The organism is Vibrio sp. 10N.222.52.C12 (assembly GCF_041474215.1).
Taxonomy (GTDB): Bacteria; Pseudomonadota; Gammaproteobacteria; order Enterobacterales; family Vibrionaceae; genus Vibrio; species Vibrio crassostreae_C.
The window spans coordinates 1-47420 of the sequence record NZ_JBFRTR010000005.1; the positions used below are offsets into that span (position 1 = coordinate 1).

At 44.6% G+C, this 47420-nt stretch carries 50 protein-coding genes; 46 read left to right on the forward strand and 4 right to left on the reverse strand.

The window, feature by feature from the left end:
* Positions 1-120 precede the first annotated feature (120 nt).
* The 43 genes from AB4623_RS00475 (at position 121) to AB4623_RS00685 (ending at position 33524) form a co-directional block, all read left to right on the forward strand.
* Entirely contained in the window at positions 121-1050 is a 930-nt protein-coding gene (locus AB4623_RS00475) for a hypothetical protein (protein ID WP_048663576.1), read from the forward strand.
* Positions 1050-1571, forward strand: a complete 522-nt coding sequence (locus AB4623_RS00480; RefSeq protein ID WP_048663575.1) for a histidine phosphatase family protein — start codon at positions 1050-1052, stop codon at positions 1569-1571. The genes AB4623_RS00475 and AB4623_RS00480 overlap by 1 nt, the downstream gene beginning before the upstream one ends.
* A gap of 181 nt (positions 1572-1752) precedes the next feature.
* Entirely contained in the window at positions 1753-1968 is a 216-nt protein-coding gene (locus AB4623_RS00485; protein ID WP_048663574.1) for an HP1 family phage holin, read from the forward strand.
* Complete coding sequence (locus AB4623_RS00490; RefSeq protein ID WP_372145491.1) at positions 1949-2476, forward strand: lysozyme; 528 nt, start codon at positions 1949-1951, stop codon at positions 2474-2476. Before AB4623_RS00485 ends, AB4623_RS00490 begins: the two co-directional genes overlap by 20 nt.
* A gap of 14 nt (positions 2477-2490) precedes the next feature.
* A complete protein-coding gene (locus tag AB4623_RS00495) occupies positions 2491-2847 on the forward strand; it encodes a hypothetical protein (RefSeq protein ID WP_372106142.1) in 357 nt (118 codons plus the stop codon).
* Positions 2789-3061, forward strand: coding sequence for a hypothetical protein (locus AB4623_RS00500; RefSeq protein ID WP_243657232.1), 273 nt, complete (start codon positions 2789-2791; stop codon positions 3059-3061). The genes AB4623_RS00495 and AB4623_RS00500 overlap by 59 nt, the downstream gene beginning before the upstream one ends.
* A 99-nt stretch (positions 3062-3160) precedes the next feature.
* Positions 3161-3631, forward strand: coding sequence for a hypothetical protein (locus tag AB4623_RS00505; protein ID WP_048669324.1), 471 nt, complete (start codon positions 3161-3163; stop codon positions 3629-3631).
* Complete coding sequence (locus AB4623_RS00510; RefSeq protein WP_372145493.1) at positions 3612-5711, forward strand: terminase gpA endonuclease subunit; 2100 nt, start codon at positions 3612-3614, stop codon at positions 5709-5711. The genes AB4623_RS00505 and AB4623_RS00510 overlap by 20 nt, the downstream gene beginning before the upstream one ends.
* Positions 5708-5929 carry a hypothetical protein gene (locus AB4623_RS00515; RefSeq protein ID WP_048663569.1) on the forward strand — a complete coding sequence of 74 codons (222 nt, stop codon included), beginning with the start codon at positions 5708-5710 and terminating at the stop codon, positions 5927-5929. Before AB4623_RS00510 ends, AB4623_RS00515 begins: the two co-directional genes overlap by 4 nt.
* Entirely contained in the window at positions 5922-7415 is a 1494-nt protein-coding gene (locus AB4623_RS00520) for a phage portal protein (RefSeq protein ID WP_372145494.1), read from the forward strand. The genes AB4623_RS00515 and AB4623_RS00520 overlap by 8 nt, the downstream gene beginning before the upstream one ends.
* Positions 7396-9408 (forward strand): ClpP-like prohead protease/major capsid protein fusion protein, encoded by a 2013-nt coding sequence (locus tag AB4623_RS00525; protein WP_372106144.1) that lies wholly within the window; start codon positions 7396-7398, stop codon positions 9406-9408. The genes AB4623_RS00520 and AB4623_RS00525 overlap by 20 nt, the downstream gene beginning before the upstream one ends.
* 68 nt (positions 9409-9476) lie before the next feature.
* Entirely contained in the window at positions 9477-9809 is a 333-nt protein-coding gene (locus AB4623_RS00530; RefSeq protein ID WP_372145496.1) for a capsid cement protein, read from the forward strand.
* 9 nt (positions 9810-9818) lie between these two features.
* Positions 9819-10145, forward strand: coding sequence for a hypothetical protein (locus AB4623_RS00535; RefSeq protein WP_371728393.1), 327 nt, complete (start codon positions 9819-9821; stop codon positions 10143-10145).
* Entirely contained in the window at positions 10126-10650 is a 525-nt protein-coding gene (locus tag AB4623_RS00540) for a phage tail protein (RefSeq protein WP_371728394.1), read from the forward strand. The genes AB4623_RS00535 and AB4623_RS00540 overlap by 20 nt, the downstream gene beginning before the upstream one ends.
* 10 nt (positions 10651-10660) lie before the next feature.
* Positions 10661-11137 carry a hypothetical protein gene (locus AB4623_RS00545; RefSeq protein ID WP_371728420.1) on the forward strand — a complete coding sequence of 159 codons (477 nt, stop codon included), beginning with the start codon at positions 10661-10663 and terminating at the stop codon, positions 11135-11137.
* Positions 11085-11678 carry a phage baseplate assembly protein V gene (locus tag AB4623_RS00550; RefSeq protein ID WP_371728395.1) on the forward strand — a complete coding sequence of 198 codons (594 nt, stop codon included), beginning with the start codon at positions 11085-11087 and terminating at the stop codon, positions 11676-11678. Before AB4623_RS00545 ends, AB4623_RS00550 begins: the two co-directional genes overlap by 53 nt.
* Entirely contained in the window at positions 11675-12007 is a 333-nt protein-coding gene (locus AB4623_RS00555; protein WP_371728396.1) for a phage baseplate protein, read from the forward strand. The genes AB4623_RS00550 and AB4623_RS00555 overlap by 4 nt, the downstream gene beginning before the upstream one ends.
* A complete protein-coding gene (locus AB4623_RS00560) occupies positions 12004-12984 on the forward strand; it encodes a baseplate J/gp47 family protein (protein ID WP_371728397.1) in 981 nt (326 codons plus the stop codon). Before AB4623_RS00555 ends, AB4623_RS00560 begins: the two co-directional genes overlap by 4 nt.
* On the forward strand, positions 12968-13618 hold the full coding sequence (locus AB4623_RS00565) for a phage tail protein I (RefSeq protein ID WP_371728398.1): 651 nt from the start codon (positions 12968-12970) through the stop codon (positions 13616-13618). Before AB4623_RS00560 ends, AB4623_RS00565 begins: the two co-directional genes overlap by 17 nt.
* Positions 13615-14151 carry a phage tail protein gene (locus tag AB4623_RS00570; RefSeq protein WP_017100933.1) on the forward strand — a complete coding sequence of 179 codons (537 nt, stop codon included), beginning with the start codon at positions 13615-13617 and terminating at the stop codon, positions 14149-14151. The genes AB4623_RS00565 and AB4623_RS00570 overlap by 4 nt, the downstream gene beginning before the upstream one ends.
* Positions 14151-14948: a hypothetical protein gene (locus tag AB4623_RS00575; RefSeq protein ID WP_372011994.1), complete on the forward strand. Its 798-nt coding sequence runs from the start codon at positions 14151-14153 to the stop codon at positions 14946-14948. The genes AB4623_RS00570 and AB4623_RS00575 overlap by 1 nt, the downstream gene beginning before the upstream one ends.
* Before the next feature lie 7 nt (positions 14949-14955).
* Positions 14956-15285, forward strand: coding sequence for a tail fiber assembly protein (locus AB4623_RS00580; RefSeq protein ID WP_371728400.1), 330 nt, complete (start codon positions 14956-14958; stop codon positions 15283-15285).
* A gap of 85 nt (positions 15286-15370) precedes the next feature.
* Positions 15371-15568, forward strand: a complete 198-nt coding sequence (locus AB4623_RS00585) for a hypothetical protein (protein ID WP_371728401.1) — start codon at positions 15371-15373, stop codon at positions 15566-15568.
* Positions 15568-16737, forward strand: coding sequence for a phage tail protein (locus AB4623_RS00590; RefSeq protein ID WP_372106147.1), 1170 nt, complete (start codon positions 15568-15570; stop codon positions 16735-16737). The genes AB4623_RS00585 and AB4623_RS00590 overlap by 1 nt, the downstream gene beginning before the upstream one ends.
* Positions 16730-17218 carry a phage major tail tube protein gene (locus tag AB4623_RS00595; RefSeq protein WP_048669342.1) on the forward strand — a complete coding sequence of 163 codons (489 nt, stop codon included), beginning with the start codon at positions 16730-16732 and terminating at the stop codon, positions 17216-17218. Before AB4623_RS00590 ends, AB4623_RS00595 begins: the two co-directional genes overlap by 8 nt.
* Before the next feature lie 176 nt (positions 17219-17394).
* A complete protein-coding gene (locus AB4623_RS00600; protein ID WP_372106148.1) occupies positions 17395-17958 on the forward strand; it encodes a phage tail assembly protein in 564 nt (187 codons plus the stop codon).
* A 112-nt stretch (positions 17959-18070) separates the two neighbouring features.
* Positions 18071-20812 (forward strand): phage tail tape measure protein, encoded by a 2742-nt coding sequence (locus tag AB4623_RS00605; protein WP_371692034.1) that lies wholly within the window; start codon positions 18071-18073, stop codon positions 20810-20812.
* Positions 20813-20841: 29 nt separating this feature from the next.
* The gene (locus AB4623_RS00610; RefSeq protein WP_231901000.1) at positions 20842-21183 is read left to right on the forward strand and encodes a phage tail protein; all 342 of its coding nucleotides are present in this window, start codon (positions 20842-20844) and stop codon (positions 21181-21183) included.
* A complete protein-coding gene (locus AB4623_RS00615) occupies positions 21180-21383 on the forward strand; it encodes a hypothetical protein (protein ID WP_017101207.1) in 204 nt (67 codons plus the stop codon). Before AB4623_RS00610 ends, AB4623_RS00615 begins: the two co-directional genes overlap by 4 nt.
* Complete coding sequence (locus tag AB4623_RS00620) at positions 21383-22357, forward strand: hypothetical protein (protein WP_132813627.1); 975 nt, start codon at positions 21383-21385, stop codon at positions 22355-22357. The genes AB4623_RS00615 and AB4623_RS00620 overlap by 1 nt, the downstream gene beginning before the upstream one ends.
* A 1-nt stretch (position 22358) precedes the next feature.
* Positions 22359-23594 carry a tyrosine-type recombinase/integrase gene (locus AB4623_RS00625; RefSeq protein WP_132813628.1) on the forward strand — a complete coding sequence of 412 codons (1236 nt, stop codon included), beginning with the start codon at positions 22359-22361 and terminating at the stop codon, positions 23592-23594.
* A 77-nt stretch (positions 23595-23671) separates the two neighbouring features.
* A complete protein-coding gene (locus AB4623_RS00630; protein ID WP_132974589.1) occupies positions 23672-23968 on the forward strand; it encodes a MarR family transcriptional regulator in 297 nt (98 codons plus the stop codon).
* A gap of 319 nt (positions 23969-24287) precedes the next feature.
* The gene (locus tag AB4623_RS00635; RefSeq protein WP_004733490.1) at positions 24288-25235 is read left to right on the forward strand and encodes a hypothetical protein; all 948 of its coding nucleotides are present in this window, start codon (positions 24288-24290) and stop codon (positions 25233-25235) included.
* A 233-nt stretch (positions 25236-25468) separates the two neighbouring features.
* The gene (locus AB4623_RS00640) at positions 25469-26146 is read left to right on the forward strand and encodes a hypothetical protein (protein ID WP_004733491.1); all 678 of its coding nucleotides are present in this window, start codon (positions 25469-25471) and stop codon (positions 26144-26146) included.
* Between the two features lie 12 nt (positions 26147-26158).
* Positions 26159-27265: an ImmA/IrrE family metallo-endopeptidase gene (locus tag AB4623_RS00645; protein ID WP_155758979.1), complete on the forward strand. Its 1107-nt coding sequence runs from the start codon at positions 26159-26161 to the stop codon at positions 27263-27265.
* A gap of 92 nt (positions 27266-27357) precedes the next feature.
* Positions 27358-27651 carry a hypothetical protein gene (locus tag AB4623_RS00650; protein ID WP_372145500.1) on the forward strand — a complete coding sequence of 98 codons (294 nt, stop codon included), beginning with the start codon at positions 27358-27360 and terminating at the stop codon, positions 27649-27651.
* Positions 27652-27849: 198 nt separating this feature from the next.
* Positions 27850-29094 (forward strand): DUF6035 family protein, encoded by a 1245-nt coding sequence (locus AB4623_RS00655; protein ID WP_372044662.1) that lies wholly within the window; start codon positions 27850-27852, stop codon positions 29092-29094.
* 244 nt (positions 29095-29338) lie between these two features.
* Positions 29339-31267 (forward strand): threonine--tRNA ligase, encoded by a 1929-nt coding sequence (gene thrS, locus AB4623_RS00660; RefSeq protein WP_017059786.1) that lies wholly within the window; start codon positions 29339-29341, stop codon positions 31265-31267.
* Positions 31268-31269: 2 nt separating this feature from the next.
* On the forward strand, positions 31270-31821 hold the full coding sequence (gene infC / locus AB4623_RS00665) for a translation initiation factor IF-3 (RefSeq protein WP_076654893.1): 552 nt from the start codon (positions 31270-31272) through the stop codon (positions 31819-31821).
* Positions 31822-31925: 104 nt separating this feature from the next.
* Positions 31926-32120, forward strand: a complete 195-nt coding sequence (gene rpmI / locus AB4623_RS00670; protein ID WP_004738430.1) for a 50S ribosomal protein L35 — start codon at positions 31926-31928, stop codon at positions 32118-32120.
* Between the two features lie 42 nt (positions 32121-32162).
* On the forward strand, positions 32163-32516 hold the full coding sequence (rplT, locus tag AB4623_RS00675; protein WP_004733517.1) for a 50S ribosomal protein L20: 354 nt from the start codon (positions 32163-32165) through the stop codon (positions 32514-32516).
* A 175-nt stretch (positions 32517-32691) separates the two neighbouring features.
* Positions 32692-33006, forward strand: coding sequence for a N(4)-acetylcytidine aminohydrolase (gene yqfB / locus AB4623_RS00680; RefSeq protein ID WP_017063603.1), 315 nt, complete (start codon positions 32692-32694; stop codon positions 33004-33006).
* A gap of 68 nt (positions 33007-33074) precedes the next feature.
* Positions 33075-33524 carry a hypothetical protein gene (locus tag AB4623_RS00685; protein WP_372145502.1) on the forward strand — a complete coding sequence of 150 codons (450 nt, stop codon included), beginning with the start codon at positions 33075-33077 and terminating at the stop codon, positions 33522-33524.
* Positions 33525-33605: 81 nt separating this feature from the next.
* Here the strand turns inward: AB4623_RS00685 and AB4623_RS00690 are convergent, their stop codons facing one another.
* The 4 genes from AB4623_RS00690 to AB4623_RS00705 all read right to left on the reverse strand — a co-directional run bounded on the left by AB4623_RS00690 (position 33606) and on the right by AB4623_RS00705 (position 39053).
* The gene (locus AB4623_RS00690; RefSeq protein WP_017063605.1) at positions 33606-34844 is read right to left on the reverse strand and encodes a leucine-rich repeat-containing protein kinase family protein; all 1239 of its coding nucleotides are present in this window, start codon (positions 34842-34844) and stop codon (positions 33606-33608) included.
* A gap of 115 nt (positions 34845-34959) precedes the next feature.
* Positions 34960-36534, reverse strand: a complete 1575-nt coding sequence (locus tag AB4623_RS00695) for an ABC-F family ATP-binding cassette domain-containing protein (RefSeq protein WP_372145504.1) — start codon at positions 36532-36534, stop codon at positions 34960-34962.
* A gap of 510 nt (positions 36535-37044) precedes the next feature.
* Positions 37045-37623, reverse strand: coding sequence for a TetR/AcrR family transcriptional regulator (locus tag AB4623_RS00700; RefSeq protein WP_017063607.1), 579 nt, complete (start codon positions 37621-37623; stop codon positions 37045-37047).
* Positions 37620-39053 carry a coniferyl aldehyde dehydrogenase gene (locus tag AB4623_RS00705; protein ID WP_372145506.1) on the reverse strand — a complete coding sequence of 478 codons (1434 nt, stop codon included), beginning with the start codon at positions 39051-39053 and terminating at the stop codon, positions 37620-37622. The genes AB4623_RS00700 and AB4623_RS00705 overlap by 4 nt, the downstream gene beginning before the upstream one ends.
* A gap of 561 nt (positions 39054-39614) precedes the next feature.
* Between AB4623_RS00705 and speA the strand changes: the two genes are divergently transcribed.
* The 3 genes from speA to AB4623_RS00720 form a co-directional block, all read left to right on the forward strand.
* The gene (speA, locus tag AB4623_RS00710; protein WP_372145508.1) at positions 39615-41522 is read left to right on the forward strand and encodes an arginine decarboxylase; all 1908 of its coding nucleotides are present in this window, start codon (positions 39615-39617) and stop codon (positions 41520-41522) included.
* Positions 41522-42448, forward strand: a complete 927-nt coding sequence (gene speB / locus AB4623_RS00715; protein ID WP_017065923.1) for an agmatinase — start codon at positions 41522-41524, stop codon at positions 42446-42448. Before speA ends, speB begins: the two co-directional genes overlap by 1 nt.
* A gap of 661 nt (positions 42449-43109) precedes the next feature.
* Positions 43110-47420, forward strand: a 4311-nt coding sequence (locus tag AB4623_RS00720) for a retention module-containing protein (protein WP_372145510.1), incomplete at its 3' end; no start/stop codon positions are given.

Below are 47420 nucleotides of genomic sequence, written 5' to 3' on the forward strand. Positions count from 1 at the left end.
ATAAATAACAGGTTTTTATGTAATAGAAAAAAAGTCAGAAAGAATATAAAGTACTTTGACGATGTTATATCGCCAAATGAACAATTTAAATTAATATAAGTAGGCAAGGTAAAAGGCTTTATGGAACAAAGAAAAAAACATACAGACGATATTATTTTTAAAATAAAAGAAGAATTCAAGAAATGTAGTATTCTTGATTCAAATATGTGTCTTGTAGTTACCGGATCATTTGGCCGAGAAGAAGCATCGGATCAGTCTGATATGGACTGGTATTTAATATCATCAGCTAAACTTGATTCAAGTGTAGTTAAACAAGTAGAACAAACTATAGATGAAATCATCAGTAAGTATGTTGAGAAGAATGTTGGTGGTACAGGTACATTTGGAGCTGTTATTGAGAGTTCAGATTTACTGAATAATTTCGGTGGTGAATTGGATAGTAATAAGGCATTTACAAGAAGGATGCTTTATTTACTGGAAAGTAAATGGCTTTACAACGAAGATATGTATATTTCTTTGAAAAGAGAAATACTAGATAAATATATCAAATCATCAGTTCCAAATGAGAGCATAAACAAATTCATGTTGAATGATGTCATTCGCTATTACAGAACTATATGCACTGACTATCAATACAAAGTCTCCGAACAGGGTAAAAGTTGGGGCGTCCGTAAAATAAAACTACGTTTTTCTAGGAAATTGTTATATTTTTCAGGGTTGATTACCGTTGCTGAAACTCACGGTCTTTCACGCGAAGAAAAATTGAATAAAACATATGATCTTCTAGAGTTATCACCGATTGCAAGAATCGCACATATTTTTGGTGATGACTTTCATGTGTTGAAAGAACAGTATTCTTATTTCTTGACGGAAATTTCCAAAGAGTCTGTTAGACAGTCGTTGGACTCAGTAGTTGAAAGTAAAAGAAAAGAAAATAATAAATACGTAGAGTTATCGGAACTGTCTAAAGAGTTTGAAAATGAGTTAAATAAGATGTTTAACTCAAAATATGAAAAAAATCATCCAATTCATGCATCTTTAGTTTTTTAATGAAAGTTGTTTATATCCGACATGGAATAACTTCATATAGCACTGATAACCTATTTGCAGGAAGACGAAATATTGCTGTAGAATATTTTAACGAGGAGTTACTCTTCAATGCTTTGGATTTGATTCGTAAAAACAAACCGGAGATTGTCTTGGTTAGCCCTTTGTTAAGAGCGCAACAGACAGCTAATTGGTTTGCTTTACGGTATGATGATTGCGAGTATATTGAAGAGCCACTTCTTATTGAAAGAGACTTTGGGTTTTTTGAAGGTCACGTGAAATCTAAAAAAAATCGAGAGGAAATGGAGTTGTGTAGTTCCGTTGAGACAATTGAATCTTTCAGTGAGAGAATAATATCGTTTTATGATAAATATTCAAAAAAAATGAATGTAAAAAGCTGCGTTGTTATCGGACATTCAGCTTTTTATAGACAAAGCGTTCAGTTGCTAGGAATCGAGCGACTGAATGAACTTGAGTGTTGTGGGTCAGCGGAATTTTCAGTTGTTCTTCCCACAACCAGTTGACCTTCTTATTAGACTTACTTGTATTTGTTACTACTAACATTGACAGGTGATTAAGAACGATGCATTATTGTCACATTAGGAAACCTCGCCCATTCGGCGGGGTTTTTTCGTTTCTACCGTTTATAACTGACAAAGCACCCCTTTCTATTGTGAAAGTCGGGTGCTTTTTTGTGAGCGCAATATGCAAGAGAAAATCAGTTCTTTCGTTTCATACGTGAGTGCTCTGGCCTATGCAGGCTTTGGTGCATTGACTTTGCAAGATTGGGTCAGCGTCATAGGTTTGATTTTTGTGATAGTGACTTATTTTACTAACCGGTATTACAAAAAAAAGATCGTAGAGATAATCAAAGCGAATCCAGAAAAAGCGGTGAAAGTTTATGCGAAGCGCGATCTCTAAGGGGGTGTGTTCAGTCGCTGTCGTGCTCGCGCTTGCTTTTAACTTAATTTCGGACTTGCGAACGAGCCAACAAGGCTTAAGCCATATTGCCAATTTCGAAGGGTGTCGAACTCAAGCTTACCGATGCAGCGCTAAAGTATGGACTCATGGCCTCGGCCATACCCAAGGTGTCAAGCAAGGCGATACTGTGACCCAAGAGCAAATTGCTCGTAATTTCATCGCTGATGTGAAAAGTGCCGAAAATTCTGTAAACAAACACCTAACCACTGACGTTACTCAAGCTCAGTTTGATGTCCTGGTGAGCTTTGTGTTCAACCTTGGCGTTGGCAACTTTAAACGTTCCACCATGCTTAAGTTATTTAACCAAAACCAACCCTTAAAAGCGTGCCTCGAATTTTCACGTTGGGTCTATGTTAACGGCAAAAACTGCAGGGACCCTGATAGTCAATGTTCAGGGATCGTGAAACGTCGCGAATTAGAACAACAAGCTTGTTTGAACGGCTGGTAACAAGGGGAGGCTTTATGAACTTCTCTATCAAAAATACTTTGTTGATAGGTTTGGTTATTTTGTTGCTTGGTAGCTTCGTTTTCTCTGCGTATCTACTTGATTTAACCAAAGTGCAGGCAAAGCGCTACGGTGAGCTTCAGGGGCAGTTTCAAGACTCATTGAACAAAAATAAATCACTGTCTATCACCGTTAAAACCTTAAGCGATGAAGTTCGGCAAGCGCAACGGGCCGCTGATGTTTTGCTGCTAGCTAAGGCCGATCGGAATGCTGAAACGATTCGCACAGTGACCCAAATAAAAGAGGTACTGGTTCATGAAAAATGTACAGATGTGCCTATTCCTGATGCTTCTGAGTGGTTGTACTACGACTGAGGTCATCACTGAATACCAAGACCGGTTGGTTCTTCCTCCGGCGGTGTATCTGACTTCTTGCACACAGCCTTTTACTTCTCCGCCTAAAACCTACGGTGAAGCGGTAGAGCGCGACCCGGTGTGGTTAGAAGCTTGGCGCAATTGCGCTGACCAAATCGAGCATTTACGTAGTTTTTATGGCTACGAGAGTGCGATAACAAATATGGGCGAATAACACTGACTACTTGGGTGGTCGTCATTCGTTATTGTCCGTAATTCATTTTTTACGAGGGCGTGACACACGGAGAGGCGACACTCATTCAGAGGGCTTTCAATGAACAATGAAAAACGACTTTGGAATTTGACCGAGTTGGAAGCGTTCGATTATCACCGCTCTACGATCCGGAAAAAGCTGAAGTCTGCAGGCATTGAGCCAATCGCCTACAAAGGCAATATCCCCCTTTACGATGTGGTTCAAGTTGCCCCGTATTTATGTAAAGCAATGATTAAAGAAAGTGATGCTCCGGATTTGATGGGTTTTAAAACGGCCGCAGAGCTCAGGGCTTATATCCAGTCGGAACGTGAAAAATTGGCGCTTTTGAACGAGACCGGTGAATGTGTGGATAAAGCTGACTATGAGCTTGAAATCGGCACTTGCCTTGCCAGTGTGAAGAGTTTTAAAGAGAAAGTGATCACTCGTGTTGAGTCTGCGATAACCAGTGCCACCCCGCAAGAGCTTGAATATTTGGATAAATTATTGAATTTCGATTTGAAGGCAATTGCAGATGAGCTTGAAAACGTTTGATCCCCGTTTAGGTGTTCAGTTTGCGGATGCCGCAGAAATAAGAAGAAAGTTGGCTTATTTGTGTCGACCTGTCAATAAAAGTCCTGTTCTTGCCGCTGATGAGGGTTTGTGGATTTCTGATGGGACGGATGTGACGAAGTTCTTATCGAGTCAAGTTCCTTACATTCGAGAGCCGATGGAGTGTTTATCGCGCCGTATTTACGAAGCGGTGATTTTAATGGGGCCAGCGCGTTCAGGTAAAACTAAGGGGCTGGTTGAAGGGTGGATTAATTACACGGTGACGCAAGCCCCTGGCGATATGTTGCTGATCTATTCTACAAAAAAGAAAGCAGAGAGTATGTCTAAAAAGGATCTTGCTCGTTGTTTTGCTGCGACGGAAGAGATTAACAAGCTACGAACCGGACGGAAATCCGACGATACGCTAACGTTTAAGCACTTTCTTAATGGGATGAATTTGAGTTTGGACTCTGCGACTGAAAGCAGTTTATCTGCCGAAACGTTCCGTTACGCCGGTTGTTCGGATTACGATCGGGCCGATGATGGCGTAGGGCAAGAAGGGAGCAAATTTCAGCTGATGCTTAAGCGGATTCAGAATGCGAAGTCTTCTGGGATGGCGATGGCAGAAAGTTCACCAGGGCGTCTCGTTCGCCAACCTAAGTCACCAGCAGAGCTCGGCCCTCATGAAGCCCAGCCGTGTGGGGGAATTGCTCAGCTCTACAATCAAGGTGATCGTCGGCGTTTCTATTGGCAGTGTGATGATTGTGGTTTTTGGTTCCTTCCTGATTTTGAAACTTTGCATTGGGAAGACAAGTATTCAGATCCTCAAGATGTGGCCAAGTCTACTTATTGCCAATGTCCACGTTGTTTGCACCGTATTGATGAGCACCAAAAACAAGAAAAAAGTTTAGCGGCCCGTTGGTTTCGTGAAGGGGCGGTGGACTCGTTTGGTGAAGAGGTCACGGATGAAGACAAAATACGCCAGTCTAAATGGGCGTCGTTTGGGTTTGAAGGTGTCGTAGCGGCCTACCAGAGTTGGGAGAACTTAGTTTATCGTTATCTCACGGCTCAAACCTTGTATGAAGATAGCGGTGATGAAGATTCTTTGATGTCTTTTTATAACATTGATGTTGGCCGTCCTTATATCTTACAAATCGAAGGAAAAGACATTGGTGTTCATGAGCTGATGGAAAAAGCCAAAGGCAATCCTTATTTGCGTGGGGTTGTGCCTGTTGGTGGCCGTTTCTTGATCATGAGTATCGATGTTCAAGGTGGTAAATCCAATGCTCGGTTTGTGGTTCAAGCTCAAGTGTTTGGCGAAGGGCTGCAGCGCTGGGTGATCGACCGCTTTGAGATTTTAACGACACCACATCGAAATGGTGACCGTATTAACCCTGCCATTTACGCGGAAGATTGGGACCTACTCATCGCTCAGGTGATCAAGAAAACATACCCCGTTGCCGATGGCAGTGGACGAGTCATGAAACCAATATTAACACTGTGTGATTCTGGTGGTTCGGCTTCTGAAAAAGACGGTAAGAAAACTTCAGTGACCGATTTTGCTTACCAGTTTTATAACCGCCTTAAAGCGAAAGGGTTGGCCCACTTGTTTCGACTTGTGAAAGGGGCCAGCAACAAAGACATGGATTCACTGATTAAAGAATCTTACCCAGATAAGCGCAGCAAACTGGCGCATGGTGAGATCCCTTTATTACTGCTGCACACCAATCGACTAAAAAACCGTGTGGTGGCCAGCTATTCCCGTGAAGAATTTGGCTCTCGGTATTTCCATTTGCCCGCCTGGGCGGAAAGAGAGTGGTTTGATGAACTGACGGCGGAATTCATTGATGAAAAAGGCCAATGGATTTGTCCTGATAAGACGCGTAACGAAAGTTTTGATTTATGCGCGTATGCCGAAGCGGGGATGCACTTTCTTGGTGGTGATGACATCCATTGGGAAAGCGTACCCCCTTGGGCGTCTGAATGGCAGATTAACTCGAATGTGATTGATGCTGACTTACAGCCTGTTTTCGAGCGCAAGCCTAAGAAACGTTATAACCACTCAAGAGGTATTTTCGGATGAGTTTAGTGATACCGACCAATCAAGAACGTTTGCAGTGGTACCTCGAAGCCGAACAGAAAATCTTACAGCAACAGTCGGTTAAGACGGCAGAAGATGAAGAGTTGACCTTGGCGAGTTTAGCGACGGTGCGTAAAGAGATAGAGCGTTTGCAGCGCATTATCGCTCTGCAAGTTCAAGGGGGACGACGCTCTATGATACGGAGAAATTATCTTGAGTAGCCAAAACTTGCTCGACAAGCTCGTGGCCATATTCAGTCCTAGGAAAGGGTTGGAACGTGCCTACGACAGACGGCTTTTGAATAAATACAATGCAGCACTTCCCCGTAATCCGCACACCAAAAAGACAAATAAACAATCAAAAGGCGATGCCAATTCGTTGAACAAAGGCGCGAAAGCGGTGTATCAACGTGCCCGACATATGGATGAAAATAACCCGTTTGTTACGGCCATTTTGGATGAGCTTTGCGCCAATGTAATTGGTCCGAATGGCATCATGGTGGAGCCTCAGCCTTTAAACCACAAAGGGGAAGTGCATGTCGAATGCGCTCAGGCGATCATGACCTGGTGGGAGAATTTTTCTTTAAATCAAAACATCGATGCTGAACATTCTCGCGCGGAAACGGAGTGGCTTGCGGGTCGAACATGGTTTCGTGATGGCGAGGTGTTTTGTCGAATGTTCATGGGTAAGCACAGTGATTTGAATTACCCAACAGAGACGCCCTTTGCGGTGCAACCCTTTGAGCCTGATTTTATTCCTTCCCACATAACGGAAGCTGAAGGGGGACTGTTTGAAGGTATTAAGCGAAACAAGCTCGGGCAGGCTGTGAGCTATTTGATTCAGAGAGACTCAAGAGGGTTTGAGTTCGTTGATGTCGATGCGCAGTTTGTCTGCCATTTAAAGTTTACTCGGCGTTTTCATCAAAACCGTGGCATTTCCCTTTTGCATTCCATTTTGGATTTGGTCGATGACATCGAAGATTACGACCAATCTGAGCGTATTAGTGCCCAGATAGCGAGTCGTTTTGCTTATTACATAAAACGAGATCCGACATTGAATTCAAATGCAACGGACGCGTTCGATCGCGGCGGCGATTTGTTTTTAGGGATGGGAAACTCGTTTGAACTGGCACCCGGTGAAGATGCAGGGGTGGTGGAGAACAACCGAAAAGAAACCATGAGCAGCCCTTTTCGAAATGCCCAGCTTCGATTAGCCAGTGGCGGCGCAGGAGTGAACAACTCTAGCGTAACCCGAGACTATAGCAACGGCAGTTATTCCGCTCAGCGCCAAGAGTTAATCGATTCGTTCAGTCGTTATCGAGTGTTGCAGCGAAAGTTCGTTTTAGGTTGGACTCGTCCACAGTATCGACATGCTTTGCAGATGGCGATGTTAGCCGGTGAAGTCAACATCCTCGCAGGGGTTAAGCGAGACTCTATTTTTAATGCGATCTATCAGGCGCCAGTGATGCCATGGATTGACCCTAGCAAAGAAATGGTAGGCGTCGAAAAAGGAACCCGTTTAGGTTTGCATTCCTTAAGTCATGCACAACGTGAACGTAATATTAACCCGTTGTCGACTCGTCGCGAAATTCAATCTGAACGTCAACAAATGAACGATATGCACATCGTGAGTACGTCGGACCCTGCTCATGCGGTGAAGCTCAACAATCAGAAAGAAGAGGCAAACAATGCCAAAACCAAAGAATAGCTGGTACACGCTTAAGAACGAAGCCGATGTGATTAAGATTTGGGTGCATGGAGATATCAGTGCTTGGGATATTGATGCAATGGAAATCATTGCGGCGTTGCAAGTGGCCAACAATAAAGAGGTTGAATTGCGAATGCTCAGTGGTGGGGGCAGCGTTTACCAAGGTCTTGCAATGTATAACGCACTGAAGGCGCATAAAGGAAAGGTGATGGGCATTGTTGATGGCATGGCCGCGAGCATTGCGACTTATGTCCTGCTTGCCTGTGACTCTATCTGTATGCCTGAAAATGCCATGTTGATGATCCATAACCCTACTATCGGAGCGTGGGGCGGTGAGAAGGAAATCAACTCAGCGTTTCAACAGTTGCAAGCGGCGACCAAGACCATTTCTGAAGCGTACGCTGAAAAGTCGGGTCAACCTCTTGAAGAGGTACTGACTGCCATGGAGAAAGAAACGTGGTTCACCGCGCAAGCCGCTAAAGAGTGGGGGATTGTTGATGAGGTGGTTGAAGCGGTCGACCTTAGTAACGCATTACAAAACCTCGATGAATCTGATTTTAAGAATTTCAAACAAGCGCCAGCCGAGTTGATGAATTCGCTAACGCAACAGGTGAATGAACCGACACCTTTAGCAGCGTCTGCTCAGCCAAATGAACCTCAAATAGACAAACCTAAGCAGGTAAGCGACATGCCGAAACCAAATGAAGAATTACAAAACGCTGTAAAAGCAGAGAACCAACGCCAAGCAGATATTCGTGCGTTGTGTGCTCAACATAAAGTCAGCGAGGCACTCACCAATGAAATGCTGGCTGACTTATCGTGCTCAGTGGGACAGGCATCCACTAAGATTTTAGAAAGTATTGGCAGCCAATCAGCGGCAGGTCAACAAGAGCCTGAAGCGAATTTGACGGCTACGCACATGAGACTTGGCAACGGTAACCATGTCAAAGAGGAACTGCAAAATGCGTTGAATGCACGTTGTGGTGTTGAGGATTTAGAAAAAGACAACGCGTTCGGTCATGAGTCATTACTGAATATGGCGCGCGCTTGCCTCGATGTGAATGCTCGAAGCGCGATCACCAAGAATGAATTGGTGAACCGAGCGTTTAACTCCGGTGATTTTGGCGACATCATCACTGAAGGTATTCGAACCGTGATGCGCGATGAAGCGCAAGCAAGAGCTCCGATGTGGCGTGAACTGGCTAACGTAGAGAACCTGACGGATTTTCGTGAAACTGAGTTAGTGATGGTTAATGACGCGCCGGACTTGATGAAAGTAGCGGAAGATGGCGAATACAAAGCGGCGATCTTAAAAGGCAGCGGTGAGCGCATTCAGCTTGCGACCTTTGGGCGTGAAATCCAGTTTACTCGTCATGCCATCATTAATGATGAAATTGGCTTAGTGGCGAAGGTGCCTCGTAAATTCATGCAGTCCGGTTATCGTCTGTCAGACAAGCTGATGTTTAACGCTATCCTCGCAGGCAAAATGGCCGATGGTGGCAATGTCTTTAAAGCGGGCAAAGACAAAGGCTGGGGTAATTTCATCAATGACATTCCAGCGGGCGATTACGCGGCGATGATTATGGCTCTGCATAAGGTATTTGCGACGGCAACCACCATCCCACTGGATGGTGAAGCGGGTCAAGGCGATGCGTTAGATCTTCGTGGTGAGCTCCTGATTGCGAGTCCGGATCATGCTTCAATGTTTGAAGCGGTTTTGAACACCGCGAGCAAACCGGATGCCTTTAACCCAGCCTATAAAAAATTCGGCAAAGTGATTGAAACTGCGCGTTTAAGCGAGGTGAATGGCGCACTGGCGCTGACAGGTAAAGATTTTGATACCGTAGTGATGGGCTTCTTAGATGGCCAGCAAGACCCATGGTTAGAAACGGGCGACGGTTGGAGCAGCGATGGTGCCAAGTTCCGTATTACTTACGACTTAATGTCGAAGGTATTAGACCGACGTGGTATTGCCCAAGCGGTCTTTAAGTAAAGCTTGGAAGAACAGTTTGATTTGATTGATAGGGTGAGCATGGCTTGCCCTTTTTTAATGGTGACAATATGCGTTTAAGCGATGGGAAAAAGATTGTGGCGACCGTGCCAACGGGTGGTTTTAAGAAAGATGTCCCTTGTCTACTTGGAGCTTTATTAGTGGTGCCCAACTTTACGGCGAAAGCCGGCGAGACGGTGGTGTGTTACACACAAGGTCATTTTGATGGCCCGATTAAAGCCGGTGATAGCGTGAGCTTTGCCTCCGAAGCGGCTTACTTTAAAAACGGTGAGTTTACCAAGACAAAGCCCACGGCATCGGGGGACGTGTCTCAACCGGTTGGGGTGTTCATTGATGATGGGGTGCTTCTGACTGGCGGCGTACTCACTGAGTTTGTGACTTAATGAGTTGTGATGAGTGAGTTTGAAGCGGCTCGGCGTCTTATTCGTCAATCTATCCAACGCTGTTTTGGTCGTCCTCTTTTTGTGATGACCCCACAAGGGAAGCAGATTGAAGTGATCGGATACATCCGAAGTCACGAGAAGGGCGTGAATCAAGTGCATTTACTGGCTACGGATTCTGAGCTCCCTGAAAGCTGTACTTTGCTTTATCGCGATAAACGGTACCGGTTAGTGTTTAATACAGCGGCTAAAAGTCCCAACGGGACGAGTCAGCTTATGAGGGAATACGTCCTGGTCTTCGATCCCCAAGGTGCGCAGCATGAGTGGTCTGAATTTTAGTCGTTCCCAATTGCTTTTAGATACGGAGTTTATTCGTCGTTATGAAGCGTTTTCAGAAGAAATTCCGAAAGCAGTACTTCGCGCGGCTTCGCTCACCTCTCGATGGTTACGAGGGGTATCGATGGCAGAGCTTGGTTATGAGCTCAGTATTGATAACAAAGCGCTGCGTTCGCGATTTCGAGTGTACAAAAACGGTCGTGTGTCGAAGCTATGGATTGGTGTGCGTGAGATTGGTGTTCATCGACTGGGTAAGCCCGTTCAAAACCGCTTAGGTGTCCGAGTGGGTGAGCATTTTTTTGCTGGCGCGTTTATTTCTCCGATGGATAGCGATGAACTCTTGGTATGGCGAAGGCGCGGTAAGTCGAGATCTCCCATAGAAAGAGTCAACATCGATATTGCGGATGATGTGGATTCGATTGTTGAGAACTACTTACCCGATATTAATCGTAAATTTGAGGCGTTTTTTCATCGTGAATTCAAACACGTTCTTTCGCTCGCCGCGTGAGTGGGTCTTATTGGTGGTCAATCACTTAGAGCAGCGGCTTACGCTTAAGGTCGATACTGTTTATCGACGCCAAGCGGTGGAGTTGGCCAACACCACCATCAGTTATCACATTGGCGAGGCCGAGCCGGTTAATGAATATGCCAACGACGGGCGTCACCTTCATGACATTGAATTAAGGTTCTTGGTTGAAGTGCCTATCTCCATGGATGAGTTTGATTTGGAAGCGTTGGACGCTTCAACGCGTGTAGAGCGAGAATTGCTGCATCAACAATTTGGTGCGTCGAGCGATTTAGACGGTGCGGTAGTAGTGTCGAATCTTCCTAGCAAATTTGATCCAAAAAATGGTGTGTTTGCACGAACCGTGACGATGAAACAGCGTATTCGATTAGGCCCAGTGGAAGAGAGCTGGCATTACATTGATGGGGGCTCCCACCATGCTAACCAAGCTGATGAAACATGTGAGCGCATTAGAGAAGAAGGTTCTTGAATTACATGAAGAGTTAGAAGAGAACAATCGCGCTTCGGCCAATCTACTACGCCTAGGTGTTGTTGTGAAAGCAGAGGCAAACACCGTCGATATTCAGACAGGGGATAATCTTGTAAAGAGGATCCCTTTTTTTGTGCTTGCGGCAGGAAGAGTCAGCCATTATCGGCGCCCTTCAGTTAACGAGCAATGTTTGCTGATTAATTTGGGAAGCGGTGACAGCTTAAACAATGCCGTGGCGTTAATGGGGTTACCTTCTACTCACTTTCAAAGCCCAACACTCAAAGATAACGAGGTGATGACCGATTACGGTAACGGCATGTCAGAGCTTTATAACGTCGATGACGGCTCTATTATTTGCCGGTATCCAGGGGGCATGAAGATCTATGGTGATACTTGGCAAGATGGGGATTATCAAGCAACGGGAGAGGTCACTGATCATACTCGTTCGATGCAAGCTGACCGAGAGATTTATAACAAACACGAGCATCCAGGCATACTTCCTGGTCCTGCGAAAACCAAGCCAACGGAGCAACAACAATGATTGGTATTGACCCCAAAACAGGACAAACCGTAACCGGTGCCAGCGCCTTGAGCTGTCGTTTTGCAAAGATACTAACGACAGAAGTCAGTTCACGAGTAAAACGTCGAGGCGTTGGAAATCGAGCGGTTTCGCGTTTGGGAAAGCAGCAGACACCCACCGAAGCCATGATAGTTCAAAATCTAACGTTAGAGGCTTTGTCCAACCCATTGAATGGGTTAACGGATTATCAAGGCATTCAGTGCCAAGCAATCCCACACTTGAATGGATTCAGAGTGAAAGTCTCGGGAACATGGCGCGGTGAACCTCTGCAATTAAGAGGGGTATTATGAGCAATAAACCTCAAGCTTTCAGTGAGCCTAACTTTGAATCTCTGCTGGATGAATACAGCAATTTTGCGGTGGAATATTGCGCTCAGCGAGATGAAGATAAAGCGAAACAATTACGCGAGGCCTTTAATAATCAAGGTGAGCTGCTCGCTCAGGTGACACAAGCGTTTGTCTTAAAACGAACCGCTGAAATACGAGAGCAGAACCATCAAGCTTTGCAGATGTTTCGTAAGTACGTGACCGATACCGAAATGGTAGATTTGTTGGCGTTGCAATACAGTTTAAAGCGTCAGGTCATAGAAGCCAGTGATGATACGGTTTTTCCCACAAAGCCTGCAGTCATGGAGTCTAATCAAAGCCTGCTTCAGCGTTTTGATTTAGCGCCTTTCCAGTTTCATACAACGGGCACTCGGCTTGGTTATCGTTTTCATGCCATGACTTTAGAAGAGCGGCCCACCATTACGGTGAATTCTGAAAAAGATGCTCTGGTAATGCGTTATGAGTTTCCTGAAACCTCCTTACCTAACCCTATCAAAGATGCGCAAGCTAGGATGCTAGAACCTAATTCAGGCAAAGTTTGTGTGGCGTTATTAAGCCGCACATCACCCAATGGTGTTCCAAGTGCGGCATTGCTTGAAAGAGCAAGACAATACCTAAACCGCGATGACATCGCGCAAGAGTCGGATGAGGTCACGGTAAAAGCGGCAACGCCTAAGCCTTATCAAATTGAAGTGACGCTTTTTACAGGAGCGGATCCCAACAATGAGGTCGAAAAGGCGTCGGCGGTCGTTGTGGCTTGGCAGTTTGCCGAAAAAGCACAAAGGCTTGGCGGCATTATTGACCGGGAAGAAGTGGCCCATATCTTTTATGAGCTGGGTGCGAAACGGGCCAAGGTTCAAGCACCGGCAGTGGATGTGGTGTGCGCTTGGGATGAAGCGCCACATTGTACGGAGGTGATGGTGAATGTCCGATCTGAATAAGGCGTTTCTATCGGTTCAGCCCAATAATGCTTCTCTTATTGAAGAGGCTTTGGAGTTTGCTTGGACAGAACTTATTCAATCCACTTTTTGTCCGTATCCCAACCTCAAACAACCTTTATTGACGGAGAAAACCTTTGTGGTTTTGCTTGCGGGTGAGCGAGGTGTAACGGATTGGCAGCCAAAAGACACGCTAGAAAGTCAACGTAAAACGGTGGATAAGGCGTTTGATATTCATCGAAAAGCCGGAACGCGATTTGGTTTGTCTATTGCACTGGATGCGATTGATTGTGATGTGGAAGTGACACCTTGGCATCAAATGCAACCAAGACACGCGCCGTATCATATTGAATGTATCGCATGGCAACGAAACCAGCCGCTTGATAAGGCGGCGACAACCCGAGTCTTAAGTCGTATTGAGAGCACTAAGTCTGAGCGAGACACGGTTGATTTCATTATGGCCCTTGGCGCTGAATTTGGGTTTGAATTTTCAGCGGTGAAGCAACATAGCGTTATTGCGAAAGACGATCACTGCAGCGGTAACATTAAAGCATCATCAGGCTTTGCTCCTCTGTATTGGTGCGCAGCCACACGCCTAATTTTTACAACTGATTTTGAATTTGGAGCAGTAGGATGAGTTATATCGTGCAATACACCGATGCGGGGCTCGCTGAGCTTATTAGCGCTCGTCACCAAGGGCTAAAAGGGGCAATTAAATACATTGCCGTTGGTGATCGTAGTTATACACCGACGACAGATCAGAAGGCGTTGAAAAACGAACTTCAACGCGAAGTCATTTTAGATTGGGAGGAGCTCAGCCCAACACAATTGAGAATGGGCGCCGTATTCAAAGGCAGCCAAGAATATGAAGTTCGTGAAGTGGGGTTCTTTTTAGAATCCGGTACTTTGTTGGCGGTGTATTCCGCCCCGAATACATTACTGACATACAAATCGGCGAATTCGAGTTGGTTACAGAAGTTCACACTGGATGTGTCGCCACTGCCGAGCAGCAGCGTGACAATCGAGGTCGGGACCGAGAATGTGAATTTACTGATGTCTGAAGAGGTGCTGACCGCTGCTATCGCAACGATCTCTTTAGGAACAACACAAATTAAAATAGCTCACCAGCATTTGTTGCTGAGTGAGCGGCTAAGAACGGAGCTGGGTTAATGAGTATTGAACAAAAGATTACAGATTTACAGCGAACTTCGGCAGAGCAGACAGCAGCTTCACAAGCGTTGTCGCAAGAAGTGGCAGGTAAAATGGGGGAGATTGATCAAACATTTGTTGAAGCCAAAGATAGCTTTGAGCGTTGGCGTGGCGAAGTTCAAGCAAAAGATATTAATGGTCAAAGTGTCTATGAGTCGGTGATTGATTTGACGGGGTTGAGTACCGACTATTTTTATCCCGTCTGGTGGAAAATGCCAGGTAATGAAGAGGGAGGATCAAGAATCACTATTTCAAGAAGGTACTTGGAAGACCGAAATCTAGATCCTTTCGGAACAAGGAATGTTTTTATTGCAGGGTTAAATCTGCAAATAGAAGGCGCGGGATACCCATTAAGTGGGGATGCAAATTATCTGACCATCAAACGACTTTTTCAAACCTACCGAAAAACTGTCCGAGCCGTTCAGTTTGGCATGAAATGTATTGCTCGCCCCATTAACAATACTAAGCCTTTATATTCAGGGTTTGTCTCCGGGCAGGTCGTAAAGCATGGTCTACGAAGTGGGTGTTACCTCAGAGGCGGGCTGACTTATCACGTAAGAAAAAGTTTCAATAATCAGCTGTGGTATAGCCGAGAAGAGGGGGAGGTGTCAGCAGGAATATCTTCGCCGGCAAATTATGAAATTGACTGGAAAGTTAAGGCGTATCATATCGATGACCCATTTCTTGGCCCTGACTATGAAGAGCGTTGTCTAGCTTATACGTTAGATAACGATAAACGTTATGTAACAAAAGACTGAGGGCGACATGAGTTACTATATCAAAGAGTTGACTTATTCTAATGGAGAGACACTTTACAATGTGCCCGCAGAACTAGGCATTTTGATCGAAATGGGCTTTAGTGAAGATCGAGCTTCAGAGATTTGCCTAGAGGCTGAACATGAGGCTCTATGGGAACTTATTCGAGCTGAGCGTCATTCAAAGCTTATGGAGACGGATTTTACTCAAGTGGGTGATGCTCCAATTACAGAAGAAAAGAAGCTTGCGTTTGCAGCGTACCGTCAAGCGCTTCGCGATTTACCCCAAAACTTTTCCAATCCAAATGACGTCATTTGGCCAGAAAAGCCAACCCTATAAACCGCTTCTAATAAGGCGGTTTTTTTGTATCTAGACAAAGCCCTTTGCAGCAATGTGAAGGGCTTTTTTATTGGAGCGTTTGTCTGTGCAGAAATCAAAAGTGAAAACACTGGAATACCCGATCATCAAAGAGTTTCGATTGAATGGTCGTTGGGTATCTCCAAATGAAAAAACTATCCATCTTTTGCCTCAACAAACGGCCTTCCTTATTCAAAACGGGAAATTAGGGCCAGCGATTGAAGTCAAAGTATCGTCTAAACCCACGGAAAAAGAGGGCAAGTAATGCTCACGCCAATCCAAGATTTTGAACTCAATGGGGTAGAAGTTAACACCATTGAGCCTCAACCAAGCATGGGACCACTTGCATTGCAGGTGGTTCATTTAATTGGTACCGCCCCAAACAAGAATACGGGCTTGAGTTATAACGAGCCAACGCGTTTATGGAATTACAGTCATGCGATGTTATCGCTTGATAGCGTCGGGACCAGGCAAGGCACATTGCCTAATGTGGTTCGCTACTTACTTGAATACGTTAAGTGCCTTGTGTACGTCACGATTGTAGAAGCCAATGCGGACGCATCCGTGACTGAAGCAAATATCATCGGCGGGGTAAACAGTTCTACAGGAGCGATCACCGGCCTTGAAACCGTTAAGGCGTGCGCTGAAACGCCAACCATCATTGCGGCGCCAGGCTTTAACTCGAAAGCCGTGGGTCAAAAGCTGGCGCTTATTGGTCGTGACGTTCGCTGTCGTCCGGTTCTTGATGGCCCAAATACCAATGATATGGCAGCTGCAGAGTTTGCCGCTGAATTTGGCTCGGAAGGGACGGGACAAGATAAACTGTCGATTATCGACCCATGGTTTTTGAAAACCTATGACGGCGTGCAATCTCTTATGCCTGCTTCTATTGCTTTGGTGGCAGCGATGGCCTCGGTTGAAGGCTGGGAGAGTCCGCAAAATCGAGGGGTACTTTGTGATGAAACTGCTCGTAATGTTTCATACAAAATCAACGATAAAACCACTCAAGCCAATTTCCTGAATAAGCATGGTGTGGTGACGATTGCTCGCACACGAATGGGGGGAATGTCTATCATTGGCAACCGCTCTAATACCGGGCGTTTTCTCTCTCATGTCGGTTTGGAAGATTTGATGGCGCGTAAGCTGGAAGAAACCAGCCAACCGTTGATGGGTAAGCAGCTTACCGAAGAGTTCATGGATCAAGTTGTTGACCGTTTAACGAACTGGGGCCAAAACTTGGTGGCTCAGGGCGTTATCCCAGTATTCAAAGCATTCCTACACCCAAGCAAAAACAACCTAGAGAATTATACCTCTGGGCGTTGGTACTTGTGTGTTAACTATGGTCGCTATGCTCCGAATGAGCACATGGTCTATGAAATGAGTGTAGACAACGGCCTTATCGAAGCGTGGTTAGAGGAGGTCGTCAATGGCTGATCGTATTCGCATGCGGCTCTCGGCGCAGATTGAATCTGTGCCGTTGATGAACGAAATCGTGGAGTTCACTCCGGTTGATATTAAAACCAAGACGGTGTCCAACGAGGGCTCGTTTGTCGAGTCTGAAGATGTAGTGGGCTTTGAGCCACTTAAGTGGACGCTTAAAGTACGTGGTGATCACCAAAAAATACAAAATGCCCTTGGCCGCTTCTTTATGGATAACGCTCAAATTAACGTGACGGAAAAAGGCAAAGATACCGATCAGGCGAAGTACCAAGAGGTTTACTCGATGTACGGGCCAATCACCAACATCAAAAAAGATGCTGTGAAGATGGGCGAAAAGCCAACCGTAACCATTGAAGGTACCTGTAAAGCATACAAACTCACCGATACGGGTACTGTCATTCACGACATTAATGTCGATACGGGCAAGACCGTCGTTGGCGGTGTGGATTTGATGGGGACAGCGGGTATTAGTTAGGAGAGGTGTTGATACACCTCGACCAGTGGCAGGGGGGAATGGTTAAGGACTCAGCAAGCGAAAGAGATCGTTCGAGAAGTGAGCGATATGCAGATCTGCACATCGCCTTCTCACTAACCTTACCCAATCAAAACCTAAGCCACCCAAATTGGGTGGCTTTTTTATGGAAAAAATTCATGAAAAATGAAAGCAAACTGACTTTTTTCTCGCGTGAAAGCGTGACCCTTAAAACGATCCCTGTAGCGCAGTTCCGTAAGCTGCCACACATCGAAGCCGAACAAGAACTCACGGCTAAACAGCTCTTCGAACAACGTAAAGCCGTGATTATGGCGTGCAGTGATGTGACCAAAGAAGAGTTCGAAACCTTAGCGGTGCCCGACTTCAATCAGCTCTATGACGACATCTGTGATTTGATTCTAAAACCATCAGATGAACTGCGGGGTGAACAGCTTAATGGTAAGTCGGTAGAGTTTGCCTTGCTGCATCCTTTCGAAAATGAAGTAGGCGACAAGATTAATAAGGTGAAGTTTGCCATTCCTAAAGTCGCGCACTCTGAAGCGTTGGCGGACATCACCGAAGAGCGAGCGCGTGAAGATTTCATGTTTGAGGTGATCACGAGCTTGCAAAGGTCCGATCTTGATTTTCTCTCAATCAATGATTATCTGGCGCTAAAACCGCAGGTGGGCGCTTTTTTTCAACAATCGGCGGCGTACTTTCGCCCGATGACGTTGAGAGCCTAATCGACCTCGTTCCAATGCACCGAAATACATCTGAGTCTGAACTAAGGCGATGGCCACAAGATGTCGCGGTGCGTCGTTATGAGCTTATTCTCGCCAAACTTGGGGTGAAATAATGTCCGAGAAAATTAACCTCATTCTGAATACCACCGTCAATGGTCTTGAGGACATTGTTTCAACGACCACAGCCACAGAGCGGTTAACCGCGGCACTTGAAAGCCAGCGTGGAGAGGTGATCTCACTTAATGGCAAGCTCAAGCAATTAAATGGTTTTGAGTCTGCCAGCAAGCGAGCAGCTAAGTTAGCCGGTCAGCTTGATGATGCTAAAGCAAAGGTGACTCGCCTTAGTCAAGAACTGGAAGACAACAAACAGCGAACTTCGGGTCTTCGGGTTGAATACAGTAAGACACAAGCGGAGATAAAAGGCCTCAATTCTCAACTGAAAAAGGCCTCGGGCGAAGGGGCCATTGATTTAAAGAATCGGTTATACGAAGCGCAAAAACGGCTAGATTCATTTAACGATGAGATTCACCAGGGCAAGGTGAAAACCAATGAGTTGAATGCGGCCTATAAAGCGGCAGGTAAACGGGTTACCCAGCTAACCGATAGCCAAAATAAGCAGCGCGAAAAACTCAGAGGGCTGGGCGCCGCGTTAAAAGAGTCTGGGATCAATACTGGCCGTATGAGTGATGAGCAAAGAAAGCTCGAAGCTCAGGCAGAAAAGGCCACAGCGGCTATCGCCAAACAAAACCGTCACTTGAAAGAGATGAAATCAATTCAATCACGAATTGATACTCGCGATGCAAAATTGAGTGAGATTGGCGGTCAAGCGACGTCGCTTGCCATGGCTGCTGCACCAATAGCGGCGACGGTGTGGTCGGCAGTAAAGAACGAAAGCTCGTTTGCTGATGTGAAAAAGGTGGTCGATATGACCCCTGAAGAAGCAGATGCCATGCGTAATTGGTCGCTAAGAACCTCCACTGAAACACCGATGAGCGCCAATGACATCAACGCTATGTTGGCAGCTGGTGGGCAAAGCGGCATCAAAGACAAAGCCGAGTTAAAACAGTTCGTGCTCGATTCTGCACAAATGGGTGTCGCTTTCGATATGGAAGCTGGCCAAGCGGGTGAAACCCTCGCGGTATTTAAAGCAGCATTAGGGTTAGATCAAAATGGTGCGATGGGCCTTGCTGGCCTTGCCAACCATTTATCGAACAACTCGAATGCGAAAGCTAACGACATTGCAGGCGTAATGGCTAGGCAAGGCGCGTCTGCCAAAATGGCGGGGTTCTCCGCTAATGAAGCCGCGGCGCTTTCGGCGTCGATGTTGTCTGCAGGTATGGGGGAAGAACGCTCTGCAACCGCACTTAAGAATATTTCAGGTCGCCTCACTCTTGGCGGCGCAGCAACCAAAGCGCAGCAAACCGCGTTATCAACCGTAGGTTTCGATTCAGTAGAACTCGCCACATCAATGCAAAACGATGCTTCGGGGACGTTATTGCTAGTGCTTGAAGCCATAAGAGATGCGCCATTAGAAGAGCAAAGTGCATTAATCACTCAAATCTTTGGTGAGGAAGCGAAAGGGGCTGTGGCTTCACTGGCGGGCAACACGGATCTATTTCGTAAAACGCTCAAGTTAGCTAAGCAAGGGCAAGACGTTCATATTCAGTCATTACAAGACGAATATGAGGCACGAATAAACACCAGTGAAAACGGCATTTCTCAGTTCATCAACAAGGTGAACCGTTTAAGCGTGATCGTTGGTACCGCTCTTTTACCTGCGCTCAATTGGGTACTTGAGCCATTAGGTGATGGCATCAATCTATTGGCGGATTTTGCCGAAGCTAACCAGGGCGTTACGGCTGCGGTTGGAATTGGTGTTGCTGGCTTATTGGCGTTCAAAGGCGCGATGTTAGCAGGCAAAGCCGCCTCCCTTATCTTTGGTAATACCCTCGATAAAGGGCGCTTGTTTCGAAAGGGCTTAAACCGAGAAACCCAACAAAGTGGCCGAGCAGCGGCTTTTGCAACGAAACAACTTAGCCGGTTAAACCGAACCATGATGAGCATGGGCTCTGGTCGTGGCGGTAGAGGAAGTGGCGGTGGTTTGGGTGCCAGTGGTAGTCGGTCAAAAAGCCGAATGCCTCCACGTAAGTTACGTTCACGAAACCCGCTTGCTCGAGCTTACAACATGGCGAGCACAATGATGACGGCCAACCGTGGTGCTTTGCCATTATCGTTAGGCGGTGGCGCATTAGCGATGATGCCAAGCGTTGCGATGGCGCAAGATGGCATCGCGCTCGCCGGTGATGTGGCTCAAGGTGCGGGTAAAGCAGGCTTAGGGAAATTACTTAGGCCTTTCGATATGGCGATCAGTGCCGGCAATATCGCAACGGCCGTCACCGAAGGCGATACCAAAACCGCCTTGACCGAAGGTGGTGGGCTACTTGGCAGCATGGGTGGCGCCAGTCTTGGAGCGACTATCGGCACAATGGTGTTCCCGGGTATTGGTACCGTGATTGGCGGTTTAGCCGGTTCACTATTAGGCGATCTTGGTGGTGAGCTGTTAGGAGGATGGTTCGGCGATAAGCTGGATTCGCCCGACGACAAACTCATGGCCTCGGAAACCGTGTCTGAAAAGTTGGTCGAGAAAGAGAAAACCGAAACTCTCGCTCGGCAAACACCCAACGTTACCTTTAAAACCGACGTCGCTATTCAAGCCGCACCAGGCATGGATGAACAGAAAATTGCAGCTCAGGTTACCGCTCAAATTGACCAACAAATGAAGTCTCAATATGACTCTTTAACGGGGCTTACCATCGACGATTCCATTAACGTATCTGCTATTGATAGAGGTTAACCATGCATCATTTAGTGATCGGGGAGTTCGTGTTTTCGGTTGGAGATAAAACGCCCATAACGAAGTTTGATAGAACCACGGCGGGCGCTTATTCCGAAGTCGGCCTCATTGATAATGCGCGTTCAGAGCGAACTGGCAGACCACTTGAAACGATAGACATCACAGCCAAATGGCTTCAATACAGCGCGGCTAAATCAGTGGATGCGATTCGTGCCTTGATTGATGAGCCTCAACAAGTGAGTGACGGTCAAGGTTTTAACCTGGGCCGTTGGACGATCAAACAGATTAAAGAGGGGCGCAGTGAGCTTATTCATGATGGGCGCGCCATGGTGACGGATATGTCTTTGCAGCTCTTGGAGTACCGTGGATGAAAATATTTGCGCGTAAAGGGGAACTAATCACTGATTTACTCTTTAAACAAACAGGTCAAGACAGCGATCAGTTAGAGATCGCGTTTTATCGCCTTAATCCGCATGTCCGTGGTGATGCCTTCACTGTAGATACCCATGTCCATATTCCTGAAATATCTACGGTGAAACCCACTCAATCTGTTACGAGGTCTTGGGACTAATGTTCAAACTAGTCGGCAAAAATAGCGAACTGTTATTGGCTCGCCTTAAATCGTGGCGTCTATCTGATGGCAACGGGATTGAGGGGGATAGCCTTTCTTTAACGATCAACTCTGATGACATTGACGGCATTCCCCCGAAGGGAGAAAAGTACTCAGTCTATTTGGGTGAAGTGCTGCGTGATGAATTTCAAATATCGAAACGTTCCATCAGCTTACATCCCCGAGAAGTGACTTTGGTGTTGTCTGTCGCCCCTTTCAGTATTAAAGATGAAACCGGTTATCGAGAGCGTAAATCGATGAGCTGGGACAAGACAACACTGGCTCAAGTTGTTGCGGATAATGTGACCCCTCATGGCTTTCAAACTTTTGTGCATCCGAGATTACAAAAAATTGAAATCGCGCATGTCGATCGCACTGATGAAAGTACGCCTTCGTTTTTGTACCGGCTTGCTAAGCAATATGATGCTGTCGCTAAACCTATCGATGGTCGCTTTATTTTTGCTCCCAAGGGGGAAGCCAGAAGCGCCAGTGGCAAAGACCTTGAAACCATCACGTTATCGCAGCCCAGTGGTAATCAGCCACAACTTCCGAATTTCATCAACGTGAGTATCGACCTCGATGGACGAACGGATGTCGCCGGTGTTAAGGCATTTTATCTTTCGACTGAGGACGGCACTCGACAGGAAGTGAGAAAAGGTAAGGCGCCATTTAAATCGATAGGTAAAGACAGAAACAGTCAACAAGAAGCAGAGCAGGCATGCGCGAGCGAACTCAGACGAATGCAGCGAGAGGGACGAAAGCTCAGTATCGAAGCGCCGCCAAACCCAGCGGTATTTGCGGAGGGGCTATTGATTCTCGATAGTTCTTTCCCTGATGCATTCCAAGGAACGTGCTCAATAGACAGCGTTTCGTTTTCAGGCCAAGGCTTACAACCAAGGCGCATGAGTATTAAAGCCACCTTAACAGGAGAATAGAATGATTAAGTTGAATGCCGGTGTTCATCATGCCGCTACTGTTCGCTGTAAGATTTCCGAAGCGCAAATTAGAAAATACTCGAAAGACCCAAGAGTGACGCAGTTGAAAGATGAGCGTTATTCGCTTTACTTGCGTTTTCGTAAGAATCGAGATCAGGGTTCGTGGGTTTATATGGAATATAAAGACGGTGCTCAGAGGCCTCATACGCTAGGGAAGTACCCGAACCTTTCAGCCCCTCATGTGTTTGATGTACTCAATTATTACGTCTTAGATCTCGCTCAGGGCAAAAGAGCGATATTTAATGAGTTTGAAACTGTTGATGAGTTGTTGGTTTGGCATCTAGACAGAGAGAATCGGTCACAGCACTTATCTGCAGAGCGGATCATCTCGCTCAAATGTATGGTTGACCTTCACCTCGTGCCCAGACTGCATGGGGAAAGAATTGCTGAGCTGACTCATCGGAAAATTGAGAAGTTGTTGATGAAACCGCTAAGGGAGAACAACTACTCAATCAGTTATATTCGATCTATCTTTCAGGCTTTAAAGGTTGCCTTCAAAAAGGCGAAGAAGTTAAAGATGATAGGGCATAACCCATTAATCGATATGGTGTTTACAGATTTCATCACGGCCAAAATTGAAGCAAAGGGATGCAGCCTTAAACCAGGCGATGTTCAAGAGTTATTGGAAGGGCTTTGCACATCAGATCCTTTTGCCCGAGTTCTAGGTCTACTGATGCTTAGCCATGGTTCACGTATTGGTGAAACGCGTAAGGCCAAATGGTGCAACGTCTGTTTCAAAACTAAGCGATGGAAAATCCCTAAGCATGATACGAAGACAAAACGAGAGGTCATTTACCCATTAACAGACGAGATGGTCGAACTGTTAAAGGCGTTTAAAGCATGGCAGTTAGCTAACTATTACAAGGGTAACCATGTCTTTCCACAAACCAAACGAGATAAAGCACCAATATCTCGCGTCAGCGCTACGGAGTTAGTTAAAACGGTATCAAAGGGTAAATGGTGTGCTCATGACCTAAGGAAGCTAGCGAGAACTATCTGGGCTGATATAGGTATAGATTACCTAGTTGGTGAAACGCTGCTCAACCATGCCAAAGGAAAGCTAGACCAGGCATACATCCATACTCACATTGAACTGCAAAAATTTGAAGCACTAAGATCCTATCATCAATGGCTAAAAAATTGCTGGCGGTCATGTTATTTGCCTACATTTGAATAATTTTGTCATGGTAAAAAGATCATCTAGATCAATCATTAAAAGACATTTAAATATGAATAGCTCAGGACAGTATTAGTATGGGTAAATCCGAGCAAAAATGTGAGGTGAATCACGTTCTAGTGGCCGCTGCGCGACTTGCTCCGCACCAGGTGAAATTGGTGAAGTTGAGTAAGACGCAATTGAGAGTATTGGATTCGATAAAGCAGGGCGAAGAGGTGACAGCGCAACTTATTGCTAAGCGATGTGATTTGTCACCAAGTTGGGCAAGTTCTCTTTTGAGAAGTTTATATCTGAGATGCTACCTAACAAGAGTAAATGTTGGGTTAGATTTTGGTGGAGTTGAGTTTCGGTATCGTCGTTTGGTTTCTCGCTGAACCGTATCAAACAAGCGTTTGATTGTGCTGTCGCTGTTATGAGAGCTCACGGGTGATTTTAGATTATGTATATAAATTAATTAGATAGGTTCTTCTGGAGCCTATAAATGTTCAAACGGGCCCACACCCCGCGAAATAAAAATTTTTCGGGTCATATGGTCACCACCACTCCTAAGGGTTTTACAATATGGTTGTAAAAACCAAGGTTGAGCATGATGCGTAACGCAGTGACAAAATCTGATTTTAAATCACAAATTAAGCAATTGGTTGAGTGTAATATTAATTGCATATTTTTATTTTAAAACAGAAGGAGTTAACGATGGAAGAGCTTCATCGACGTATAGCGCATGCTTTGCATAAAGATGGTTGGAATTTTGAAGGAGGAATTCGAGCCTCATTACTTAAAGGTGCAAAAAGAATCAAGCCAGATGAGTATGAGGTGGGTATGAAAGGTAGCTTGTTTTGTCCTATGTGCTTTACGAATTTAAATAGAGTGCCACATGACAGAGAACATACAACTTCCAGTATGGAAGCTCATTTTAGACATCTGCCCAAGTACAAAGGAATCTTTTGCGCTTTGCGCTCTGCTAAAGCCGAAGGTAAAAAGTACACTAGCTCAGAATCAGTAAAGCAAGCGATTGATAATGAGGAACTAGTAATAGTTAGCGGTTTTATGAAAGACAAGCCAGAACAACGCCTACCAGGAGAACCTAAACCATTTGACGACGCTCAAATTGAAGATGTCGAAGGGCCGGAGGCTGACGTACCTTTGGGGGTTCATGATGGGGAGTCATTTAAAGTTCCAAGTAAGATTACTTCTTTAAGAGGCATATGTCGTAACTTTGATAAAAACTATTATCGCTATTATTTTTTCCCAGGCTATCAGCATGCAATTGCTCTGACATCGCTTATTCATGACGCTCGAAATGTTAAAGACGAAGACACAAAACCTAAACTTTATGTAGTCAAACTTAAGAATTCTAATCATTTTGGGAATCCACCAGGAGATAACAATATTCGTATGACTTTTATTGAAAAGTCTACAGAAGTGAAAGACTTTTGCATTAAAACTCCTCACTGGCTTCAGCATGAGCACGGAATCGGAGATGAGACGGAAGGGCGTTACGCTTTGGTCTATGGAAAAGCAACTGAGAATGGTATCGGCTTGTGTTTTGAGGACCTTGGATGGGGTGAATTAGCATTAATACCAGAGAAGTATAACTACCTAATTGAAGATGTTTATACCGTTGCTCATCAAGCTAACTAAATAACGTTAAAGGCACCAATCGGCGCCTTTAACTATTTCAAGTCACTAACTCTTTCCTTTCACTGTCATCAACTCCGCTAATCTAGAATTCGCCGTCTCAGCAATCTTTGCTATCAAAATTTCCCAATATGTAAAGTTTAACTTTTCAATTTCATTTCTTGTTTCTTCCTACTAAAGTAGGTTAAAATAGGAAATGAAGCGTTGCGGCTCGAATTACTCCAGAAGGAATATAAATGAATACGAATGTTGTAAAAACTTGGGAGTCAGATGAAAGCTCCCTACAAGAAGAGACAGTTCTTAATATCGATAAGCGTGTGTTTATTGATGCGATACAAAGTGGGATCTATCAGTATAAAAGCGTGAACAAATTTCATCCAATAACCGCCGCTGGTTCTAGAGCTTGGGAAGAGATCGTTTCTTCTTTTCGTCAAATGGTAGTTGATCAAAACCAAGGTTGGAAAGCCATACATAAAGACGGAATGCCTCTATTAGTTAATTCATCTGAACAACTTACTATCGTTATCACTAGCGGTGATTCTAATACTGGCATCGATGGTGACATACAACCAAGAACACGAAATCAAAAAGGGCAAGCGACCCAAAGTTTTGTAGAAGCAAACTATCCTCTTTTCGAAGATGTTGCTACTATTGATATATTACCTAGTACGGCAGATGGCCATGAAACATGGGTATTTCTATACCACATAGACAGAGGTAAATTAGAGGTGAGATTCGAGCTTGCTCTACCTACAGAAACTGCTTTGTCAGGCTCTAAAGGAAGAGTGAAAATTTCAAGCTGGTCTCATAGGCATTTGTTTGAAGCCGTTCCGTTCGATGGACAGATTTCAAACCCAATCCCACCTACATTTACTGATGATGAAGCAGATTTTTTCGACCCTATTAAGAAGTAAGTAGTAGAAAATATGTCAGTTAAATTTAATCCATCGAGGCTAAAGTTAGCCAGAACAAGGAGACAACTTACTTTCAAAACATTGGCTAGTGAAGTAGGTTTGACGCCTCGCATGGTATCAGAGTACGAGAAAGATTATTGTAACAGTGAGCCGCCAGAAGCGACTGTCGAGGCTTTTTCACGTGCTTTGAATTACCCACCAGAATTTCTTTTAGATGAAGATGCAATAGAAAACGTATCTAAAGATACGGTATCTTTCCGCTCGTTAAAAAGTATGAAAGCAGCTCAAGAGCACGCGGCCATAGGGGCTGGGCAAATCGGTGTAATCATCAATGACTTTTTTGAGAGTAGATACTCATTAAAAGATGCCGAATTGCCGGATTATAACGGCTATGAGCCGGAAGTTGCTGCAGAGGCATTGAGGCAAGAGTGGGGGCTAGGGAATTACAGTATTAGCAATATGATTCACCAACTTGAAAAGCATGGTGTTCGAGTGTATTCACTCGCAGAAAATACCCAAGACGTAGATGCGTTTTCATTTTGGAAAGGAAATGTTGCCTATGTTTTCCTGAATACTAAAAAATCAGGCGAGCGCAGCCGCTTTGATGCCGCTCACGAGCTTGGTCATTTGATCTTGCATAAGCATGGAACAGCACAGGGTAAAGACGCCGAAGCAGAAGCAGATAAGTTTGCTTCCAATTTTCTGATGCCAAGAAGTACTATTTTGCCCTATAAGGGAAACAATATTTCTATCGAAAGCATTCTAACGCTTAAACATAACTGGAAAGTTTCCGCTATGGCGCTCATTGTACAGATGCGCTCTGTTGGTGTTTTAAGTGAATGGCAATATAAGTCTTTAATCATAGTTGCAAGTAAAATGGGGTTGAGAACGCGAGAAATTGATGGGATCACGCGTGAACAATCGCACGTCATTAGCAAGATTTTGGCAGCGCTAGAATCAGAAGGTGTGTCTATTGCATCACTAGCTAAGATGTTACACCTGCCTTTAGATGAAGTTACGAGCCTATTGTTTAGCTTTGGCGTAGTTCATAGTGACTTTACTAATACAGCTAACAGGCAAACACCCTCCCATAAGCCAGCACTAAGATTAGTGAAATAGATTAAGCCCCTTTAAATGGGGCTTTTTTATAACTGGAACTTTGCACATACAGAGACTAAAATCATGTTAACTGTATATATAGCCAGTTAATAATGAAATCTATACGCTACCGTCAAAACTACAAATACCATGTCTACACTAGAAATGATCGAGGTTTGATCCCCGCATTGCTACGTGATGGAGAATACGCCTTTAAGCCATTTGGAGGCTTTCTGCCGTTTGAAGATAGTGAAGAGTACCAGTTCGTAAAACTAGTGAGCCTGACAGCCTACACGGTTGAGAAGGAAGGGGTAGAAGTTTGGGAAGACATTCGACCTGGCTGCTATCGATTCGGCGCGTACTTTATCCTCGAAAGAAATGATGGTCTTTTTACACTTGAAAAATGACACATTTATGTACCTATTTACGTCCAAATAAATTTATGCGGATATTTTATAGTTAATAATATTTGTGGGTGCTCAGGTGGGCAAAGAATCGAAAAATAAAAGCGTTTAATAATTTACCATACGTATGATTTGTGACTACCACTTGCACTCAAGTGGGTGTATAAATGCATATAAAATTATGGGGTTATAGGAGCTGCGATGTCTGTTCGCAATATGAAATCAGTCTTTATGCCTGAAGATGATAAATATTTAGATGCAAATGAGTATTTAGACCATTGTGACGACGATGATTTTTTTAAATTCCGTCGACGAATAGAAGAGTCTCGGAAGAGTAACCCTATAGCTTTATGTGATGTCTGCTACCAGCCAGTAGTATTGAGGGGAACGACTGATCGGACAAAGTATTTTGCTCACCCCAAAAACTCTGAAGATTGCCCAATAAAAGTTACATCTCAATTTACTGTTGATGAACTATTGGCAATGCAATTTAATGGAAAAAAAGAGAGTCGAGCTCATCGAGAACATAAAAACCTTATCGCGGGAATAATACGAAAAGACACTCTTTTTGAAGATGAGGTTGCCATTGAACCCACATATAGAGAAAAGCATAGTTTTGGAGTAGCTAAGCGGTGGCGTCGTCCTGATGTTAGCGCAGTGTATAAAGCTGGTAGTCAAAATGTCGTCTTCGAGCTTCAAATCTCGACTACGTTTTTAGATGTGATTATTAAGCGTGAAGACTTCTATAGAGAAAATGACACTTATATAGTGTGGGTTTTTCTTGATTTTGACCCTGAAAAATTCACCTCTTTAGATATTAGCTATGCTAATCGAGCTAATGCATTTGAATTTGACGACGTAGCTAAAGAGAAGTCTCTTCAAGAGGGGAGGCTTTTTTTAACCTGTCATTATCGAGTACCACATCAGAATGATGATTTGACAATAGGGTATAAGTGGGACTCCATCTTAGCTGATTTCTCAGAGCTTAATTTTGACCATTTAAGTAAAAAAATATATGCAGTGGATACCGAAGCTATACTCGCCAATGTGAAACAAAATATAGCTGACGAAAAAAAGAATCGGGCCGAGCTGGCAAGATTGAAAAAAATCCAAGATGAAGAAGTTCAAGAGAAGATCCGCCTCATCATTGAAGATGAAAGAGAAAGGCAAAGAAAAGAACAAGAGCTAAGGCTTTCGCGTCTTCGCGAAACAAACAGAATATCTAATACTTCAGCTTTTGATAAACAATCAACTCGGAATAGTGGTCGAAATTCGTATGCTAATAGAAGGAGTTCCTCTATGAGTAGTAGTTTCGCCTCAACGTCAGGCGTAAGTAAGTCATTTGGAGATACGCGTCTATGTTCTAACTGCGGAGTTAGAGAGACCCCAAGAAAAATTGGAAGTGCGCTTTTCTGCAAAAATTGTACATATGCGTTTGACCAATGATCATAAAATAAACTGTCATTTAGAGATGACAGTTTTCCTCGACCTCTTATCCAGTACATTATTGTCATTTCACATTAATTCGTTACAATACCTTTGGAATAAATGAGGGTGCATCTGTATTTGTACCTGAATTTGTACCAATTCTTACATATATCCCCATCAAGTTATCTAACTTGTTGAATTAAATATATTAAATAATTTTCATGTGTTGCTTGGTGTGCAACACCACTGTAAAGGACAAATAATGCCAATTATTACTCTTCCTGACGGTAGTCAGCGTCAATTTGACAACCCTGTATCAACTCTAGATGTTGCCCTATCAATCGGTCCTGGTCTTGCGAAAGCTACCATTGCTGGTCGTGTAGACGGCGAGCGTGTTGATGCTTGTGATCTTATCGAAAACGATGCAAGCCTAGAAATCATCACAGCTAAAGATGAAGTTGATGGCCTTGAAATCGTTCGTCACTCTTGTGCTCACCTTTTAGGCCACGCGGTTAAGCAGCTTTTTCCAGAAGCGAAAATGGCGATCGGTCCTACTATCGATAACGGTTTCTACTACGATATCGATCTTGAGCACTCTCTAACGCAAGACGATCTAGAAAAGATCGAAAAGCGCATGAAAGAGCTAGCGAAGACCAAATACCAGGTTGTTAAGAAGAAAGTTAGCTGGCAGGAAGCGCGCGACGCATTCGAAGCTCGCGGCGAGACTTACAAGATTGAAATCTTGGACGAGAACGTTTCTAAAGACGATCGTCCAGGCCTGTACCATCACGAAGAATACATCGATATGTGTCGTGGCCCGCACGTGCCTAACATGAGCTTCTGCCAGCACTTCACTCTACTTAACGTAGCGGGTGCATACTGGCGTGGTAACAGTGACAACAAGATGCTTCAACGTATCTACGGCACTGCATTCCACGACAAGAAGGCACTTAAAGCTCACCTTGTGCGCCTAGAAGAAGCGGCTAAACGTGACCACCGTAAAATCGGTAAAGCGCTTGACCTATTCCACATGCAGCAAGAAGCACCAGGCATGGTGTTCTGGCACCACAACGGTTGGACTATCTTCCGTGAGCTAGAAGTATTTATTCGTCAAAAACTGACTGAGTACGATTACCAAGAAGTTAAAGGCCCATTAATGATGGACCGTGTTCTTTGGGAACGCTCTGGTCACTGGGATAAGTACGCTGAAGCGATGTTCACTACTTCTTCAGAGAACCGTGAATACGCTATCAAGCCAATGAACTGTCCTGGTCACGTTCAAATCTTCAACCAAGGTTTGAAATCTTACCGTGATCTACCGCTACGTATGGCTGAGTTCGGCTCATGTCACCGTAACGAGCCGTCTGGCGCACTTCACGGCATTATGCGTGTTCGTGGCTTCACTCAAGATGATGCTCACGTATTCTGTACTGAAGACCAAGTTCAACAAGAAGTTAAAGCTTGTATTGAAATGGTTTACGATACTTACACAACTTTCGGCTTCGAAAGCATCGTTGTTAAGCTATCTACTCGTCCAGAACAGCGTGTAGGTTCAGACGAAATGTGGGACCGTGCAGAGGCTGACCTTAAGCAAGCGCTAGAGGCAATGGACATTGCATACGAGATTCAAGAAGGCGAGGGTGCGTTCTACGGACCTAAGATTGAATTTACTTTGCATGATTGTTTGGACCGCGCTTGGCAATGTGGTACAGTGCAGCTCGATTTTGCATTACCAGAACGTTTAGGTGCTACTTACGTAGGTGAAGATAACGAGCGTCACACGCCAGTTATGATCCACCGCGCGATTTTAGGTTCACTAGAACGCTTCATTGGTATTCTTATTGAAGAATACGCTGGCTTCTTCCCAACGTGGTTGGCGCCAGAACAAGCAGTTGTAATGGGCATTACAGACAAACAGTCTGAATATGTACAAGAAATTACGAAAAAACTGCAAAAAAGTGGATTTAGAGTCAAAGCAGACTTGAGAAATGAGAAGATTGGCTTTAAAATCCGCGAACATACTTTGAAACGTGTACCGTTCATGCTTGTGTGTGGTGACCAAGAAATGGAAGCCGGCGAAATTGCAGTACGTACACGTAAAGGTAAGGACCTTGGCAAATTTAAAGTGGATGACTTTATTTCATACATCCAAGCCGAGGTTTCAAGCCGTAAGCTCAATCTGGAGGAATAGCTATTAAAGGCGGAAGACGTGGCCAACAACCGGCCAAACAAAACCAGCACCGTTTAAACGGTGACATTCGTGGCGTTCGTGAAGTGCGTCTAACTGGCGCAGACGGCGAAGCTGTTGGTGTAGTATCAATCGCTGAAGCGATGGAAGCTGCAAATGAAGCTGGTATGGATCTTGTAGAGATCAGCCCTAACGCCGAGCCGCCAGTTTGTCGTGTGATGGACTACGGTAAGTTCCTCTTCGAGAAGAGCAAAGCTGCGAAAGAGCAGAAGAAGAAGCAAAAGCAGGTTCAGATCAAGGAAATTAAATTCCGACCTGGAACTGATATTGGAGACTATCAGGTAAAACTACGCAACCTGACTGGTTTCCTAGAAGACGGCAACAAAGTGAAGGTAACAATTCGCTTCCGTGGCCGCGAAATGGCTCACCAAGAAATCGGTGTTGACGTTCTTAATCGTTTGAAAGCGGATACTGAAGAATTTGCAGTAGTCGAATCTTTCCCAACGAGAATTGAAGGTCGCCAGATGATCATGGTGTTGGCCCCTAAAAAGAAGTAATTAACGGCTTTGCAAGTAATTGAACCCTGCAGCCTCAGGTTGCGGGGTTTTATTCGCCCTAATTACTATGTTATTAACAACTCAACAATGCGGAGTTATTCATCATGCCTAAGATGAAAACCAACAAAGGTGCTGCTAAGCGTTTCCAGAAAACTGCTGGTGGTATTAAGTTTAAGCACGCTGGTAAACGTCACATCCTGACTAAGCGTACTACTAAGAACAAGCGTCAGCTACGTCCGAACTCGATCCTTCCTAAATGTGAAGTTGCTCAAGTTCTACGTATGATGCCATACGCTTAATTCTTTTTAGTTTATAAATTCGTTTAGTTTAGGAGAAGCATAATGCCTCGCGTAAAACGTGGTGTACAAGCTCGTGCACGTCATAAGAAAGTTCTAAAACAAGCTAAAGGTTACTACGGAGCACGTTCACGTGTTTACCGCGTAGCTTTCCAAGCAGTTACCAAAGCTGGTCAATACGCTTACCGTGACCGTCGCAACAAGAAACGTCAATTCCGTCAACTTTGGATTGCACGTATCAACGCGGCATCTCGTCAAAATGGTCTATCTTACAGCCGTTTCATCAATGGCCTAAAGAAAGCATCTATCGAGATCGACCGTAAGATTCTTGCTGACATCGCAGTATTCGACAAAGCAGCATTTGCTGTTCTAGTTGAAAAAGCGAAAGCATCTCTATAATTTAGAGTTAGCTTAAAGGTTTAAGAAAAGGAGAACTTCGGTTCTCCTTTTTTATTGCCTGCAATTTGGCTTTGTCATATTCTCTCGCATCTCGCCCCTAATTTTTATTCGCTTGAACACGCATTCTGGTATATAAACATCTACCTAACCTTTAAATGTTAAGCGACCGAAATAAATGACCGCACCGACTACTATGACGTTCTTCGAACGTTTTGAAACTGACATCCTTTCTGGCAAGAAGACGATTACTATTCGCGATGAATCTGAGCGCGACTACCAGCCAGGTAGTGTTGTGGAGGTATCGACGCTAGAGCAAGACCGTGTGTTCTGTAATCTTAAGATCATCAGCGTTGAACCAATCCTATTTGATGACTTAGGTGAGTTCCATGCTCAGCAAGAGAACATGACGCTGCAAGTACTGAAAGACGTGATTCAAGATATCTATCCAGGTATCTCTCAGCTGTATGTGGTTTCTTACGAGCTTGTGTAGCCCGCTTTAAATAGAATTGGTTGATCAATACCGCGTCTAACGCAGAGCAATGAGAAAGAGAAGTCACAATGAATGAATTACAGAATGAAACAGTTCAGAAAATTTTGCTCCAACTTTATTGTCGTGAGCAAACTGAGCAGCCGTTAATTTCTAGAACTGATCTCAACATTGCTCTTTATGATAGCGAAGGCTTTCTAGCGTGGCGTGACACAAGGCGTAACTTTACGGTCAGTGATATCGAGAATCGAGTTTGGGTGAAGAGCTGCCCCGGCGGTTACATCACTGAAGTGCACTTCAATGCTGACGGTTCTTTGATTGAATATCGTTTGTTCGACCGATTTGAAACAACAGGGCAGTGGCAACTAAAAGACGGTTTGTTACACGTCGAGATTCTGAAGGGTGAGAACTGCTACCAGTTTGCTGTTGTGGCTCGTGCTGACCTTAATATTCACTCTGCGGTTGAGTATAAGAGCGGAGAGCTGCATTCGTACTTGAAGCTTGTTCAAGTTGAAAGCTAAACGCTGGTTCGTTTAATTAGCATATAAAAAAGCCAACAGTGATGTTGGCTTTGTTGTCTTCAATCTGACTGAATACTTCTATTAAGCTTCGAAGTTCGCCAATCGAGTATAAAGCTCGCTGTCTTGATCTTGCTTTGCACAAATCGTCAGTAGGTCTTCAATAAAGTACTTCAATGCACGTGCTTCAATTCGGCGAATACCTTGTTGATGTTCTTCAGTTAGGTAGCCGTAGATAGTCGCAGCGCCAAAGTCACCAAAGATCATCTGACCTTGTTCGTTCACTAAAGTGTTGTGAGCGTATAGATCACCATGAGAGACTTTATTGGCATGAAGGTGTTCAAACACATCAATCATCTGCTCTGTAATGCTATTGATTTGAGCAATTGAAAGTTCGAAACCTTCTGGGAAAGTATCACGCGTGCAAGTCTCGAGTGTTGGTGGTAGCCCTAGGTTGTAGTAGCTGTTTGGAATGAGTTCCATCACCAAAGCTAGGTAATCTTGTTCCTCTACTTGGGCGATAGATTTTACCAAGTTGTTATGGTGTCCAGCCTGCAAGCACGCTTCCAGTTCATCATGTGGGTAGCCGTCACTGGTGACTTCGCCTTTAAACACTTTAACCGCCACTTCCTGTGGAAAATCGAAGTCGCTGTTTAGCCAGCTTGCATGCGAGATCACGCCAGATGCGCCTTGGCCAAGTACTTGATTCAGTGAATAGCTTTGAGAGCTAACCGCAGGCACGCTATCTAAGCTGCTAGGGTGTTTGCAAAACGGGTTACCCGCAAACGCTAACCAAGCCAGTTTTGGTAGCTTGATAAGGAACTCTGGGAATTCAGTCAACTGGTTTGCAGACAGGCGAACTAGCTCAAGGTTGGATAGGTTTTCCATGCTTTCTGGTAACACGCGAATCTTGTTACCCGCCAATGCCAGTTTCTGTAGTCGCGGTCTTTCACCTAGTGAGCTAGGCAGGGCCTCAATCTCATTGTCGGTCAGGATCAACCAGCGTAATTGAGGTGGTAGAGATACTTCACTTACGGTTTTGATTTGGTTGGTCTTGAAACCGATCATTTCAAGCTTAGGAAGTGACCCAAGAACATCAGGCAGGTGCGTAAACAGGTTATTCGACGCGAAGATAATACGCAGGTTAGTTAGCTTTGATAACTCGGCTGGTAGGTCTGACAGCTGATTACCTGAAAGGTCTAGGATCTCAAGAGAATCTGCAAGCTCTATGATTTCTAGAGGAAACTCGGTGAGACTTTCCGACAGTTTTAAGCGCTTAATACCTTTAAGTTGCCCTGATTTTAATTGTTCTAGAGTATGCAAACCTTAGCCTTATGAATAGATGTTCGAGGCGCGTAGTTTACTTGTCTCAATCAAGAAAGGCGAGTATCCGGAAGAATACTCGCTTAACTAAACTAAGTGAACGAATTTACGAAGGTTAAAGCTGGATATGGTTTTGGCTAACGCCGACCTCCTCAACAAAATCGCTATCATGACTGACCAAGATGAATGCGCCTTGGTATTCACGCAGAGCCGAAGCCAATATTTGCTTCGAGTCGATGTCTAGGTGATTGTCTGGTTCATCTAGCAGCAGTAATGGCGAATCCTGTTTATGGCTGACGATCAACATCGCCAGTTTCATTTTCTCTCCACCGCTTAGGTGAGCTATTTTGCGGTAGACGGAGTCTCGTCTGAATCCAATACCAGCTAACAAGGTTCGTGCGTCACTTTCTGTCATGCTGCCGCTATGTGTCACCAGGCTATCGAACATTGTGTCGTTGGTGTCTAATAGTCCAAAGTGTTGATCCAAGTATACTGTGGACCCTAAGCGTTTAATGGAACCTGTATAGTTCGAGTGTTGCCCATGAATGGCCTTTAACAGCGTCGACTTTCCGCAGCTGTTTGCACCAGTGAGATAACACCGTTCACCTTGCGACATAGAAAAGTTGATACGAGCGTCAGAACCAAAACTCAGATGGCAATCTTCAACGGTTAATAGCGAGTTCTTTTTACTGTTATTACTCTGTTGTAGATACAAGGCCTGTGGTTTTAGTTGTTCCTTTTGTTCTTTAAGAGATTGAAGCTTATGTTGGTTTTGGTCCTTTAAGTTCTTTTGACTAGTGGCTGATGCTCCTTGCGTTCGTCCTGCTTTATCTTTCATCGCATCCAATAATATCTTGGGTTGGCTACCGGACTTTCTGAGTCGATTACCTTGAGACTCACGTTGCTGTGCTTTTTCCTTATTAGCTTGAGCTTGGCGCTCCAGTCGTTTCTTTTCGGATTGGTGATGTGCAATCTGTTTATCTAGTGCATCGGCCTGATTCGACATTTGTTTGAAGTAGTCATCGTAGTTTCCTTTATAGAAACGTAACCCCAAACTGTTGAGATGGTAGATACCTTCCATTTGTCTCAATAAGCTTCGATCATGGCTGACGACAAGTACCTTACCTTCAAACAACTGGCATTGTTCTAGTAGCCAATTGCGTCCGTCGTTATCCAAATGGTTCGAAGGCTCATCGAGGATCAGTATGTCGTTATTTGATACGAATAGCTGATGAAGCTGTAACAGGGCGAGTTGCCCACCACTCAAAGAGCGACAAAGTGTGTTCAAATCACGAGTGATCTTTAATGTACCTAGCAACTGCTGGGTACGCGCCTCTAAATCCCAATCATCGCCAACGATATTGAAGTGCTGCAGTTCACAGCTACCTTGTTCTATGGCGCTTAACGCTTCTAACTTTTCGGTGAGTCCTAAGAAGTCAGCGATGGTGATGTTGGTATCCAGTAGCGTTGATGGTAACTGAGAGTAAAAGCCGATTGAACCTTGGCGCGAAACACTGCCCGTTGTGGGCTGTTTTTGTCCAACGAGCAACGAAAGTAACAATGACTTTCCAGCCCCATTTCTTCCGACTAGGCCTGTGAGGCGAGTGCTCAAATTAAAGGTGATGTTTTTGAATAACCACTCACCAGTATCGAGTTGGAATGAGAGATTATTGGCTAATATAGTCGGCATAGAAATACCTCCCTTTACGTGTAAACGAGTAAAAGGGGTGAGGCGCTTTTCTGTGCAAGCTCCTGCTGGATGCTAACAACAGATTGCCAAAGGCGTTACTTAGATAGATGACCAATGAAAGAGAGAAAGCGGTATTGAGATGGTTCCTGTCTTTGAGGTACTGATCTTAAAGATGTTTGTTTGTCAAAAAACGGATCTTTAAGAACTTGATTTGTCGCGAAAATAGATGACGAAGTAACGCCCACTAACCCCGAGTGTCCAAATGATTTTTATAAAAATAAATCGGATGTCAGGATGTTAGTACTTCATTATGGCGTTATTCTCTTTTGAAATGATGGTGGGATGGTACTGAAAGAACGTACTCTGAGTCAATATGCTGAGGTGGTTAAATTGTGTTCAAATAATTAAAGCGCCTGTGTGGCGCTTTAGTGATCATTATTGGAAATAAGTTGAGTCTAGAATTTATATCTTTGGGTTTAGAGCTTAGAGCTTAGAGCCTTGGGCTTAAAGCTACTTGGTTTGCCCGCCGACAGCTCGCCAGCACATGTCAAAGCTATCGCTGATGTACTTGGCTGACTGCTCTGGTGGCAACTCATTCTGTTCAATTAACCAGTTTGCACAAATCAAAAAGTGGCTGTGGATGAAGTGCCTAACAAGATTGATGTCTAATACCATCAGTTCACCAGTTTCTTGTCCTTTCAAAATGATCTCGTCTAACGATGCGAACATCTTTGAGACGATGACTTCTCGAGTTTGAGTCGTTGGGTCGAAATGAACATTGGTGAAAAACTTCATCGCAACTGGATTTTCTAGCGCCCATTCAAGCCCTGTGATCCACATGAACTTAAAGGCTTGGTAGCGATCTTGTTCAGCGATTTCTGTGTGCTGGTCAAGGGTAGAAAATAGCTCTATTTTCAGTTCACGAAACAGTTCATCAATCAGTAGAGATTTGTTCTCGAAGTGGTGAAACAGTGTCGCCTTTGCTACGCCTGCTGTTTTCGCTATTTGTCCTGTAGATGTGCCCTCGAGCCCTTGCTGAGAAAAGAGCAGGAGCGCAGCATCTAGGATTTTTTGCCTTTTCGTAATCATCTATTTAGTACTTTGAACAGAATCTTTTTAATTGGGTTGTAAGGAGGGTGCATTAACTTAGTGAAGTTAATTTTTCCTCTACTTAGAACGGTTTTGGCATGGCTAAAGGTCTTGAAGCCTTCAATACCGTGATAGTGTCCCATGCCTGAAGGGCCAATGCCACCGAACGGCGCATCTTCTGCTGCCACATGCACTAGCGAGTCGTTGATACAAACACCGCCAGAATGCGTATTCGATAAGAACTGGTCTTGGGTCTGTTTATCATGACTCATCAGATACAGAGCAAGTGGACGTTCTCTTGCTGTGATGTAGCTGATCGCTTCTTCAATAGAGTCATAAGGCACGATAGGCAGAATAGGGCCAAACAACTCTTCTTGCATCGCAACCATATCGTCGTTCACTTCGGTTAGAAGGTGTGGCGTCATTCTGTGGTTTACATCATCTTGTGCTTGTTCGGTGACAGTGTGAATAACCGCACCTTTAGACTGAGCATCTGCAATCACACCTTTCAAACGATTGTATTGGCGCATATCGATCACTGAGGTTAAGTCTTTGCTTTCAATACCGGCTTTATAAAGTTTTTTGAAGTACTGCTTATAAGCCGTGATGAACGCGTCGACTTTTTCTCGTGGCAATAAGATGTAATCGGGTGCCACGCAAATCTGGCCAGCGTTTAAGCTTTTTGCAAACAGGATGCGTTCAACGGCGTCAGCCACATCAAAGTCAGGGGCAATAATCGTTGGAGACTTGCCACCCAATTCCAAAGTTACTGGCGTTAAGTTGTTGGCTGCTGCTCTCATTACGTGCTTACCCACAGAGGTCGACCCTGTGAATAGAATATGATCAAACGGGAGTTGGCTAAATTTCGCGGAAACGTCAGCTTCACCCTCTATAATCGCAACCTGATCTTCGTTAAAACCCTCAGCCAGCATGGCTTTTAAAACTCGGTTGGTCGCTGGAGTGAACTCAGACATCTTGAGCATTGCAGTATTACCTGCCGCCAACGCAGTGATGAGGGGCCCTAAAGAGAGCATCACCGGGAAGTTCCAAGGAACAATGATACCGACAACACCCACTGGCTGATAATGAACGGTGATCTTCGCGGGTGTCAGCATTAAGCCTGCTTTGCGGCGTGATGGCTTCAACCATTTCTTAAGGTTCTTCAGGCTGTAATTGATCTGGTGAAGAGAAGGGGTGATATCAGCAATCAAGCTGTCGTGTTTTGCTCGATGGCCATAATCTTCAGATACTGCCTCAATCAACAGCTCTTGATAGCGCATTAACAACGCTTTTAGTACTGAGAGGTTTTTTCTTCTCTGCTCAAGCGTTGGATTAACATTACTGCGGTAGTGATCTTTTTGTCGGTCGAACATTTGATCCATGTCGTTGATGCTCGACGTGTTTGGTTCAAGGTCTAGATTATGGCTCATAGTATCCCCTAAATTCGAAGGCTGACCGATTGGTTGGTCAGTTAAAATTACAAGAAGATTGAACCGAATACAAGATATGCGCGAGAAAAGTTCAAAAATTGAGCGGTTACAACATTGAAGTGAGTGAGTTCTAGTAGGAAGAATGAAGTGTTTATCGGCATCGAATCGCGGGACACAAGCTGTGTTGGTGATAGCGAGAGTTCAGATTGTGAAGTGCTTATATTTGTCACAACTCTGACTTAACCTCACTCAATTTACTAAAAATCTTTTGGTTTCTGCACATTTTTTCTCCCTAATTTAATGTGAGAAATTGCTTTATATTTAATGCGCTTCAGCCTGTTTTTTACCCTAAAACCTTGTAATTCCTTACCTGTCATTTTAAGTCGATCTGTCGATAAAAAAACGTAATCGTCACCACAAATATCAATGGTTGGACTCGCTCTTAATAATATCGGTTAATGCAGCCAACAAATCGTTTTTGAACGCTTTTTGTTGGGTTATACCTCGCTATTCCAAAGAGGTATCTTCTGTCGATGGCCCTATAGTGTGAGGTCTCTAGAATTGGAAAATTCGGTTAATTTGGAACGCATCCGTGCTGAGTATAATGTAAAGCACTGGAGCCAAGGTTTTTATGGAATTGATGATAACGGTGAGGTGTATGTTTCACCGAGCGAGACGGATCATCAAGTCCCACTAAGTAAGATCGTAAAACAGTTAGAGCAAAGAAATATTGGTTTACCTGCTCTTGTGCGTTTTCCTCAAATAGTGCATCAACGTGTGCACAATATCTGTAACGCATTTAACCAAGCGATCGACGAATATCAGTACGACAATCGTTACCTACTTGTTTATCCGATTAAAGTTAACCAACAAAAAGAAGTGGTTGATGAGATCTTAGCGAGCCAAGCTCAATTAGAGCAAAAGCAGCTAGGACTAGAGGCGGGCAGCAAACCTGAACTATTAGCGGTACTGGCGTTGGCTCAAAAAGCGAGCTCTGTGATCGTGTGTAACGGTTACAAAGACAGAGAATACATCCGCCTTGCACTGATTGGCGAGAAACTAGGGCACAAGGTTTTTATCGTTCTAGAGAAGCTGTCTGAGCTTGATCTTGTTCTTTCTGAAGCGAAAGCACTTGGCGTAAAACCTCGTTTGGGTTTACGTATTCGTCTTGCTTCTCAAGGTGCAGGTAAATGGCAAGCAAGTGGTGGTGAGAAGTCGAAATTCGGTTTGTCTGCATCACAAGTGCTTACTGTTATCGAACGCTTGAAAGCCGAAGACCAGCTGGATGTACTTGAACTCGTGCACTTCCACCTAGGTTCACAAATGGCAAACATTCGTGACGTGCGAAATGGCGTGAGTGAAGCGGCTCGTTTCTACTGTGAACTGCGTGATATTGGCGCTCAACTGAAGTTCTTAGATGTTGGTGGTGGCTTGGCAGTCGATTACGACGGCACGCGTAGCCAATCTTCAAACTCAATGAACTACGGCTTGCTTGAGTACGCTCGTAACATCGTGATGACAGTAGGGGATATCTGTAAGCTCTACAATCAGCCACAACCCGTGATCATTTCTGAATCTGGTCGTTCGTTGACTGCGCATCACGCTGTGCTTGTTACTAACGTGATCGGCACAGAAAGCTATTCTCCGGAAGATATGGCTGCGCCTGAAGCTGATGCACCAATGTTGCTAAACAACATGTGGAGGAACTTCTTAGAGCTAGATGCAGGTAACGATGATCGAGCGTTGATCGAGATCTATAACGACACGCAGAGTGATATCGCAGAAGCACACAACCAATTTGCGACCGGTATGCTGAATCTTCAGCATCGTGCTTGGGCAGAGCAAATGTCTTTGCGTATTAACTACGAGCTTAGCACTCGCATGAGCACAAAGAACCGTTACCACCGTCCTATTTTGGATGAGTTGAGCGAGCGTTTAGCCGACAAGTTCTTTGTTAACTTCTCGTTGTTCCAATCGTTGCCAGATGCTTGGGGTATCGATCAGGTATTCCCTGTATTACCTCTAAGTTGTTTGGATAATGCGGACGAGCGACGCGCTGTTGTATTGGATATCACCTGTGATTCTGACGGTACGATTGACCAGTATGTTGATGGCCAAGGTATTGAAACGACTCTGCCAGTTCCTGCATGGAACCCAGATGAACCATACCTGATGGGCTTTTTCTTAGTAGGCGCATACCAAGAGATCTTGGGTGATATGCATAACCTATTTGGTGATACTCACAGCGTAGTGGTCAACGTTGACGAAAGCGGTGAAGCGAATATCGACTACATCAACGAAGGCGACACGGTTGAAGACATGATGCGTTATGTTCATATCGATATGGATCTAATTCGTCAGAACTACAAAGAATTAGTAACGGCGAAAGTACCAGCGCAAGAGCAGCAAAGCGTACTTGAAGAGTTAGAGCAAGGCTTGATGGGTTACACCTATCTTGAGGATTTTTAATGAACGATCTATTTACCAAACCAGATTACTCGCTGTATTCCAATGCGATGACGTTTATGCGTCGTCCATTGGTACAGAACCCAATTGATAACGATGCTGATGTGGTTGTGTTGGGCGTGCCGTTAGATATGGCGACGTCTGGTCGACCGGGTGCTCGTATGGGCCCTGATGCGATTCGTCGTGCGTCTGTAAACTTGGCGTGGGAAGGCAAAAAATTTCCTTGGGACTTCAATGTATTTGAACATACCTCGGTGATTGATGCTGGCGATCTTGTGTTTGATTGCGGTGATGCTGAAGATTTAACTCAGCGTTTAGAAGCGGCTGCTGATGCGATTCTAAACAGTGGTAAAACTTTGTTAGGTTTAGGTGGCGATCACTTCATTACACTGCCTTTGTTAAGAGCATATGGCAAGAAGTACGGTGAGATGGCTCTGATTCACTTCGACGCGCACACTGACACTTACAGTCAGGGTAGTCGTTACGATCACGGTACTATGTTCTACCATGCGCCAAATGAAGGTTTAATTTCGCCTGAACATTCAGTGCAAATTGGTATTCGTACAGAGTACAAGCAGGAAGGGCACGGCTTTAACGTTATTAACGCGATGCAAGCGAACGACATGAGCGTGGACGATATCATTGCTCAAGTGAAAGGTATTGTTGGTAATAAGCCAGTGTACTTAACGTTTGATATCGATTGTCTGGATCCTGCTTTTGCTCCGGGTACCGGCACACCAGTATGTGGTGGTTTGAACTCAGATAAAGTGCTCAAAATCATCCGTGGCTTACAGGGTATCAACATGGTTGGTATGGACGTTGTAGAAGTGTCTCCTGCCTATGACCAAAGCGAAATTACGGCATTGGCTGGTGCGACGATTGCTCTCGAGCTGCTTTACGTCTGGACTGCAAATCGCCTTGCTAAATAGTTGTGTGTCATTGCTAACAGCATAACGCTATATACTGATTTTAAAGCCCACTAAGGTTCAACTTAGTGGGCTTTTTTTGGATACCTCGAAATATCCATTTGCAACTTCTACTCATTGTCCCTGTATACCCATTCAATACTCTAACTGTTGTATATGTAATTGACGCCATATACGGTGTTTGAACAGTTTCTCATCAGCTTTATGCTGCACCTTGTCTCAAATATGGGATTTAGTTCTTCTTTGGGGTTTAGGTATATATCGACCCTATCAATCGCCCATAAATCCTAATGATTTATCAACTTTATTACTGTATATATTTATAAAAATTTGAGGTGTAATTAAGGTATGCGCTTTATTGTATATTAATCAACACCCTATAAACTTTTGCTTAGTCCATGAACAAACTAAAGTGAATGCCTAGATTTGTGAAAAGAAGTCACTTCGCACAGACATGACATTTCGGATAAGGAAGACTAGGCTTAAAGTTAAGTAAACTATAAAAAAAACAGGCGAAACGGAACTGACTCATCACATACATCAGTCTACGTAATTGATTGTTAATGCAGAGAATAAGTTCTGAATATAATTTAAGCCTGAAACCGTTATTACTATCATTTTCACGATGTTGGGCAATACAGCATTTTGTGACCTCGGGGGATATATGGGTATTGAAGTTTCGCGCCAAGCTGCAGTTGTAGAGGCAGTGAGTGGAGAAGTCATTGCGGTTAAGTCTGATGGAAGCGCACGAAAAATTTCAGTTGGCGATATTATTCGTGAAAACGAGATTGTTATCACTGCAAACCAAGCAGAGCTGTTATTAGGTAACCCAAACGGTGTCACTGAGGTGGCAAGTAATTGTGTTGGCTGTGTTGATCAAGACTTAGTGTGGGCTGATGCTCCTATCGCTGGAGAAGTTAATTTTGACTTACAGCAAGCCGATGCAGGAGATTTTGATGATGATGAATTTGCTGCTATCCAAGAAGCCATTTTAGGTGGTGCCGATCCGACCCAAATCTTAGAAGCAACGGCTGCGGGGGGCGGATTAGGTTCTGCAAACGCTGGCTTTGTGACGATTGACTACAACTACACCGAAACTCATCCGTCGACATTTTTTGAGACCGCAGGTCTAGCAGAACAAACGGTTGATGAAGACCGAGAAGAGTTCAGAACAATAACCCGTTCATCGGGCGGTCAATCAATCAGTGAAGCTCTTACTGAAGGCTCGATATCTGATAATACTTATCCTCAATCTATCACGACGACAGAAACTATCATTGCTGGTAGTTTAGCGCTCTCCCCTGATTCTTTTGTTCCAGAAGCACTGTCTCTCGCTTCGCTACTCACAGAGCTAAACAGTGATATTACTTCAAGTGGTCAACCCGTTACGTTTACTTATGATGCGGCGACGAACTCTATCATTGGTGTTCAAGGCACCGATGAAGTATTACGCATCGACATCGATGTTGTTAGTGTTGGAAACAACGCTGAGCTTTCATTGACCACAACGATTTCTCAACCAATTGATCACGTAACGTCTGTTGGTGGCGGTCAGGTTTCCTATACAGGCGATCAAATTAACATCACTTTTGATATTCAAGGTGAAGACACCGCCGGAAACCCATTAGCAACACCAATTAATGCGCAAGTTGCCGTGGTTGATGGGGGCGATCCGTCTGCTGAAAGTGTGAATATCAGTAACGTAGAAACTAGCAGTGCAGCAATTGAAGGAACGTTCTCCAATATTGGTAGTGATAATCTTCAATCAGCTGTATTTGATGCTGGTGCACTGGACCAGTTTGATGGGTTGCTCAGTGATAATCAAAATACGCTTGCGAGACTTTCTGATGATGGAACAACGATTACTCTGTCCATCCAAGGTCGAGGTGAGGTTGTTCTCACTATCTCACTAGATACCGATGGTACTTATAAATTCGAGCAGTTTAATCCAATAGAACAAGTGGGCACCGATTCACTGACGTTCGATTTACCGATCACGATTACCGATTTCGACCAAGATGTTGTAACCAATAACATCAACATTGTTATCACTGATGGCGATAGCCCAGTCATTACTAATGTCGACAGTATTAGTGTCGATGAAGCAGGCATCATTGGTGGCTCACAAGAGGGAACCGCGCCTGTAGCGGGGAGCGGAAGTATCACTGCCGATATTTTCGAAAGCGACATCATCGACCATTATGAACTGGAGCCGACGGAATTTAATACGGGTGGCAGCTTGGTTTCAAATGGTGAGGCTGTGCTACTTGAGCTGATTGGTGAGATCGGTGGTGTAAGAACTTATGAAGGTTACGTTGAGGTCAATGGAACGAGAATTACGGTCTTTGATGTTAAAATTGATAGCCCTTCATTGGGCAACTATGAGTTTAATCTTTATGAAGAACTTTCTCATCAAGGCGCTGAAGATGCGCTGCTAACTTTTGCATTGCCAATTTATGCCGTTGATGCAGATGGCGACCGTTCTGCACTATCTGGCGGTTCGAGTACACCAGAAGCCGCAGAGATTCTCGTTAATGTCACAGATGATGTTGTTGAGCTAGTTGATAAAGTTGAGTCAGTCACGGAACTAACTTTAGCCGGCGATACCGTTGTTTCGTATAACCTATTCAACTTCGAAGGCGCTGATGGCTCGACAATTCAATCTTTTAACTATGATGGTGTTGATTACTCACTAGATCAGAGCTTGCTGCCAGATGCTGTTCAAACATTCAGTTTTACTGAGGGTGTTGTAACCATCTCACTAAATGGCGATTTTAGTTTTGAAGTTGCGCGCGATATCAACCACTCAAGCAGCGAAACCATAGTAAAACAATTCGCCTTTTTAGCTGAAGATGCTGATGGCGACGAGAGCTTTTCAACGCTTGATCTTAGTATTACTGATGGCCAAGATCCGGTAATTAACCTAGTTCCACCAGTGACATTATCTGAAACGAATCTTGGTGACGGATCTTCGCCAAGCGGAAATGCGGTTAGCGCCACTGAAACGATTACGTTTACAGCCGGTAGTGATGATGTCGCGAGTTTTCGGATTGATCCAAACTTATTCAATACCAATGATACGCTCAAATCGAATGGGCTTGTCGTTGAACTCAAGGAAGACCCCCAGAACTCAGGTACTTACATAGGTTTTGTTAACGATGGGGTAAACCCTGATGTCCCAGTATTCACGATTAGCTTTTCTACAAGCACATTAGGGGAATACACCTTCACGCTGCTTGAAGCGTTAGATCATGAAGATGGCCTTGCAAATAACGAGCTAAACTTTGAACTGCCTGTTTACGCCGTGGACACTGATGGCGATAGCTCGCAAATTTCCCCGCTTACAATGACCATCGGTGATGATGTGCAAATCATGAAAGATGGTGTGCTCAATATTGTTGAGCCGACGGTTGCGGATTTGGCTGCTGGTACGGTGACGACTGCCACCATTGATGTAATGCCTGAGCAGAGTGCTGATGGCGCGACCATTACCCAGATCACGTATGATAATACCGTTTACACCTTGAATCAGGGCTTAACGGGAGAGCAGCTTATCACTGTGCCTGAGGGAAAGCTGTTTGTTACCCTTGAAGGTGAAGTACGCTTTGAACCCAATCGCGATTTAAACCACACGAGCAGCGAAGATATCGTTAAGACGATCGTGGTGACGTCAAGTGACTTTGATAAAGATCCGGTGACATCCACCGTTACTTTGACCATCACCGATGGTGATATTCCAATCATCAATACTATTCCAAGTGTCACGCTATCAGAATCTAACCTTACAGATGGCTCGGCAGCAAGCAACGCGCCAGTGAGTCAAACCGAGACGATCTCGTTTACCAATCAAAGTGATGATGTAGTCAAGTTCCGTATCGATCCTGCTCAATTCAACACGAACGACGCGCTTAAATCGGGCGGGTTAGCCGTCGAGTTACGTGTCGATCCACAAAACAGCAATCAGTACATTGGCTTTGTGAAAGATGGAGCCAACCCAGAAGTACCGGTCTTTACGATTAGCTTTTCTACCAGCACGGTGGGTGAGTACACCTTTACTCTACTTGAAGCATTGGATCATGCTGATGGCCAAGCAAAGAACGATCTGAGCTTTGAGCTTCCTGTACTTGCGGTCGATCGTGATGGTGATGATTCATTGATGTCGCCATTGAAAGTGACGGTCAGCGATGATGTGCAAGGCATGCAAAACCAAACGTTAACCATTACTGAGCCAACGGTGGCTGATTTGGCTGCTGGTGTTGTTACGACTGGCACTGTTGATGTGATGCCAGTGCAAAGTGCAGATGGTGCAACAATCACTCAGTTCGTTTATGACGGACAACTTAGAACATTGGTTCAAACAGATACTGGTGAGCAGCGGTTTGGTTTCACTGAAGGGACGTTAGTCATCACCCTGCAAGGTGAAGTGCGCTTTGAACCCAATCGCGATTTAGTTCATACAAACAACGAAGACATCGTTAAAACAATCGTAGTGACGTCAAGTGACTTTGATAAAGATCCGGTGACATCCACCGTGACTTTGACCATCACCGATGGTGATATTCCAATCATCAACGCCATTCCAAGCGTCACTTTATCCGAATCTAACCTTACAGATGGCTCGGCCGCAAGCAACGCTCCGGTGAGCCAAACTGAGATTATTCAGTTCACCGATCAAAGCGATAATGTCACCAGCTTCCGCATTGATCCAAGCTTATTTAATACCAACGACACACTTAAATCTAATGGGTTGGTCGTTGAGCTTAAAGCCGATCCAAACACGACTGGGGGGTACATCGGCTTTGTGAAAGACGGAGCTAACCCAGAGGTTCCCGTCTTTACGATTAGTTTTTCTACTAGCGCGGTGGGTGAGTACACCTTTACTCTGCTTGAAGCATTAGATCATGCTGATGGCCAAGCGAAGAATGACCTGAGCTTTGAACTACCTGTCTTTGCGGCCGACCGTGATGGTGACGAC

Excerpts from the sequence above, each read along its gene's own strand:
- AB4623_RS00475 (WP_048663576.1), top strand. The coding sequence starts at position 121 with ATGGAACAAAGAAAAAAACATACAGACGATATTATTTTTAAAATAAAA.
- AB4623_RS00480 (WP_048663575.1), top strand. The coding sequence starts at position 1,050 with ATGAAAGTTGTTTATATCCGACATGGAATAACTTCATATAGCACTGAT.
- AB4623_RS00485 (WP_048663574.1), top strand. The coding sequence starts at position 1,753 with ATGCAAGAGAAAATCAGTTCTTTCGTTTCATACGTGAGTGCTCTGGCC.
- AB4623_RS00490 (WP_372145491.1), top strand. The coding sequence starts at position 1,949 with ATGCGAAGCGCGATCTCTAAGGGGGTGTGTTCAGTCGCTGTCGTGCTC.
- AB4623_RS00495 (WP_372106142.1), top strand. The coding sequence starts at position 2,491 with ATGAACTTCTCTATCAAAAATACTTTGTTGATAGGTTTGGTTATTTTG.
- AB4623_RS00500 (WP_243657232.1), top strand. The coding sequence starts at position 2,789 with ATGAAAAATGTACAGATGTGCCTATTCCTGATGCTTCTGAGTGGTTGT.
- AB4623_RS00505 (WP_048669324.1), top strand. The coding sequence starts at position 3,161 with ATGAACAATGAAAAACGACTTTGGAATTTGACCGAGTTGGAAGCGTTC.
- AB4623_RS00510 (WP_372145493.1), top strand. The coding sequence starts at position 3,612 with ATGAGCTTGAAAACGTTTGATCCCCGTTTAGGTGTTCAGTTTGCGGAT.
- AB4623_RS00515 (WP_048663569.1), top strand. The coding sequence starts at position 5,708 with ATGAGTTTAGTGATACCGACCAATCAAGAACGTTTGCAGTGGTACCTC.
- AB4623_RS00525 (WP_372106144.1), top strand. The coding sequence starts at position 7,396 with ATGCCAAAACCAAAGAATAGCTGGTACACGCTTAAGAACGAAGCCGAT.
- AB4623_RS00530 (WP_372145496.1), top strand. The coding sequence starts at position 9,477 with ATGCGTTTAAGCGATGGGAAAAAGATTGTGGCGACCGTGCCAACGGGT.
- AB4623_RS00535 (WP_371728393.1), top strand. The coding sequence starts at position 9,819 with ATGAGTGAGTTTGAAGCGGCTCGGCGTCTTATTCGTCAATCTATCCAA.
- AB4623_RS00540 (WP_371728394.1), top strand. The coding sequence starts at position 10,126 with ATGAGTGGTCTGAATTTTAGTCGTTCCCAATTGCTTTTAGATACGGAG.
- AB4623_RS00550 (WP_371728395.1), top strand. The coding sequence starts at position 11,085 with ATGCTAACCAAGCTGATGAAACATGTGAGCGCATTAGAGAAGAAGGTT.
- AB4623_RS00555 (WP_371728396.1), top strand. The coding sequence starts at position 11,675 with ATGATTGGTATTGACCCCAAAACAGGACAAACCGTAACCGGTGCCAGC.
- AB4623_RS00560 (WP_371728397.1), top strand. The coding sequence starts at position 12,004 with ATGAGCAATAAACCTCAAGCTTTCAGTGAGCCTAACTTTGAATCTCTG.
- AB4623_RS00565 (WP_371728398.1), top strand. The coding sequence starts at position 12,968 with ATGTCCGATCTGAATAAGGCGTTTCTATCGGTTCAGCCCAATAATGCT.
- AB4623_RS00570 (WP_017100933.1), top strand. The coding sequence starts at position 13,615 with ATGAGTTATATCGTGCAATACACCGATGCGGGGCTCGCTGAGCTTATT.
- AB4623_RS00575 (WP_372011994.1), top strand. The coding sequence starts at position 14,151 with ATGAGTATTGAACAAAAGATTACAGATTTACAGCGAACTTCGGCAGAG.
- AB4623_RS00580 (WP_371728400.1), top strand. The coding sequence starts at position 14,956 with ATGAGTTACTATATCAAAGAGTTGACTTATTCTAATGGAGAGACACTT.
- AB4623_RS00590 (WP_372106147.1), top strand. The coding sequence starts at position 15,568 with ATGCTCACGCCAATCCAAGATTTTGAACTCAATGGGGTAGAAGTTAAC.
- AB4623_RS00595 (WP_048669342.1), top strand. The coding sequence starts at position 16,730 with ATGGCTGATCGTATTCGCATGCGGCTCTCGGCGCAGATTGAATCTGTG.
- AB4623_RS00600 (WP_372106148.1), top strand. The coding sequence starts at position 17,395 with ATGAAAAATGAAAGCAAACTGACTTTTTTCTCGCGTGAAAGCGTGACC.
- AB4623_RS00605 (WP_371692034.1), top strand. The coding sequence starts at position 18,071 with ATGTCCGAGAAAATTAACCTCATTCTGAATACCACCGTCAATGGTCTT.
- AB4623_RS00615 (WP_017101207.1), top strand. The coding sequence starts at position 21,180 with ATGAAAATATTTGCGCGTAAAGGGGAACTAATCACTGATTTACTCTTT.
- AB4623_RS00620 (WP_132813627.1), top strand. The coding sequence starts at position 21,383 with ATGTTCAAACTAGTCGGCAAAAATAGCGAACTGTTATTGGCTCGCCTT.
- AB4623_RS00625 (WP_132813628.1), top strand. The coding sequence starts at position 22,359 with ATGATTAAGTTGAATGCCGGTGTTCATCATGCCGCTACTGTTCGCTGT.
- AB4623_RS00630 (WP_132974589.1), top strand. The coding sequence starts at position 23,672 with ATGGGTAAATCCGAGCAAAAATGTGAGGTGAATCACGTTCTAGTGGCC.
- AB4623_RS00635 (WP_004733490.1), top strand. The coding sequence starts at position 24,288 with ATGGAAGAGCTTCATCGACGTATAGCGCATGCTTTGCATAAAGATGGT.
- AB4623_RS00640 (WP_004733491.1), top strand. The coding sequence starts at position 25,469 with ATGAATACGAATGTTGTAAAAACTTGGGAGTCAGATGAAAGCTCCCTA.
- AB4623_RS00645 (WP_155758979.1), top strand. The coding sequence starts at position 26,159 with ATGTCAGTTAAATTTAATCCATCGAGGCTAAAGTTAGCCAGAACAAGG.
- AB4623_RS00650 (WP_372145500.1), top strand. The coding sequence starts at position 27,358 with ATGAAATCTATACGCTACCGTCAAAACTACAAATACCATGTCTACACT.
- AB4623_RS00655 (WP_372044662.1), top strand. The coding sequence starts at position 27,850 with ATGTCTGTTCGCAATATGAAATCAGTCTTTATGCCTGAAGATGATAAA.
- thrS (WP_017059786.1), top strand. The coding sequence starts at position 29,339 with ATGCCAATTATTACTCTTCCTGACGGTAGTCAGCGTCAATTTGACAAC.
- rpmI (WP_004738430.1), top strand. The coding sequence starts at position 31,926 with ATGCCTAAGATGAAAACCAACAAAGGTGCTGCTAAGCGTTTCCAGAAA.
- rplT (WP_004733517.1), top strand. The coding sequence starts at position 32,163 with ATGCCTCGCGTAAAACGTGGTGTACAAGCTCGTGCACGTCATAAGAAA.
- yqfB (WP_017063603.1), top strand. The coding sequence starts at position 32,692 with ATGACCGCACCGACTACTATGACGTTCTTCGAACGTTTTGAAACTGAC.
- AB4623_RS00685 (WP_372145502.1), top strand. The coding sequence starts at position 33,075 with ATGAATGAATTACAGAATGAAACAGTTCAGAAAATTTTGCTCCAACTT.
- AB4623_RS00695 (WP_372145504.1), bottom strand. The coding sequence starts at position 36,534 with ATGCCGACTATATTAGCCAATAATCTCTCATTCCAACTCGATACTGGT.
- AB4623_RS00700 (WP_017063607.1), bottom strand. The coding sequence starts at position 37,623 with ATGATTACGAAAAGGCAAAAAATCCTAGATGCTGCGCTCCTGCTCTTT.
- AB4623_RS00705 (WP_372145506.1), bottom strand. The coding sequence starts at position 39,053 with ATGAGCCATAATCTAGACCTTGAACCAAACACGTCGAGCATCAACGAC.
- speB (WP_017065923.1), top strand. The coding sequence starts at position 41,522 with ATGAACGATCTATTTACCAAACCAGATTACTCGCTGTATTCCAATGCG.